Here is a 57,671-nt window from a genome sequence, read left to right as displayed (position 1 = left end):
ATCCACCACAGCTTCAGCCGGTACACACCGCCGCCCGCGTGCGCGGGCGCCGCGCCGCCGGGGCCGACCAGCACCACCGCCGCGAGCAGCACGGCGGCGACCGACAGGCGCAGGACACGCAGCGGACGTAAACCGGGATATGCCTTCCGGGACATGGAGTCGTCCTCCTCGATCGCCTTCGCCGAGCCCGTACCCGACGGCTACTGAAAAGCGTGCCGGATCCCCGTGGTCGTTCGGTAGCCCCGGCCACGTGTCCAGAGGCCGTGCAATGCCCAACCCCGATCGCCCGCGACCGCCCCGTGACCGGCCGTTCGAGCCGCCGAGGTTCGTCGAACACGAGAGAGTCTGGTCCAGACCAATCTGGTACAGACCATTGACCGGTGGTTCGGGCCCTTCCTAGGCTCGGGCAGCCGCGACGGGGTGTGTCGTGACTCTCGACACGCCTGCGTGGCGACGCAGTCCCCGTACGTTCGGACCGAGTTCGAGGAGTTCCCTTGAGCACAGGCACCGCACGACCCGTCACGCACCCGCGAGACCCCGATCGGCCGGGCACCAGGCGCGGTCGTATGCTCATCGCTCTGCTCACGGCCCTGCTGTTGCCCCTGGGCGCCCTGGTCGGCCTGACCGGGCCGGCCCATGCCGAGGGCGCCGGCGACTCGGAGACGTCCGGCCAGACGTCCGACCGGGGCCGGGACCGGCGGCCGACCGCGCCGGGGAGGCCCCACGCGAGCCACGTCACCGATACGTCGGTCAAACTCTCCTGGCGCGCGGCCAGGGACGACCGGGGCGTGCGGAACTACGACGTGCTGCGCGACGGCGTCAAGGTCGCCACCGTTCGGCAGACGTCCTATGTCGACCGCGGCCTCAACACCGGAACCGGCTACACCTACACCGTCGTCGCGCGCGACACGAGGGATCAGGTCGGTCCCGCAAGCGCCCCCGCGAAGGTGCGCACCACCGGCGAAGCGAAGGTCAAGCTGGGCTACTTCACCAACTGGGGCCCCTACCTGGCCAAGAACATCGACACGTCCGGCACCGCCCGCAACATCACCCACATCAACTACGCGTTCGGCAACGTCGTGGACGGCAAGTGTGTGGTCGGCGATCCCTGGGCCGACTACCAGAGGCCCTACACCGCCGCCGACAGCGTCGACGGTGTCGCCGACACCGCGGAGCAGCCGTTGAAGGGCCACTTCAACCAGCTGCGCGAGCTGAAGAAGAAGTATCCGAACATCAAGGTCCTCTACTCGTTCGGCGGCTGGACCTGGTCCGGCGGCTTCACCCAGGCCGTGCAGAACCCGGCCGCGTTCGCCGAGTCGTGCCACGACGTGGTCGAAGACCCGCGTTGGGCCGACGTGTTCGACGGCATCGACCTGGACTGGGAATACCCGAACGCGTGCGGGCTGACCTGTGACGCGAGCGGCTTCGGGTCGATCAAGACCCTGCTGGACGCCACCCGTGCCCGCTTCGGCGCCGGCGCCCTGGTCAGCGCCGCGATCACGGCCGACGCCGCCCCGGGCGGCAAGCTCGACGTCGCCGACTACGGCGGCGCCTCGGGGGCCGTGGACTGGTACAACGTCATGACGTACGACTTCTTCGGTCCGTGGATGGCGCAGGGCCCGACCGCCCCACACTCGCCGCTGACGTCGTACCCGGGCATCCCCGTGCCGAACTTCGACTCGGCCGATGCCATCGCCAAGCTCCGGAGCAAGGGCGTACCCGCGAAGAAGCTGCTGCTCGGCATTCCCTTCTACGGCCACGGCTGGACGGGCGTCACCCAGAGCGAACCGGGTGGCACCGCGACCGCGCCCGCGTCGGGTGACGGCAGCTACCGCGCGCTCAAGGTTCGCTGCCCCGCCACCGGGCTGGCCGGCGGCACCTCGTACGGCCACTGCGGCAACGAATGGTGGGGCTACGACACGCCGGCCAGCCTCGCCGTCAAGACGAAGTGGGCCAAGGAACAGAAGCTGGGCGGCGCCTTCTTCTGGGAACTGAGCGGCGACACCGACAACGGCGAACTCGCCGCAGCCCTCAACGGCGGACTGGGATAGCCCACCCGCCCGACACAGGTCGCGGCCGGCCCGGGCGGGGCCGGCCGCGACCGACGTCGCCGATTCCGCGTGGATGTTATGGCCGACTGGTATGCCTGGAAACCGACGAGCACGCACATACTCCCATCGAACGAGTCGACAGGTCGCCGAACAACCAAGGGGCCTGTGCCTCGCCACGCCACGGACAAGTCGAGCGGAAGGATGTTCATGCCCCACTCCAAGTGGTTCGCGGTGGTCGGGACCGCCGCGGTCGTCACCATGGTCATGGCGCCTGCGGAGCAAGCCGCGGCCGCGCCGTCCAACGCCGCCGCCCCGAACAGCGTTTCGGCGGCGACGACCCTCTACTACGACGACTCCCGAGCCGGTGGTTGGGAAGCGGCCATCACAGCCGGAGTCGCTGCCTGGAACGCGAACGTCACCAACGTGAGGCTGGTGAAGGTGCCGCCCGGTACCCGTGCCCAGATTCGGATCACCGCCACCAACGGTTGGCCGCAGGCAAGCCTGGGCCCGGTCCGCCCGGGTGGGCAGGCGTGGGTGGAACTCGGCAGCCAGGCGGTCGACCAGGGCTACGACAAGACCCGCATCGCCGCCCACGAGATCGGCCACAACCTGGGCCTCCCGGACACCAAGCCGGGTCCGTGCTCCAAGCTGATGTCGGGCTCCAGCGCGGGAGTCGGCTGCCGGAACCCCGTTGCCGACGCGGCCGAACGGTCCCGGGTCGAGTCCGCCTACGGCGGCCGCACCGCCGCGCAGACTCCGACCACCGGCCGGGTCATGGTCGACGCGCCCTGAGGTCCCGCTTCGACGGCCCACCCGAGTCCACGGGCGTCCGGCCGCACCACGGCCGAGGATGCCGCTTCAGCCACCCCGACCCCCACCACGACGGCGTCCATCCCGAGGTGCCGGGAGTGGGGGAGGGGTGAGCCGGGGCGGGTTCAGCGGGTATGGGCCCGTCGGCGCCGATGGAGGACGACGGCTCCGCCCGTGAGGGCGAGGGCCGCGCCGGAGCCGGCGAGCAGCGGAGTGGAGGACGACGCTTCGTCCGTCGTGTGCCGGGGGCCGTAGCCGCTGGAGTACCCCTTCGTGTCGTACTCCGAGCCGGGTAGTTTGTCGGCGTAGCGGGCCTTGACCAGCTTCTGGTAGTCGCCGAGCGACACCGACGCCCGGCCGCCCAGCCCCTGCCGGGCCTGCTCGTTGAGCGGTTCGACGGTGTCGAGCCTGAGCTGGTACCAGCCGCGGAGTTGCGGTTCGGTGAAGACGAGGGTGCCCACTGTTGCCTTGCCCGCGTAGCCGGCGTCGCCGTCGCCGTCGCGGATGGCCGCCAGGTGCCAGCCGCCGCCCTGGGTGGGGGCGAGCATGACGGTGGCGGTGCGGCCGTTGACGGTGGTGCTCAGTGAGGAGAGCAGGTTCGTCAGTTTGACGGCCTCCGTGGGCAGGGGCGGGGCAGTGCCCGCGACGAATCCGGCAGTGATCTCGTTCAGTGCCACCGGGTCCTTGATGGTGAACGCCGGGAGGCCCTGGCACGGTTCGGCTGTTTCGGGGATGGTCTGCACCGTCCCGGCGGTGCCGGCGGGGATCGGAGTGCTCAGGAAGCGGCAGACCGAGTCGCGGACGGCGGTGGACTTCACCGCGTCGAGGGCCGCCTGGTAGTCGGGGATGTCGGCCGGGAGCGGGTCCTTGGCCGGGGCCGCGTGGGCCGGGCCGGCGACGGACAGCAGGACGGACGCGCTCGATGCGAGGACGACGGACAGACGGGAGAAACGAAAGCCGGTTCGTTTGCCGGACGTTGTGGTGCGGCTGGTGTCGCGCATGTCGCCTGCCTTAGCCGGAGATGCCGATGCGGGAGTGCGTCCACTTCGACGAGCTGTTGCTCACGTAGTCGGCGTAGTTCCACCACGTGTACGTGGCCGTGTCCGGCCATGGGTCGGCCACGGCGATCGTGTTGCGCGACGTGTCGAAGCCGTAGACCACGTTCATGTGGCCACCACCGGAGGTCCACCCGATGCGGGCACCGATCGGCCGCGCCGCCTTGACCTCGGTGTACACCTGGTTGAACGTGGCGGCGCTGTTCAGGCCCGAGCCGGGGTGGGTCATGCCCAGGCTGTTCCAGCCCCTGGCCATGTCGTCGAGCGTGGCGGGTTGGTTGTTGCAGCCGTAGTAGGGCTGCGCGCGGGTGCAGAAGTCCGTCTGCGTGGAGCCGAAGCCCTGGAACTTGGCGATGGTCAGGCCGGAGGCGACCCAGCACCACTGGGTTTTCTCCTGCTTGTACATGGTGATGGTGTCCTGACCCGCTTCCGCGTGAGCAGTGCCTCCCGCGATCGCACACAATCCCAAGGCGGCCGGCACGATGGCCGTCGCCGCGATTCCGTACCTGAATCTGCCCATGTTGCTGCCTTCCCGTGACGAGACGAGCGGGGCGTTCCGGTATGGATATGACATCGCATCATGTTGAAGTCACATAGGGGTATTACGGCAATTTCATTCCAATAGGCTATTTGCCTGGTAATCGTATATGCACGCAATCTCTCGGGAGCGAGATGATGCGGGCATGGGTATCTCCGACGAACGTCGTGAAGTCCTGGTCGCCGGGGCGTACTTCGCCGACCTGATCTTCCGCGACCTGCCGGGCGAGGCGGCCGTGGGACGCGAGACGTTCGCCGGCGGCTTCGAAATGTTGCCCGGCGGCGCCTTCAATCCGGCATTGGCGCTGCACAGGCTGGGCAACGACGTGGTGTGGGCCACCGACTTCGGCGACGACGAGTTCAGCCGACACGTCCTGGCCGGGGCCCGAGCGGCGGGGTTGGACGAGTCCGGATTCCGCCACCACCCCGGGCCGCTGCGCAGCATCACGGTCGCGCTGTCGTACGCCGCGGACCGGGCCATGGTCAGCTTCCAGGACCCGTCGATGCCCCGCCCGGTGGACGAGTTGGCCCGTGCGTACCGGCCGCGGATCCTGGTCCTGCCCGAACTGCGGTACGGCCCGGGCGTGGCGGCGACACTGGGCGCGGTACGCGCGACGGGCGCGTCGGTCTTCATGGACTGCCAGGACGTCCCGGTCACGCTGGAGACGCCGACCGTGCGCGAAGTTCTGGCACAGGTGGACGTCTTCGCGCCCAACGTGGACGAGGCGCTACGGCTCACGGGGGCCGCCACGGCCGACGACGCGGTCGCGGCTCTCGGCGAACTGGTCCCCACGGTCGTGATGAAACGCGGTGGACACGGCGCGATCGTCCTGCGGGACGGGCGTCGGTTCGCCGTTCCCGCGGTGCCGGTTCGGGTCGTGGACACCACCGGCTCGGGCGACTGCTTCAACGCCGGATTCATCCACGGCCTGCTCGCCGGCTGGGACGTGACCCGGTGCCTGGCGGCGGCGGTGGCCTGCGGATCGGCGGCCGCCACCTCGCCCGGATCGCGCGGGGCCGTCACGGTCGGCGAACTGTCCGCGTGGCTCGCGATGGTCGAACCCGTGACGTCGATCTGAGCACGACAGCCCGCGTATCGCCGCACGACAGCCCGCGTATCGCCCCCGGCGGTCGCAGAACTCCCTACAGTGTTGTTCTTCGTTCTACGCGTGTCGCTGTTCGCGCCGCCGTCGCCCGACCGCGCTCCCGAGCCCGTGGGCGCATCCGGCTTCCCGGCCGGCAGGGACGCGCGGCTCGCCCACGGGGTATCTCGTGGCGTCCGTATCGAATGGGGGATCGCCGGTGAGAGTCCTGGTCACCGATCTGGACGGCACATTGTTGGGCGGGACCGACAGCGAGCGCCTTCGGCTGCGCCGGGTCCTGTCGCGCCACCCCGAGATCACGGTGGTGTTCGCGACCGGCCGCGCACTGCCCTCGGTGCGTCGGGTGCTGGACGATCCGCTCGTGCCCAGGCCGCGGTGGATCGTCGCCGACGTCGGGGCCACCGTGGCCGACGGCACGGACCTGAGCCCGGTGGTGGACCTGCAGTCCCGATTACGCGCAGGCTGGCCCGGTGCGGCCCGCGTCCGTGCGGCGCTCTCGGGGTTCCCCACCCTGGCGTACCAGGAGGGAGTGGCTCAACAGGGACGGTGTTCGTTTGACCTGCCCCCCGAAGACCTGACCGGGGAACTCACGCGCGCGGTGGGGGCGCTGGGATGCTCGTGGGCGTACTCGGCCGATCGCTACTTCGACGTCCTGCCTCCCGGAGCGGGCAAGGGCGCCGCGGTGCGGGCGCTGGCGCGGCGGCACGGCTGGGCGTGGGACGACGTCCTGGTCGCCGGCGACTCGCTCAACGACCTGTCGATGTTCGAGATCGGCGCGCACGGTGTGGTGGTCGCCGGCTCCGAGCCCGGTCTGTACCGGGCGCTCGCCGGCGACGAGAAGGTGTACCGCGCCGAGCAACACGGCGCTGCCGGCATCCTCGCCGCACTCGCTCACCTGGGCTGGACGGAGCCCGGGCACGCGGTGGTCGTGGGCTATCACCGCCCGCCCCGGGAATGGACGTCGACCGGGTGGCGGCCCCCGGCCAGCCCGAACGGGATCCTGCCGACGCTGTGCGCGGTCCTGGGCACGGAACACGCGGACGCCCGCGACGTTTCGGCCCTGTGGGTGACCGGATCGGTGGCCGGACAGACGCCGCCCGTTCCGGAGCCGAGGGCCCTCGGTCCCGGCCCCGCGCTGTCGCTGGAACCGTTCGACGTCTCGACGTGGTCGGCCTATTTCCACCGTGCCTGCAAGGAGACACTGTGGCCGGCGCTGATGTCGCAACCCGAACGCATCCGCTTCGACCACGCGGCCTGGGACCGATACCGCACCGTGAACCGCCGCTTCGCCGAACACATCGCCGACCGAGCCGCGGAACGGGGCACCGTCTGGCTGCACGACTACAACCTGTGGCTCGTGCCGGGACTCCTGCGCGCCCTGCGACCGGATCTGCGCACGGGCCTGTTCCACCACACACCGTTTCCCCCGGCGTCGGTCTTCGCCGCCCTGCCCGTCGCGGCCGAGGTGCGCGCCTCCCTGACGACGCTGGACTGGGCCGGATTCCAAACCGCGCGTTTCGCCGCCAACTTCCGGGCCACACTGGGCAGGACCCGGATCACGCCGAGCGTGGGCGTACACCCTTTGGGCGTCGACCGCGACGCGATCGACGCCCGGGTCCGGGCAAGAGCACCCCTCTCGCCGTCCGCCGCGGGCCACGTGGTCCTCGCGGTCGAGCGCCTGGACTACGCCAAGGCCCCCGAGCGCAAGGTCGACGCCGTCGGCGAACTCCTCGCCTCCGACCCGAACCTGCGCGGCCGCCTGCGCTTTCGCCTCGTATGCCCCCCACCGGAGCCCGGCATCGTCGTCCACGACGCGACCCGGGCCGCGCTCGAACACCGCATCGCCGACATCAACGACAGGTTCGGCAACACGACCTGGCAACCGATCGAGTATCACCCGCGAAACCTGCCCTTCGACGAGATCGTGGACCACTACCTCGCCGCGGACGTGTTCTGGGTGACATCGCTCCAGGACGGAATGAACCTCACCGCCAAGGAATTCGCCGCGGCGCAGTCCGCCGCGCACGGATCCGGGGTCCTGGTGCTCTCCCGTCACGCCGGCGCGGCCGAGGAACTGGCCTGCGGCGCCCTCCTGACGGACCCTCACTCGCCTGCGGACCTCGTCCGGGTCCTGCGCCGGGCCCTGCGCATGCCCCGACGGGAGCGCCGCGCCCGCATGATGCGACTGGACGCGGCCCTCGGCCACGACCACCCCCGCCACTGGGCGGCCGGGATCATCGCCGCCATCCGAGGCCACGCCCAACCGCCCCCGACCACCATCACGCTCCCGACCGGGCCGCGCCCGGGGCCGCGATCCGCGTGAACGACCTGCCCGCCGCGATCGTTCTCGCACCCCGCCTCACGACCTGCGGACGTGGAAGGTTACTCTCGCCCCATCGGTTTTGAACGTGTTCAAAACCGATGGGGGCGGACTCCGCGACGAGGGGTGGTAGCGCGCATGGTGCACGACGTTTCGAGGACTTCCTTCCACCCGGACACTCCGCTCTGGCTCGGGCTCTTCTCCGTGGCCGGGGTGATCTGCTGCCTGACGTGGATGCCGGCACCCTTCGCCGGCGTCGCCGGCGTCCTGATCGGCATCGTGAACGTCCGGGAGTCCCGACGGGAGCAAGTCGCCCGGACCCGCGCGCTGTTGGGCCTGGTCTGCTCGATCGTCGCCTGCCTGTTCTGGATCTGGGTGCTCTGGTTCAGCGGCTCGATGGACTCCGGCTACAACTAGGCCCTGTCCGGCGGACCTTGGAGGATCAGGCCGCGTCGTCCGGTGCCGTGCATCCCTGTGTCGGAGAAGCAGCCGCATAGTGGTTCTATTCGGTTGATTGCGCGCGGATCGTCGGACAACGACGCCGTGTTCGGCCGCTACCTGTATGAGCCGGCCTCCGGTCGCCCGGCGCCACCAACCACCAAGCGGCACTGTACGTTGCAGCCATCTTCCTCTGGCTCAAAACCTGATCCACGAGACATGGCCTTAGCCCGGCCGGCGCGGCAACTCGGGGACGGGAACGAAGACGGTGTCATCACGGGGAATTCGGCAGCGAGAGGTGACGTGATGGGCCGCAGGGCGAGCGGGGGCGACGAAGCAGCGATGTGGTGGGCGGGGGCTACCCGAACGACGAGGGCGCCGCGACCGTTGCGCGGGACGACTTGGTGGGTGGCGGTGACGGTGGCCGCCTTGGGTGTGGCGGCCGGTGATCACGTGCTGGGATTTCGGGAGGCCCTGACGGGGCGGCAGTTCGACGGGGAGGACGGGGCCGTTTTGTGGTCGTTGGCCGCCGAAGCCAATACCGGTCCCCACGACGTCCTCATCTTCGGCATCGCCCCCTGGACTTCCGTCATGTGGACCCCGCCCGGGGGATGATGACGGTGAGGGGAACTCCCGACTCCCGCCTGTGTGAGGCGACCACCGGCCTCAGGTGGGATCGAAAATGATGTTCACGGAGCCATCCCAGCCTTGTGTCTCCGTGAGGGTGAGCGTTCCGTCCTTGGCCTCGTCGATGTGCACCAGGATGCCGCCGCGGTCCTCGCCGGGAAACGCCAGGGAGAAGTGGGGGTCCAGCTCGATGAGGAAGTCCCAGCCTTCACGCTCGGTCGTGTCCAGAGCGATCGAATGCCGGCCGGACGCGTGCCACGCGTTCGCGGCATCGACCGTTACGGTGATGTCGATCTCGTACTCACCGAGGCAGAGCGATGTATTGGCCCACCACTCGAGACGTGCCGAGCCCACGAATCGGTCCATGAGCACACTATGCATCCCGCCCCGAAGCGTGTGCCGCACCGGCCTTGGCATAGTGATGGTTCCGTGGGCCGACAGTGGCGGGCCCGCGTCGGTATCGTCGCGGGGTGAAGGATGACGAGGGCGGCCGGGCGTCCGCGGCCGATCTGCTCCTCGAATACGCCGATGTGGCGACGGCCGCGCGGGTCCGCGTCCGTCTCGGGCTCCCGTCGATCGCGGCGCGGCAGGCCCGGACCCGGGCACGCCGTTGGCGGAATGGCTGCGGAAGCTCAAGACCGGCCCGGACAGCACGGCGCTCGACGGACACTCCCGCAGCGACTGGGACTTGGTCGTAGCGGAGCACCTGCGCGAGCCATACCGCGTCGACATCGCCCGTCGGTTGCTCGTCCACCCCGACTGCCCGACGGACGCCGCCCTCGTCCTGACCGCCCGTCGACTCGCCTTCGAGGGCAGACCCGCGTGGCGCGCGCTCGGCACCCTGGCACGGCACGCGCGCGCCGTGTACGGCGAGCCCCACATCGCATCCCTCGGCCGCCTCGTGGACGAAGCGGCCCGCATGCTTCCGGGCCTCGACGCGGCCGCGTGGGCGTGGCCGGCGCAGCACCCCCGGACTACCCGGGGACGTTCACCGAGTTGTGCGCGGACGCCGCAAGGGCCGCCGACCCCGACCGCCCCGGCGCCGGGGCGCCCCTCGTCCGGTCCGACCCGCCCTATGCCGACACCGCCGGTGCCATGTCGCAGCGTTGGGGCCACACGTCCCCGCTCGGACTGCTGGGCCGGCTTCCGCCGAAGGACGCCGCCGCCGTGCCCGCGGTGCTGCCCTCCGACGTCCGCGACGTGTTCAGGCGGGTCGGCGAGCCGCTTGCCGGCCACCTCGTCCTCGCCCTGATGCGAAACCCGGAGCTCGACGCACGCGCCCTCGTCGCCCGCCTGATCCCCGACCGGGAAACGGTGCCTGTGGGAGGCACAGGGCCGAGCGGCGCTGCTCGACCCCCGGCTGCGGTCGCTGCCGGACCGCTCGTCCACCGCGCGACAGGCCCGGCGGTGGGCCCTGAACGCACCCGACGGCCTGGCCCGGTAGCGCGCCGAGACCCTGCGCCGCGAGCATCCGGACGAACTCGTAGCCGCCATCCGCGAACGGCCCGAGCGCGCCGCGCGACACGTTCCGGATGCGTTCTGGCCCGCGGCCGTGGCGGCCCACGTGCACGAGCCGCTGCCCCGCGCGGCGCTGGTGCTCCTCGCTCGGCATCCGTCGTTTCCCGCCGAACTGCTCCGTGCGGCCGCGGAGTGGACGACGGGTTGGCCGTCGAACTGGGCGCCGGCGTGCGCGAGCACGCGCTCGCGGCACTCGCCGGGCCGCTGCCGCCCACGGCGCGGGAGGCTCGTCTCGGACTCTCCTGGTTCGGCAACGCCCTCGCCGACGAAGTGCTCTCGGTCCGGGAGTTCGTCGGACTCGGTCACCCGACGGCGCGGTTGCCGGAAGCACTCGCGGACCTGTCCGGCGTCTTCCCCGACGGGCACGCCGAAGCCTCGGCCGTGCTCGCCGAGCACGCGCGGGCGACGATCGCCGACGACCCGGAGGCGTGGGCGGTGGCCGTGATGCTGCTGCCGGACTTCAGCGGGACGGTGCCGGAACCGCTCGCGACGGCAGCGGCAGCCACGTCCACCTGACCGGCGCTCCCGACGCTCGCGGCCCACGACGTCGTAGTACAGCCCGGCGCAGGCATAGCACTGCTTCCGCATCGGTGAATTCGGGAGTTTCGGGAGTGTGGCCTGAATGCACCGCCCCTGCGGTCAGGCCTGCGGCTCGGTCCCATCGTGCGCGAGAGCCTTCTCCAGCCGCGTCATGACCTCCGCCATGAATGTGCCGGTGGTGCCGCGACCGCCCAGGTCCGGCGTGGCGGAGTCGGTCCGCGCCGCGGCGGCCAGCGCCCGGCGCAGCGGCGCCGCCGCCCGCGGGTGGCCGAGATGGTCGAGCATGAGGGCGACCGCCGTCGCCGCGGCATACGGATTGGCGATGCCCCGGCCCGCGATGTCGGGCGCGCTTCCGTGTACCGGCTCGAACAGGGCGCAGCCGGTCTCCGGGCACACGCTCGCGCTCGCGGCCAGCCCGAGTCCGCCCATGAGGGCCGCGGCGATGTCGCTGACGATGTCGCCGAAGAGATTCGAGGCGACGATGCCCTCGTAGGGCGAGGGGTCGCGCACCAAGTGGTAGCAGAAGGAGTCGACGTACTCCTCACTGCCCACAAGGCCGGGAAAACCGGCGAGTTCGGCTCGGAAGACCCCCTGCCAGAGGCGACCCGTGTGGGGGACGGCGTTGCTCTTGTGCACCAGGGTGACCCGTTCGCGACCGCTCTCGCTCAAGGTGCGCAGGCAATAGCGGAGGAACTTCTCCACGGTCTCCCGGGTGTATACGCATTCGTCGATGGCCACGGCCGGAAGCCTCCCGTGCGAGACGGTGCCGCCGACTCCGGCGTACAGGCCCTGGGTGTTCTCCCGGAACAGGGCGATCGCCCGGTCGCTGCCACGAGGGGTGAACGGCCGGTAGTTGACGTACAGGTCGAGGCCGCGACGAAGGCCCAGCAGAATGTCGCGACCATGTGCCATGTCGGGGATCCTGGGGTCGCCCAGGGCGCCGAGGAGGATGGCGGGGTAGTCGGACGCGAGCAGGTCGAGCGCGTCGGCCGGCAGACCGACCCGCTCGGCCAGCCACCGCTCGGCGCCCCAGTCGAAGATGCGGTACGAGAGGTCCAACCCGAAATGGTCGCTGAGGAGTTCGAGCGCGGGCAGCACGGCCGGGACGACCTCACCGCCGATCCCGTCCCCGGGAATCACCGCGATCCTCATGTCCGCGCTCCGGTGGCGAGCATGTCCTCCACGGAGCTGAGCCGTCCCGCGATGGCGCTCGCCGCGACCACGTACGGGGAGGCCAGGTAGACCTGCCCGGGGCCGGACCGTCCGGGGAAGTTGCGGTTCTGCGCGCTGACGGTGACTTCGTCGGGCCGCTCCGAGACGCCCGGCCCGGCGTTGATGCAGGCGCCGCAGGAGGGCGGCAGAACGGTGACGCCGACCTGCTCGAAGAGGTCGAGATAGCCGCGTTCGGCGGCGTGCTTCAGCACGGCCTCGCTGCCGACCTGGATGTACGCCCGGACCTCGGCGGGTACCGATCGTCCCTGGTCACGGGCGAGCCTGAAGACGGCGGCGTACATGTCCATGTCCTCGGCCTTGCCGCCGGTGCAGGAGCCGCCGTACACCTTGTCGACGCGGACGTCCTCGCGCACCGAGGCGAGCGGGACGGCGTTGCGCGGGTCTCCCGGCAGGGCGACCATGGGTTGGATCGAGCCCAGGTCCACGGTGACGGTGGAGTCGTACCGGGCGCCGGGGTCCGAGGACGGTGCGGCGCCGGCGGGAGTCGCCGGAGTGCGGCGGGCCAGATGGGCGTGGGTGACGTCGTCGGCTTCGAACAACGCGGTCATGCCCCCCGCCTCCACCGCCATGTTGCACAGGGTGGCGCGTTCGTCCACACCGACGGACCCCACGCCGGAGCCGGTGAACAGCAGAACCTTGCCCAGGGTCCGGCTCCCCTCGATCCCGGGGTGGACCAGCAGGCCGAGCATGACGTCCTTGGCGCAGACGCCCGGCCGCAGTGCGCCGTCGAGTGCGACCCGGACGACGGCCGGCACCTTCACCAGGGTCTCGCGGTTGTACCAGGCGTTGGCGATGTCGGTGGCGCCCACCCCGAAGGCCAGCGCGCCGACGGCGCCGGCCGTGCAGGTGTGGCTGTCCGTACCGATGATCACGTCCCCGGGGCGGGCGACGTGCTCCAGGATGTGGTTGTGGCAGATCGCCCGGCTGCCGCCCCCCTCGCGGGGGCCGATGAAGTGTCCGCCGCCGAGTTCCGCGAACTCCCGTTGCCGGGCCCCGAGGTCCTCGACCCGGGCGATGAGCCGGTCGCCGTTCTCCCGGCGCTTGAGGACGGGAGCGGCCAGGGAGAGGTGGTCCTGGAAGAAGTAGCAGGTGTCGGGCTGTTCGAGCCGGGCATGCGGTCCGAACTGTCGCGTGAACATGCCCGCGGCCATGGGGGTGACGTACTCGTGCGAGAACCGGACGTCGGTCGTGACGAAGTACGACTCGCCGACGCGCACCGAGGCGTTCTCGGGGAGCGGGTTGCGCGGTGACAGGGCACGCTGAAGGATCTTCTCCACGACGGTCAGCGGGCGGGCGGGCGCGAAGTCGGGGGCGAGGCCGCAGCCTTGGCGATTGAAGCCGAACAGGCCCCCGAGGTCGACGATGGCGCGCTCGATGGCGTTGGCACGTCGGGTGAACGCCGCGAGGGGCAGTTCCTCGCCGTCGAGGAGCGACTCCAGCAGGTCGAAGTCGGTGCAGGTGACGATGCCGACGTTGCGGCAATTCTGCTCGTAGATGCGCTCGAAGGACCGGGCGAAGACGACTTCGACGCCCGCGTACTTCTCGGCGTAGACGGCGTGTTCTCGGGAGGAGCCGCAGCCCTTCGCCTCGCCGCTGACGATGATGCGGGGCGCGAAGGACTTCAGGGCGCCCTCGGCGACCTTGTTGTCCCGCAGTCCCAGGTAGGCGTAGTCACCGAGCTTCTCGTCGTACCAGTAACAGCACCAGCCCGGGATGATCTCGTCGGTGGAGATGTTGTCCATGAGCGGCGCGCGCAGCAGTTCGGCGATGCCGGGTACCGCACCGCCCGACAACTGGGCGGCCACGACATCGGTGTCCTCGGTCAGGACGAGGACGTTGCCGCGCAGGCGGATCCGGCGCTCCTCGGACCCGTCTCGGGGGTCACTCCGCGGTCGCAATGATCCGCCCTATCTGTTCGTCGGTGAGGGGAACCCGATGGGCCCTGGAGCCGTCCAGGATCTTCTTGAGGAGGGACGCGTCGGTGCTGTCGTAGCCGTGGACGGTCAGCCAGTAGCGGACGTTGTTGGTCCCCGACGCCCGATCGATCAGCACTTCCTGTTCGCGGCCCAGGTAACCGGCCGGGACGCTGGAGTACACGCTGTCCTTGACGAGTGTGTCGCCCTTCAGGTGCGCCTTGAGGATCGCGGAGGCGTGCACACCGGCACTGGTCTTGAAGACGTCCCGGCCCAGAGCGGGGTAGTTCTGCGGGATGTCCACGTCGAGCACCTCCGCCGCGTACTCGCCGTACTGCCTGAGTGCCTTCAGGTCGTACGTTCCGTGTCCGTCGAGATGGCTGTTGACGATGAGCTGGTCCAGGGAGGCGTTCCCCGCGCGCTCTCCGATGCCCAGGATGGTGGCGTGCACCCGGGTGCAGCCCAGGGCCAGCGCCGTCAGGGAGTTGGCGAGGGCGAGCCCCCGGTCGTTGTGACCGTGCCACTCCAGGTCGACGGATCGTCGCCGGTTCCGGAAGTACCGGGAGGTCCAGTGGAGCAGCGCGGCCGTACCCTCCGGGCGGGCCGCCCCGACGGTGTCGCACAGGGTCAGCCGGGTCACTCCGGAATCGATCGCGGCGTCGTAGACCTGTCCGAGGACCTCCGGGGTGCACCGCACCGCGTCCTCCAGAACCAGCACGAAGTCGACCTCGCCGTCGAGGCAGGCCGCGGCCGAATCGACGATGTTGCGTTGGATGCCGGCGATGCTCCAGTCCTCGACGTACTGCCGGATGGGGCTCACACCGACGAAGACGTAGGCGTCGACCGCGGTCTCGGCCCGCGCCGCGATCTCCCGGATCGCGGCGATGTCCGCGGGGTGGGTGCGGCCGGCGTAGCCAGGGACGATCGGGTGTCCGGAAGCGATGATGTGCCGGGCCAGAGCCACGCATTCACGGAGTGCCTCCGGGTCGGCCCCGGGGAATCCCAGGTCGGCGGATCGCACCCCGACGCGAGCCATGTGGTCGACCAGGGCGCGTTTCCGATCCAACGAAGGATTTCTGATGTGGGGTGCCTGCACTCCATCGCGGAGGGTTTCGTCGAAGAACGTTCCGGAGTACGCCGCAGGGTGCGGTGCGGCGTCGACGACCATGGTGTTCCAGTTGAACCAGATGTCAGGGCTCGGATACCCGCTCCGGCCGGTCATGCCGTTCAATTCGACCTCCTTTTCGTTGGGGTGGGATTTTTGGCGGGACCGGAGTGGACACCAAGGGCGCCGGAGTATGCACCAGGACAGGATCCGGGACGCCCCCGTGGGGAATCAATGGTTCGAGACGTACCGGCAATTGCGCCCGCCGGAGATTATGCGGACGGATCGCATCCGCTTTTCCGGGCCCGTCCTGTAGACAGGACAAAAGATTCCACGGTGAAAGCCGTGCCTGCGACGCATGCCGAGTTGCGTCGAATTCGCTTTCTCGCATCATGTTCCCAGGGGATCGGCCGGTCGGTGGAGCCGAGTTCCGGAACGGAGGATTCCGAATTCGGGGAATCATTCCGACGCGTCTTTACGAGGGAGCCGAATCCGGTGCGTTCCATTGGCGTTTCACAAGCGCAGGAGAGCCTGTGGCTGGCTCAGAAGATCACGCCGGATGTGCCGAACATCCCCGCGTGCCGATGGCTTGTCGCAGGCGATGTCGACGTGGAGCTGCTGCACGCCGCGCTGCGCGTCGTCTTCCACGAGTACAGCGCCGCACGAGTGAACTTCCGGCAGTTCGGAGACGAGCTGCGGCAGGTGCTCCGCGAGGGCGACACGGACACCTGGACGCCCTCCTTCCACGACGCGAGCGCTGCCGCGGACCCCGAATCGGCGGCCCACGCATGGGCCGAGGCCATCGAGCGCGAGCCGTTCGATCTGGAACACGACCTCCTGTTCCGGGCCGGGGTCGCCCGCGTGTCGGACTCGCGTCACCTGGTGTTCCTCGCCGCCCATCACACCGTCGCCGACGGTTACACGTTGACCCGGCTCCTGCCGCTCCGCATCGCGGAGTGCTACCGGGCCCTGAAGCACGACACGCCGATCCCGGAGCGCTCCCACGGCGGACCGGAGCTGATCCGCCTGGAAGACCTCCGCTACCGGAACTCTCCGCAGTTCGCCAAGGACGCCGAATTCTGGCGAACGCGTCTGGACGAGGCACCCGAACCGCTACGGCTGCCGGGACAACGCAGCGCCGGCCGCCCCACCGTGCTGCACCACACACTGGCGGTGCCGACACGGGACACGGACGTGTGGTTCGAGGCCGCCGCCTCCATCGACGTGCGGATGCCCGCCTTCCTGACCGCCGCCGCCGCCGTCTTCTTCCGGCACGTGGGCGGGCGCCGGGACTTCACCTTCTCGACGATGGCCCTCGGCCGCACGAAGGCCGCGAGGGACTTCTACGGCTCGCAGTCGACCACTCTGCCCTTCCGCGTGCACGCCCCGTTGGCCACGCGGTTCCGAGACTTCGCGCACACGGTGTCCCGCGAGCTGTGGCAGATCGGGCGGCACTCCGCCCACCAGGTCTCCGACATCCGTTCAGGGGCCGGGAGAGCCGACGTGGGGTCGGTAGCCAGTCCCTTCGGAGTCACCCTCAGCATCCTCCCCTTCGTCGCACCGGAGGTCGACTACGCGGGTGCGACCGCGTACGCGCAATCCGGTTTCTCCTGGGGCGCCTTCGACGACCTGCACCTCGCCATCTACTACGACGGCCAGGCCAGGAGCGGCCTGCACATCCGGGTGGACGCCAACAGCACGTTGTACAGCGCGGAGGACGTGCGTCGTTTCGCCGACACCCTGGTCGCCTGCATCAGCGGCACGGCACGGGACCCGCACGCCCCGATCGGCTCGTTGGACCTGCTGGGGCCGGGTGCGCGCCAACAGGTGCCGGGCATCGCCGACGACACGGCGGCCGAGCTGCCCGAGGTGAGCGTTCCGGAACTGCTGGCACGGGCGGCGGCGGATCCGGACGCGGTCGCGGTGGTCTTCGAGGATCGCCGAGTGAGCTACGCCGAGTTGGAGGTGCGGTCGGACCGGCTCGCCCGGGAGCTGACCGTCCGGGGCATCGGCCCGGAGACCCTGGTGGGGCTGGCACTGCCACGCTCGATCGAGCTGATCGTGGGCATGCTGGCCGTGCTCAAGTCGGGTGCCGCCTACCTGCCGATCGACCCCAGGTACCCCGGCGCGCGGTCGGACCTGGTCCTGGCCGACGCGCGGCCCGCACTCGTGCTCACCGACACGGACACCGCTCCTGCGCTCCCGCGGACCGGGACCCCGCTTCTGCTGTTCGGTGACGTCGACTTCACGAGCGCGGCCCCGGAGCCGGAGCAGGCCCCGGCTCCGGTACGGCCCGCGAACGCCGCGTACGTGATGTACACGTCCGGCTCCACCGGCACGCCCAAGGGCGTGACGCTCACCCACCGCGACATCGTCAACGGCGTGCTGCGCCTGAAGGACGAGATCGGTATCGACGCGGGCACCCGTATGCTCGCGGGAACCTCCATCGGCTTCGACGTCTCCGTTTTCGAGGTGATCACCACCCTGGCCGCCGGTGGCACGGTCGAGGTCGTCCCGGACGTGCCGACGATCGCCGAGCGCGGTGGCTGGCGGGGTGGGGTGATCAGCACGGTTCCGTCCGTCATGGCCGCGCTGTTGGACCGGTGCGGCGACGGTTTGCAGGCCGATGCCGTCGTTCTGGCGGGCGAGGCGCTGCCGGCCGCGCTCGTACGGCGGGTACGCGAGGCGATTCCCGGCGTGCGTGTGGTCAACGCGTACGGCCAGACCGAGTCCTTCTACGCCACCACCCACACCGTCGGCGAGGACCGGCCCGAAGCGGTGACCGCGCCGATCGGTGTGCCGCTGGGCAACATGCGCGCCTATGTACTCGGCCCCGGTCTGGCGCCCGTACCGCCGGGCCTTCCGGGCGAGTTGTACGTGGCGGGCAACGTCGCGCGCGGTTACCGCGACCGTCCCGGCCCGACCGCCGAGCGCTTCGTCCCCGATCCCTATGGGCCGCCCGGTGGGCGCATGTACCGTACCGGCGACCTTGCCCGCCGGAACGCCGATGGGCACCTGGAATACCTCGGCCGCACCGACGCCCAGGTCAAGATCCGCGGCATCCGGGTCGAGCCCGGCGAGGTCGAGGCCGCCCTGACCGCACACCCGGGCGTCGCACAGGCCGTGGTCGTCGTCGGTGCCAACCGCACCGGCGAGCGGCAGTTGGTGGGCTACGCGGTGCCCGTCGGCGTCGGCGTCGGCTCGTCCGGCCTCGGCGCCGTGGCCGGCCTCGGTGAGCTGGACCTGGACCTGGTCGGGACCGTGTCGCCGCGAGAGTTGCGCCGATTCGTGGCCGCCAGACTGCCCGAGTTCATGGTTCCGTCGGTGTTCGTGCTGATCGACCGGGTCCCGCTGACCCCGAACGGCAAGCTGGACCACAGGGCCCTGCCCGAGCCGGAGGTCACCGTCGGCGCCTACCGCGCCCCGGGTACTCCCGTCGAGAAGGTGCTCGCCGGGGTGTATGCGGAGGTGCTCGGCCTGGAACGGGTCGGCGTCGAGGACGACTTCTTCGCCGTCGGCGGCGACAGCATCCGCTCGATCCAGGTCGTCTCGCGAGCCAAGGCACAGGGCGTCGAGGTCACACCCAGGCAGCTCTTCGAATGCCGCACCGTGGCCGAACTCGCCGAGGTGGCCGGCGACGTGCGGCACACGCCGGTGCTCGCCGAGTCGGCGGGTGGAGGTGTCGGCTTCGCGCCGCTTCTCCCGGCGGCTCACCACGTGCTGCAAGCGGGCGGCGGCCACGGCCGGTTCGCCATGACGACGACCGTCGATCTGCCCGTCGGAATCGACGAGGCCGCTCTGGTCGCGACGCTGGCCGCGGTCGTCGACCGCCACGACGTCCTGCGCTCGACCCTGGTGAACGGCGAAGCGGCGCCGGGGCTCGACGTGGCCCCGTCCGGCGCCGTCGATGTGGCGGGGCTCATCCGCCGCGTCCCCGTCGACGGCGCTTGGGGCGACGACTGGCCCGACCGGGCGCGCACGGAACTGGACGACGCGGCCGATCGGTTGGCCCCGGCGGCCGGGGTGATGGCCAGGTTCGTGTGGTTCGACGCCGGCCCGTCGATCGCCGGCCGGTTGAGCATCGTCCTGCATCACCTCGTCGTCGACGACGTCTCCTGGCACATCCTGCTCACGGACCTGGCCGCCGCCTGGCAGCAGGTCCGCGACGGCCGTACGCCGCGCCTCGCCGAGGTCGCCACTTCGGTACGCCGCTGGGCGCACGCCCTCACCGAGGAGGCGTCTTCGCCCCGGCGCACCGACGAACTCGCCCTGTGGCGACGCGTCGTCACGGGACCCGACCCCGACCTGGGCCCGCGCCCCTTCGACCCGGCCCTCGACGTGACGTCCACCGTCCGCCACATACACCTGGAACTGCCCGCACCCCGCACGCGGGCGCTGCTCACCACCCTGCCCACCGCGTTCCGCAGCGGTGTCGACGTCGGCCTGCTCACCGCGCTCGCGCTGGCGCTGGCTCGGTGGCGGGAGCGGCGGGGCATCGCCGAGACCTCGCTCCTGCTGCGGGTCGAGGGGCACGGCCGGGAGGAGTCGACCGTGCCGGGCGCCGACCTGTCCCGCACCGTGGGCCGGCTCACCAGCGTGTATCCCGTCCGCCTCGACGTGCACGGGATCGACCTGGAGGAAGCGCTCGCGGGCGGGCCGGCCGCCGGAGCCGCCGTCAAGGCCGTCAAGGAACAACTCGCGGGCATCCCGGACAACGGCATCGGATACGGCCTGCTGCGCCACCTCAACCCCGAGACCGGCGAAACCCTGCGCGGGCACCCCACCGGGCAGATCGCCTTCACCTACGTGAACTCGCCCGCCGTGGCCGGGAACACGTCCGACGGCCTCGGCTTCACGCCGAGCGCGGGCACCACGGACCTCGTCCCCGGGCCCGGCCCGGACATGCCCGCGCGCGCCTCGTTGCACATCACCGCGTACGTCGACGAATCACCCGAGGGTCCCTGCCTCAAGGCCGGGATCGACTACCCCGAGACCCTGCTGTCCCACCGTGACGTACAGGACGTGACGGATCTGTGGCGCACGGCGCTGGAGGCACTCGCCGACCACGCCGGCCGCCCCGACGCGGGCGGGTCGACCCCGTCCGACACCCCCCTCGTGGACATCGACCAGGCCGAACTGGACGCCTGGCAGGCGCGATACGGAAGGCTGATCGACGTCTGGCCGTTGACCCCGATGCAGTCCGGTCTGCTGTTCCACACCATGCTCACCGGCAGCGCGTCCGTCGACGCGTACCACATGCAGCTCACCTTCCACCTCTCCGGCGAGGTGGACCCGGAGCGCATGCGCGCGGCCGGGCAGGCCCTGCTCGACCGGCATCCCAACCTCGGCGCGGCGTACGCCGCGAACAGGTCGGGGGAGTGGCGCCAAGTGGTGCCGCGACGGGTGGAACTGCCCTGGCAGCACCTGGACTTGAGCACACTGGACGCGCCGCGTCGGGACGAGGAGCTGAAGCGGTTCCTGACCGCCGACCACGGCGCGTACTTCGATCCGGCGACGCCACCGCTGCTGCGGCTCTCCCTGGTCAAGTTGGCGGCGGACCGCTGGGAACTGGTCCTGACGGCCCATCACATACTGTTCGACGGCTGGTCCGTGCCGCTCCTGATGAAGGAACTGCCGCGGCTGTACGCGGCAGCGGGCGACGGCACGGCGCTGCCCCGGGTGCGCGGCTACCGCGACTTCCTGTCCTGGCTCGCGCGGCAGGATCGGCGGGCGGCGGCCGACGCCTGGGCCGCGGAACTGGCCGGGATCGAGGAACCGACCCTGCTGGTCCCCGACGCGCCCGCGGACGGGCACAGTGCGGGGATCGGGCTGATCGAGGTACCTCTGTCGCCGCAGGCGGCGCGTGACCTCGCCCGGACGGCGGCCGAACTGGGGGTCACGGCCGGCACGCTGCTGCATGGCGCCTGGGCGGTACTCCTGGCCGGGCTGACCGGGCGTCAGGACGTGGTCTTCGGTACCACCGTCTCCGGAAGGCCGCCCGAGCTTCCCGAAATCGACTCGATGGTGGGCCTGTTCATCAACACGCTGCCGGTGCGCGTCGACTGCGCCCCCGGCCGCACGCCGCGCGACATCCTGACCGGACTGCATCGCCGACAGGGCGCCCTGCTGGACCACCAGCACCACGGGCTCCTCGACATCCAGCAGGACCTCGGCCTGAGCACCCTGTTCGACACGATGGTCGTCCTGGAGTCGTTCCCCGTGGACAGCGCGGCCATCAGCGAGGCGACATCGGCCGCCGGGATGCGGATCACCGGCCTGAGCCCGCTCAGCGGTGTCCACTATCCGATGGCGGTCGTCGCCCTCGCCGAGCCGCACCTGCAGGTGGCCGTCCAATACCAGCACCACCTCGTCGACCGTGAGCGCGCGGCCGACATCGTCGCCGCGTACGCGAGGATCCTGCACCGTCTCACCGAAGACCTCGACACGCCGGTCGGCGCGATCGACATCGTCACCGACGCCGTCCGCGACCGGCTCCTGACCGACCGGAACGACACCGCGACGGCACTGCCGGAGACCTCCCTCGACGAACTGTTCACCGAGCGGGCTGCCGAGGCCCCGGACGCGGTCGCCGTCGTCGACGGCGAACGGCAGCTCACCTACGCGGAGTTGGAGACCCGCGCCAACCGGCTCGCCCGGGTCGTCGCCGCACGAGGCGTGGGCCGAGACACGCCGGTCGGGCTGGCGCTGCGGCGTTCGGCCGACCTGATCGTCGCCACGCTCGCGATTCTGAAAGCCGGGGGCGCCTATGTGCCCCTCGACCCGGACTACCCGGCCGAACGGCTCACGTTCATGCTGCGCGACGCCGCCCCCGCCCTCGTCCTCACCGACACCCTGCTCGCCCCGGAACTCCCGTCGGACATCTGCCCGTTCCTGGTCATCGACGAGCCCGCCGTCGAGCAGGAGATCGCGCGCTCCGCCGATCGTGCCCCGCAGCGGCGGCACCACCCCGACCAACTGGCGTACGTGATGTACACATCCGGCTCCACCGGCACCCCGAAAGGCGTCGCCGTCACGCACCGCGCCGTGGCGAGCCTCGCCTTGGACCGCCGCTTCGCGAACGGCGCGCACGAACGGATCCTCATGCACTGCGCGCAGGCCTTCGACGCCTCCACCTACGAGCTGTGGACCCCGCTGCTGCGCGGCGGCACCCTCGTCCTCGCCCCGCCGGGCCCCCTGGACACCACCACACTCGCCGCTCTCGTCGCCGCTCGGGGAGTCACGCTCGCGTGCTTCACCGCCGGGTTGTTCAAGGTGGTGGCCGAAAGCGAGCCGGAGAGCTTCGCGGGCCTGCGCGAGATCCTGGTCGGCGGCGACGTGGTGTCCCCGACCGCCGTGGCCCGGGTCGCCGCGGCCTGCCCCGGCATCCGGATCTTCAACGCGTACGGACCCACCGAGACCACCAGCTTCTCCATCTACCACCCCATCCCCGCCGGCGAAGACGTGCCCGACCGGCTGCCCATCGGTCGGCCGCGAAGCAACACCCGCGCCTACGTCCTGGACACGGCCCTGCGGCCCGTCCCGCACTCGGTCCCCGGCGAGCTGTATCTCGCGGGCGCCGGCCTGGCCCGCGGCTACCTCGGGCGCGCCGCCCGATCCGCCCGGTCCTTCGTGGCCTGCCCGTTCGGGGCCCCGGGGGAGCGCATGTACCGGACCGGCGACATCGTCGTGCGTACCCCCGACGGGCGGCTCGACTTCCGTGGCCGCGCCGACTCCCAGGTCAAGATCAACGGCTTCCGCGTCGAACCGGGGGAGGTCGAGGCCGCGTTGAGCACCCACCCCGGCGTCGCGCAGTCCGCCGTGACGATCGTCGCGGACCGCACCGGCGAGCGTCGCCTGGTCGGGTACGTGGTGCCCGGCGCCGACCTTCCCCCCGCCATCGACCGGGCACAGCGGATCCACGACTGGGAGCAGATCTACGACCGGGTCTACGCGAAGGCGCGTGCCCCGTGGGGGGAGGATTTCTCCGGCTGGGAGTCCAGCTACACGGGCCGGCCGATCCCCCCGTCCGACATGCGGGAGTGGCGGGCCGCGACGGTGGACCGCATTCTTGCGGGTGAGCCGCGCCGGATACTCGAACTCGGAGTGGGTTCCGGCCTGTTGATGTCGTCGATCGTCGGACGGGTTGACGAGTACTGGGGCACCGACCTGTCCGCCGAGGCCATCGAACGGCTCGCCGGCGAGGTCGAGCAGGCCGGGTACGCCGATCGGTGCACGCTGCGCCACCAGGCGGCCGACGACATGACGGGCCTGCCGCACGGCCGCTTCGACGTCGTCGTGCTCAACTCCGTCGCGCAGTACTTCCCCGACGCCGACTACCTGGACCGGGTGCTCGCCCAGGCCCTGCCGCTGCTCGCGCCCGGCGGACGGCTCTTCGTCGGCGACGTGCGCGACGCGGCCACGCTGTGGCTGTTCCGCGCCGGAACGCAGCGCGCCCGGTGCCCGGACGACTCCCCGGCGGCGGCCCGCACCGCGATCCGGCGCGCGGTCCTGCTGGAACCGGAGCTGGCCCTGGACCCCGAGTGGTTCACCCGCTGGGCCCGGCGGCACGGCGTCGCGAGCGTGGACGTCGCGCTCAAGCCCGGCCGGGTCCACAACGAACTCACCCGACACCGCTACGATGTCGTCCTGCGCCAGGACCCGCCCGTCGACGCCCTCGCCCTCGACGACGCTCCGCGCGTGCCGTGGGGCCCGGGGGCAGTGGACCTGAACGACCTGGAGCGGCTGTGGCGCACACGCGACGGCGAGGGTGCGCTGGTCGTCACGGGCATCCCCAACGCCCGGCTCGACGGTGAGGCGGCACTGGCGGCGGAGCTGGGCTTGACCGGTCCCACGGCCGGGAGCCCGGTCGGCCCCGCCGCCTGGCACCCGGTCGGCGGAGCCCTGGATCCGCACGACGTGCTCGCCTGGGCGGCCGAGCGCACCCTGACCGCCCGGCTCACCGGGTCGGCGACCGGCGCCGAACGTTTCGACGCCGTGCTCCTCTCGCATGGCCACGGGCCCATCACCCTGTGCCCCGCGTCCACCGCCCGCCCCGATCGGGAACTGGCCACCGACCCGTCCGCCGCGTCCCGCATCGGCGTGCTCGTCGGCTCGCTCCGCGGCCGGCTCGGCGAGCGACTGCCCGCCCACCTGGTTCCCGCCGCCGTCATCGCCGTCGCCGCACTGCCCCTGACACCCCACGGAAAGTTGGACCGGCGAGCCCTGCCCGTCCCCGACTTCGCGCCGACAGCCACCGGGCGGGCCCCGCGCACCCCGCTGGAGGAGTTGTTGTGCGGGCTGTTCGCCGAGGTGCTCGGCCTGGACCGGGTCGGCATCGACGACGACTTCTTCGACCTGGGCGGCCACTCCCTGCTGGCGACACGCCTGGCCGCCAGGGTCCGCTCCGTGCTCGGCATCGAGTTGTCGCTGCGCGTGCTGTTCGCGGCCCCCAAGGTCGTCGAACTCGTGGAACACCTGCCGCACGACGCCCGCACCCGCGCCCCGCTGCGGCATGGCGCACCGCGCGGCAAGACGGTTCCGCTCTCCTTCGCGCAGCGCCGCCTGTGGTTCCTGGACAAGTTCGAGGGCGGATCGAGCACCTACCGCACGCCGTTCCCGCTGCGTCTGACCGGCCGGCTCGATGCGGCCGCGCTCGCCGAGGCACTGCGCGACGTGGTGCGGCGCCACGAGAGCCTGCGCACCCTGTTCCCCGAGGACGCCGCGGGCGAGCCGCACCAGTACGTCCTGGACGCCGGGGAGGCGACCATCGACCTGCCCGTCATCGACGTCGCGCCTCAGGACCTGGACGAGGTGTCGGCCTCGGTGGCGGCTCGCCCCGTCGACCTGGCCACGCGGATTCCGATGCACGCCACGCTCGTGCGCCTCGCCGCCGAGGAACACGTCCTCCTGCTGATGATTCATCACATCGCCGCCGACGGAGAGTCCCTCGCGCCGTTGGCCCGGGACCTGTCCGCCGCCTACACCGCCCGCCTGCGCGGCGAGGCGTCGCGCCGACGCGAACTGCCCGTACAGTACATCGACTACACGCTGTGGCAGCGCGAACTGCTCGGCTCCCCCGACGATCCCGACAGCCTCCTCTCCACGCAGATCGACTACTGGAAGGCGGAACTCGCGGGCCTGCCGCAGCCCCTACAGCTGCCCACCGACCGCCCGCGCCCGCTCGTCGCGAGCCACCGGGGCGACGTCGTGGAGTTCGCCATCGACCCGCGCACGGCCGCCGCCGTCGAGGAACTGGCCCGCAGCCGCGGTGCCACCGCGTCCATGGTGGTCCAGTCCGCGCTCGCCGTCCTGCTGCACGCGCTGGGCTCCGGTGACGACATCGCCATCGGTTCCCCCATCGCCAACCGCACCGACGACAATCTCGCCGACCTGATCGGCTTCTTCGTCAACACCTGGGTCCTGCGCGCCCGGTTGGTGGGCAACCCCGCCTTCCTGGACCTGCTCGATCAGGTGCGCGGCAAGTCGCTGGACGCCTACGACCATCAGGACCTGCCCTTCGAACGACTGGTGGACGTCCTCAACCCCGAGCGCTCGACGTCCTATTCGCCGCTGGTGCAAGTGATGCTCGCCTGGCAGAACTTCACTCGGGAGAACCTCACGCTGCCCGGACTGCGGGTGGGCCTGGAGCCGCTGCGCAGCCGCGTCGCCAAGTTCGACCTGTGCTTCAACCTGTTCGCCGACGCGGCCGGCCAGGGCATCGTCGGCCACCTCGAATACGCCACGGACCTGTTCGACCGGGACACCGCCGAACGCCTCGCCGAGCGTTTCGTGCGGGTCGTGGAACAACTCGTGGCCGATCCCGCGCAGCGCATCGGCGCGGTGGACGTACTGGAACCACGGGAGCGACTGCGCCTGAGCGCCTGGTCGCGGGCGGGCGGCCCCGGTGACCCCGTGCCCGACCTGACCCTCGCGCAGGCTTTCGAGGCGACGGCGGCGGCGCACCCGCGGCGGCCCGCGGTCACCGGGGGAGCACGAACGCTCGACTACGCGGAGCTGAACACCGCCGCGAACCGCCTGGCCCGCCTGCTGCGCGGGCGCGGCGCGGGGCCCGGCCGCCTGGTGGCCGTGGCGCTGCCCCGCTCGGCCGAACTGATCGTCGCGCTGGTCGCGGTCCTGAAGACCGGCGCCGCGTACCTGCCGATCGACCCGGGCCACCCCGTCGACCGCAGCGTGTACACGCTCACCGACGCAAGCCCCGAACTCGTGGTCACCGACGCCTCGTTCGCCGAACGATTGCCTTCCGGGCCGCCCTGCGTGGTCATCGGCGGCCCCGGTCCCGACGCGGCGCTCGCCGCGTTTCCGGGCCACGACCTCGGCGCGGACGAGCGCGGCACCCACCGCCCCGACGACGCGGCCTACGTCATCTACACCTCGGGCTCCACGGGCCGCCCCAAGGGCGTCCTGGTCACCCACCGCAACGTACTCGCCCTGATGACCCGCACCCGGGACCTGTTCGACTTCGGCGCGGACGACGTGTGGACGATGTTCCACTCGCCCGCCTTCGACTTCTCGGTGTGGGAACTGTGGGGGCCACTGCTCCACGGCGGGCGCCTCGTGACGGTCCCGGACGACATCGTCCGGTCGCCGGACGACTTCCTCGCGCTGCTCGTGCGCGAGGGGGTGACGGTGCTCAATCAGACGCCGTCTGCGTTCCATCAGCTCATCCGCGCGGACCGGGAGAATACCGAGCCCGGTCGCCGATCGGCCCTGCGCACGGTGGTGTTCGGCGGCGAGGCGTTGGATCCGGCGCGTCTGGTCGAATGGTACGAGCGGCACCCCGCCGACGCCCAACGGTTGGTGAACATGTACGGCATCACGGAGACCACCGTGCACGTCACCCACGGCCCGCTCGACCCCGCGCTCGCGCACGGCGGCGCCGGCAGCACGATCGGCACCGGCCTGCCCGGACTGGACGTGCGCCTCCTCGACGGGGCACTGCGTACCGTACCCGCGGGGGTCGTGGGGGAGCTGTACATCGGCGGGGACCAGCTCTCCCGCGGCTATGTGAACCGTCCGGGGCTGACGGCGGCGCGGTTCGTCGCCGACCCGTACGGGCCGCGCGGCAGCCGCCTCTACCGCTCCGGCGACCTGGCCCGCTGGACGCGGTCGGGGCAGCTGGAGTACGTCGGGCGCTCCGACGACCAGATCAAGCTGCGCGGGTTCCGGATCGAACCCGGCGAGGTCGAGGCGGCGCTCCTCGCGCGTGCCGACGTGGCCGACGCACGGGTCGCGGTGCGCGTCGACGCGGCGGGGGACAAGGCGCTGATCGCGTACGTGGTTCGGGCCGGCTCCCATGTCCTGCCCGAACCGGCCGTGCTGCGTGCCGAGTTGCGCAGGGTGCTGCCCGACCACATGGTTCCCGCCGGCTTCGTGTCGCTGGATGCCATCCCGCTGACCGGCAACGGCAAACTCGACCACGCGGCCCTGCCCGCGCCCACGCGCACCGTGGCGGTCCCCGCCGCCGGGCCCACCGGGGCGCTCGAACTGCACGTCGTCCGGGCGTGGAGCCGCGTCCTGGACCTCGACCAGGACGGGGTGGGCATCGACGACGACTTCTTCGACGCCGGGGGAGACTCGTTCAAGGCGGTCGCCCTGGCCCGTGCGATCGGCCGGGGGCTGCCCGTGGTCGAGGTCTTCAAGAACCCCACCCCCCGTCGGCTGGCCGCATGCCTGGTCTCGACGGCGGACGCATCCGGGCTGTTGCACCGCCTGACCCCCGAGCCCGAGGACGGGACGGTCCCCGAGCACACTGTCGTCTGCGTCCCGTACGGCGGCGGCAACGCCACCGCCTATCGGACCCTCGCCCGGGAGCTTCCCGAAAGCGCCGATCTGTGGGCCGTCGAGCTGCCCGGACACGACCCGGTGCGCCCCGACGAGCCGCTGCGGCCCTGGGCCGAGACCGCCGAGCTGCTGGCGAAGGAGATCGCGCGGACGGTGCGCGGCCCCTACACGCTCTACGGGCACTGCGCGGGCACGCTCCTCGCGGTCCGCGTGGCCCGCCATCTGGAGGACCTCGGCGCCGCGCCCTCGGCGATCGTCCTGGGAGCCGCGATCCCACCGGGCGACGACCTGCCGGCGGACGCGGCGGATCCGGCAGACGTGGCGGACGAGCAGCTCTACGCCACACTGCACGCGTTGGGCGGCTTCTCCGGAGCGCTGGACGACACGGATCGCCACCGTGTCCTGACCGTCGTACGCCACGACATGGCCGAGGCCATGCGGCTCCACCGCGAGGGCGCCACCGACCGGGAGCGGCTGCGTACCCCGGTCCGGGCCGTGATGGGCACCGACGACCCGCTCACCGACGGCTACGCGACGCGTTACCGCGCCTGGGAGCGCTACGCCCACGACGTGACCCTGCACGTGATCGACGGCGCGGGCCACTACTTCCTCAAGGACCGCGCGAAGGAGGTGGCCCGCGTGGTCACCGGCGAGTGAGCAGCCCCGGGCGGCGACCCCCCCGAACGGTTGGCGTGTTCCGTCCGCCGGGCGGCGCATCGGGTCCAAGGATGCCCGGTCCGTGCGGAGTTAGGTTCGTTCCGCAGCCGGGGAACGTGATCTCGATCCCCGTCGACGTCCTGTCCGAGCGGCGAACGCGGAACACACCGGCACGCCCGGAGGGCTCGCGCAACGGCCGCGCTGCGGAACACCCTTCGTCCCGACGCGTCGTCCCCTGGAGATCCACCATGTCCCGTGACACCCACGGCCTGACCATCCACACGCATACGGCCTCGGAAGCCGGCCTGCTCGTCAACTCCTACCTGGTGGAGACCGGCGAAGGCGTCGTGGTCGTCGACACCAACCTCCTCAACTCCGAGATCGCCGCACTCGTCGCCAAGGTCGACGCCCTCGGCAAGCCGCTCCTGGGCGTCTTCGTCACCCACGCACACCCCGACCACTTCAACGGCGTTCACGCCCTCATCGACGGCCGCGACGTCCCCGTCTACGCCACCGAAGCCGTCGACCGCGTCATCCGCGACATCTCCGACGCCAAACGTGCCCAATGGGGACCCGTCTACGGCGACGAATGGCCCGCCGTCACCGCCTTCCCCACCGTGCAGTTGAAGGACGGCGACCCCGTCACCCTCGACGGTGTCCGCTACACCGCCCGCGACCTCGGCCCCGCCGAAAGCCACGCGGACAGCGTCTTCCTCGCCCGGGCCGCCAACGCCGAGCGGGACGTGGCGTTCATCGGCGACCTGGCCTTCCACGGCACCCACCCCTACACCGCCGACGGCCACGGCGCCCAGTGGCTGGGGGTCCTGGACACCCTCGCCACCGAACTCGCCGACGCCGCCGTACTCCTGCCCGGCCACGGCGCACCGACCGGCGTAGAGGTCCTCGCCGCACAGCGCGACTACCTGCTGTGCTACCGCGCCGAGGTGGCCCGCCTGGCCGACGGGCAGGCGTCGCTCACCGACGAGGCCAAGGAGGAACTCGACCGCGTCATGCGGGAATACGCGCCGGACGCCCCGCTGTCGTGGATGATCGCCCTCGGCGCCGACGCCGTCGCGGCCGAACTCGCCGCGTCCTGACGGCAGGTTCGGGACGTTTCAGCCCAACAGGGACTGTGCGATGCCCGGCCCGGTTGTGTCGGGCCGGGCCGCCCGCAGCGCCTCCGGGGTCTCGCCCCGCCATCGGCGCATCGCCCGGCGGAGGGTACGTGCGTCCGTGTAGCCCACGCGGGAGGCGATGGCCTGCTGGGGTAGATCGGTCTCCCGCAGCAGCCTCAGCGCGCGTTCCTCGCGGGCGGCCGCGACCTCGCCGCGCCAGGTCGTACCGTGCGCGGACAATCTGCGCTGGAGACTGCGGCCGCTGAGGTGCAGGCGGGCGGCGACCTGGTCGAGGGCGACCGTGTCGCCCCGGAACGCGGAGTCCAGGGCCGCGCGGAAGCGCTCCTGCCACGTCGGCGTGGCGCGCGACGTCGCCATGATCCGGTCCGCGCAACCGCGCAGGAACTGGTCGAGGCCGGGTTGGAAGCCGGGCAGCGGACGCCGGACGTCGTCGAGCCGGAACGTCACGGAGTTGGCCGCCGCCTCGAATTCGATGTTCCGCGTACCGAAATGCTCGGCGTGCCGGCGAACCCCGGTCGGGGCACGATGCGCGAGGGTCACCTTCAGCGGGACGAGCGGCGTCTTGGTGGCCTCGCTCGCCCGGCGCAGGAACACGGCCAGCGCCATCAGGTCGAACGCCTCGGCCACATCGGGGACGTCGACCCCGACGGACTGCCGCAGTGTGTAGAGCGAACCATCCTCGATGCCCTCGATCCGCGTGTCCGCGTCGCCGACCACCCTCAGATACTCCGCGGCGGTGGCGAACGCCGTACGCAGATCGGGGCCGCAGGTGCTCAGGTAGTCCCATATACCGAACGTCCCGATGTCGGCCGCGTCGGTGAGGCGCAGCGCGACGAAGGGACCGGATCCGGCCACCAGCAACTGCTCCCACAACGCGACCGCCGACGCGGTCGGAACGCGTATCAGATCATCGCCGAGGTCCTCCGACGAAAGCCCCGGAAGTTCGTCGAACCGGGCGGAATCCCCGCCTGAATCGCGCACGAGCGCGCGGAAGAACCGCGCGCAGTGCGCCGAAACCGTCCATTCGTGCACGATCGGCAATCCTAGATGCGCTTTCCGCCCCCCGCTGCGAAACCATGACCGAATTTGAGCGCAACCGCCACCGGCCTCGGCAGCGGCTCGGCGATCAATCGTCCTCGACTTGCAGCAGCAGCGCGAAGTGTGTGCCGTTCGTACCTGCGACCAGCAGATCGAAGGTGATCGGGGTCAGGCCGTTGCGCCAGGTTTGTTCGCGGTTCGCCCACCAGATGGCCTCGGGCCCGAGCGTGGCGACGAGCTCGGTGGCCGTCTCGCGTGCGACGTCGGGGTTCATGATGGTCTTCGGGGACCACGCGAGGCTCACCGAGGCGGCCTCGGTCAGCAACTCCACCGCTTCCTCGGGGGTTTCGAGGGGGAAGATCGACCGGTCGATCATCTGCGGATGCCCCATCGACAGGACGGGTCGCCCCCGGGTGTAGCAGGCGAACAGGTCGACGGCTTCCACGTCCACGACCCGTTCGATGAACACGCGAATAGCGTCGACGAACTCCGGCATGTCGGCTCCCGGTCGCGCGAACGCCCCCGACGAGGCGAACACCCCGCGCGAGCGGGTCAGCGAAGCGAGGAGGCGATCGAGGCGGCCTGCGATGTCGGACACGGCCCCAGTGTGCCTCGCACCGCAGGCGATAGCCCCTGCTCGGCGCGAATCGACCCGGCCGGCGCGCGGCGGCGCGGAGGCGACCCGGTCGGACACCGCCGCGCCCGCGCGGGTCAGTTCTCGGCGCGCGCGGTCAGGGCGGCCCGACCCGTGACGCCCAGCTTTCGGTACACGTGGCGAGCGTGCGTCTTGACGGTGTTTACCGAGATGTACAGATCGGCGGCGATCTCCCGGAACGTCAACTCGCTGCGCAGGTAGCGCAGGACGAGCGTCTCGCGCTCGCTGAGGCGTTCGACGGGATGCCCGGTGGCCGCCGCCTCGCTCCCGTCCGCGGTGTTCGCCGGCGCGCCGGCTACCCGCTCGCGCAGGTCGGTGAGCCCCAGCGGATTCGGGCAGCGCGCGAGCCGGGCGTCCGCGTACGCCAGCCGCGCCGCCGCCGCCCGGACCTCGCCGTGTTCCACGTGGGCACCCGCGAGCGTCAGCGCGGCGAACGCCGCCATGGAATGGTCGTTGCCGACACCGGGCGAGTCGTCCAGGAACGCCGTCAAACGCGCGAAGGCCGGTCCGTCGAGCGGGTATTCGAGCAGCGCCGCGAGAATGACGTACTCGGGACGGCTGCGCGCCACCGGTTGCGAGGCGCACTCCCGGAGCAGGCGCTCCGCATCCTGGGCGTGCCGCTCGGCGGCCTTGCGATCCCCCTGCGACAGCGCGGCCATACCGGCGAGTCCGTGCGCGACGCAGCGAAGATGAGCGGGCAGCGCGGGCCGCGCCGACTCGGCCGCGGTCAGCACGTCGGTGATCTCGGCTCGACAGGAGGCGAGTTCGCCCGCGAGCAGCAGGGAGCGGGACAGGCTGATGCGGGCCATCGCGCCGATCGTGGTCATCTGCTCGGTGCCGCGGCCGACGAACGCGCGGGCCTCGCGTACCGACGCCACCAGGTCACCACGCTCGCGCGGCAGGCACAGTCGCCACGCCTCGTCCAACCCGCGGATTCGCCCGCCCGGCGCCCGCCCCTGCACGCGCGCCCACCGATCACGTTCGTCGAAGCGGCCGAGCGTGCACCACAGATGCATCGCGCGATCGCCCAGCCGCAGGGCACCGCGCACCACGTCGTCGGGCAGTGCGGAGAGCCACCGTTCGAGGGTGAATAGGCGGTCGGCGGCCATGAGTTCGTCGTAGACCTCGGTGACCAGGTCGAGGACGAGCGGCCAGTCCGCGGCGCCGAGCGCGTGCTCGATCGCGGTCTCCGGCGCGCCGTGCGCCGCGTACCAGCGCGCGGCGGCGGTGTGCAGACCGCGGGCCCGGGCGCCGCCCAGCGCGGCGAGCCGGCCGAGGAGCGCCTGGCGGAACAGGCGCTGGTAGCGGAAGCCGCCGGCGGGGTCGGGCGACGCGGGCGTGACGAACAGGCCGTCGCGGCGCAGCCGGTCCAGGTGGTCGGCGGCGTCGGTGCCGGGCGGGGAGTCCGGGGTCGGGCTCGTCCGGTCGGCCCCCCGGCGGCGTATCGCGTCCGCCACGGCCGGGACCACCGGATCGAGGATTGCCGTGTCGAGGAGGAAATCACGTAGCTCGACGTCGAGTTCGCGCCACATGTGGTCCAGCAGAGAGTCGGACACGGTACGGTCGCCGCGCGTCAACTCGGCGGCGAGCAGGGCCGGATCGGTACCGCCGGCGAGACGCAGCCCGGCGAGGGCGAGCGCCCCGGCCCAGCCGTCGGTGGCCTCGGCCAGCGCGCTCGCCTCGGCCGCGCGCGGCGTCGTACCGGAGAAGGCGCCGAGGAGGTCGCGCGCCTCGTCCGGGGTGAACCGCAGTTCGTGCCAGGTCACCTCGTCCAGCCGCCCGGACAACCGGTAGCGCTCCAGGACGGCCGGCGGCCGAGCACGGGTGATCGGTATCACCGTCACCGCGCCGGCGGCGGTGCGGAGCAACAGATCCAGCTGCTCGGCCAGTTGCGGATTGACGATGTGCTCGAACTCGTCGAGGACCAGGGCGACGCGGCGCCCGGCCTCGGCGATGCGGTCGGCGAGCTCGGCCGTCCATCCGTCGCTGCCGAGCGGGAACACGCCGTGACCCGGGTCGACGCATCCGGCCGCGCGGGTCAGCGCCGCTCCGGCATGCGCCCAAAATCGGGCCGGGTCGTTGTCGCGCCCGTCGAGCGAGTACCAGGCGACCGCCGCGCCGCCGGGCCGGGCCTCGCGTTGTTCGGCCCACTCCGCCAACGCCGAGGTCTTGCCGGTCCCGCCGGGGCCCAACACCACGACGACCAGCGACCGGGCGACCGCCGCCTCCACCAGCGCCCGTACCCGCGGCCTCGGCACCTGGACCCCGAGCGGGCGCGGAATCCGGACCTTCGCCGCGATCGGCGGCAGGCCGACGCCCGACCCGGCACGCGCGGCGGCAACATGATCCATGGCCCCACGCTAGCGGTACGGATGACGTCCGCTCGTTTGCGTGGTCCGGATCACGCCGGCCCGGTAGGCGGGAAGACCGGGGGCGGCCGGCACGAGGAAGCCGCGGCCCCATGAGCTCGAAGCCTTCGGGGTCACCGGGCAGGATCTTGAACGGGAAGGTCACCGCCGGGCGAGGCGGCGAGCCCGGGACCGACGCCCGCACGCTCCGGACCGGTACGGCCGAGCCCGCACGCCGCCACGCCGCCGACGTCCGCGTCCCGCGACCGAAGCAGGCCCGGACCGCGACCTCCCGTGTCCGCCGTGATCGTCGGTCAAAAGTTCAGGCGCTGAAGGTGTACGGCCGGAACGACCCGCGTGGCGAGCCCCATTCGGGTGATGGTCGCGCGGAGTTCGGCCACCGCCTCGGAGTTCACGGTGCCGGGCAGGGCCGGGTCGTCGTAACCGGTGATCATGTCGTCGTGGTGGCTGGGTATGACGTAGCGCGGCCCGCCGAGCGCGGTGAGCAGCCTCGGGAGGTACTCGTGGACCGTGGTGTGGTCGGTCATCGACACCATCACCACGTCCGGTCGCATCCCCGCGATCTCCCGCTCGACGAAGTTCGTACCGCCGAACAGCATCACCTTCAGCCGCCCCGGCACGGTGACCTGATACGCGAGCGTGCCGCCCTCGACCAGGTCGGCCGTGGTCGTCGGCGGCGGAGGTGGGGCGGTGCGGGAGCCGGGCGCGAAGAAGCCGTGTCCGCCGGACTGGCTGTGCAGACTGCGGATCACCTCGACGGTGTAGGCGCCGCCGCCGAAGCTCAGATACTCGCCGCCCGAGGCGACGATCACCGGGCGCTCGACGCCCATGGCCCGCAGCAGATGCGCGTGCGTCTCGGTACCGATCGTGTCGATCGTGCGCGCCGCCCACTCCCTGCGGTTCAACAGGTGGGGCACGTCCGCCATGTGGTCCCAGTGACCGTGGCTCACCATGACCAGTTCGGGCGGCCCCGCCAGTCGACCCGACGCCGACAACCGCTCGATCACTCGCGGATCGGTGCGCAGCGCACCACCCTGGAGGCGATAGTCGAAGCGGCTCAGGTACGGGTCGAAGTACAACACGCGCCCGTCGAAGGTGATCTCCCACCCGGCCACGCCGAGCCACCGCAGACCCACCCCCACGGGCCCGCGAGCCGCGTCCACCGCGACCTCGGGCTCCGTCGCCGCGGCGAGTTTCGCGCCACCGGCAACCGCGAGCGTCGCGCCACCCAGCACCGCCGCGCGCAACATTCCCCGACGACTCGCGCTCGCCTGCCCTCCGCCGTTCGTGCAGTTCTCACACATGTTGTGCACCCCGTTCCGTGCCGATGTCGAGGGCAGCAGCACATCAAGGCTCGTCACCACATGTCCAAGACCCAATCCGACAGGCAGCGATAGCCGGACAACTATCACCGCCGGTCACGGAGTTGTCTCTGTCGGCAGACAGGTTCACGGTTCCCGACGGACGATGGGTCGGGAACCGACCGGTCGCGCCGCCGAACACGGTGGCGATCCGGTCCTCGACCGCGAAGCCCAAGCGTCGGGACGACATCGCCGTCCGGCCGAGCGCGGCGCACGGCAATGCGGCGGTCAGCGCGAACGCGGCTGATGTTCTTCGCCAACGGTTCGGTCGGTTCGGACTCGCTGTTCGGATCCTGGGGCGGCCCCTTGGCAAGACCGACCACGGTTCACCCGACGAAGCCGCCCGGTGGGGGTGAAGTTGTCGGCCGGTGCGACTGGTTCGCGCTTCGGACCCGACTCTTGTCGCTGGCGACGATCCGGTCGGGTCCCTGACGACACCGATCCGACGACCGTGCGAACCTCGGTCCCGCCGGGGTCTGCCGGGACGGTTTCGCGGCCCGCCGAGCGGTCCAGTGGCGTTCACTCTTTCGTGTTGTGTGGTGTTTTGTCCTTGCCCATTCGACTAACTGAATGGTTGATTTTTCGTATGTTCGGAGAACTGCCGCGTCGAGTCGGGGATCGACGCGAAGGCATGCTCGGCGGCCCCGGGCCGGGCCCCGCCACGCGAACGACGAACCCGGCGACCGCTGTTCCGGTGTCTCCCCCTGTCCCTTCGGAAGTGATCGCCCGGGCGGTGCCGTACCGACCGACCCGGTATCCGTGGTTCCTCATCGGCTGCCCGAACCATCCCCTTCCGGAGGTTTCCGTTGTCCAGTCCCGGCGCCACGACCGCCTCCAGTCCCGACCCGGGGCCCGGTTCGAGCCCCGACGAGCGCCGCGCGGAGGTCGCCTCGCGCACGCTGCCGCTGACCTCCGCGCAACGGGAGTTCTGGCTCGCGGAGCAGCGTCGCCCGGGTATCGGCGCGGCATACCGCGTCGCGGAGTGCGTGGAGATCCACGGCCCGGTGGACGCCGCGCTGTTCGAGGCCGCGCTGCGACAGGCCGTGTCGGAGGCCGAGGCCGTGGGCCTGCGCGTCGTCGAGGGCGGCGACGGCCCGACGCAGATCGTGGACGAGGACCGGCAGTGGTCGCTTCCGCACGTGGACGTCGGTGGTGAAGCCTGCCCCGAGGCGGCGGCACGAGCGTGGGTGGCGGCGGACATGGACACCCCCATGGACGTCTCCCGCGGCCCGCTGTTCCGGTTCGCGTTGTTCCGGCTGGGAACGGACCGCTGGTGGTGGTACGGCAGCAGTCACCACCTGGCGATGGACGGCTTCGGCTTCGCCCTCGTCGCGCGCCGGGTCGCGCGCGTGTACACGGCCCTGGTCGCCGGAAAGGCCCCCGGCGCCTCCCCGTTCGGATCGCCGGAGCATCTGGTGCGAGCCGACTTGGACTACCGGACCTCCGAGCAGTTCGACGCCGACCGCGCGTACTGGACGAACGTGCTCGCCGACCTGCCCGACCCGGCCCCGCTGCCCGCCCGACCGGACCTCGCGCACGCCGACGACGGCGCGGAGGACGGCGTGTGGTTTCCCGGTGCCGGACGCCGAACCCGGGCGCGCCCGATGGCATCCCCCGAAGCGTTGCGCGCGGCGAGCGAGCGGAGCGGGACACAGCGGTCGCGCTACGCCATCGCCGCGGCGGCGGCCTACGCGCACCGGCTGACCGGCGCGCGGGACGTGCTCCTCGGCCTCGTCGTCTCCGGGCGCATGCGGCGCGACCTGCTCAACATCCCGGGCGTACTGGCCAACATCGTGCCGCTGCGCCTGCGGATGCATCCGGCCATGCCACTGGCGGAGTTGCTCGCGAGCGTCGACGCCGCGGTGGAGCAGGCGGTGGCGCACGAGCGCTACCGCGGCGAGGACATCACCCGCGACCTCGGCCTGCCCGACCCGGTCGGCTCCCGGTTCACCATGACCGTCAACGTCATGACGTTCGGCGCCCCCCTCACGTTCGCCGGACACCGCTCCACGACGCACAACCTCTCCCGGGGAGGCGTCGCCGGCCCGACACTGGTGGTCCTGGAACAACGCGACGGCGCCGGCCTGCGATTGGAACTGCACGCCCCGGCGGAGCGGTACACCGACGCGGACCTGATGGACCACCAGACCCGGCTGCTGCGCCTGCTCGACGCCATGGCCACGGCCGACCCCGAACGGCGAGTCGGCGATCTCGAACTGCTGTCCGACGACGAGCGCCGCGAGTCGACGGGCCCCCGCGAGCCGGCGCCGACCGCTGTCGTGCGGACCGTCGTGCCCGAACTGTTCGAAGTACACGCCCGCACCGCCCCGCAGGCCGTCGCCGTGGTGTGCGGAGCGGACACCCTGACCTACGGACAGCTGAACGCCGGGGCGAACCGCCTCGCGCACGCCCTGATCGCCCGCGGCGTCGGCCCCGAGGACATCGTCGCCCTCCTACTGCCGCGCGGCGTCGAGATGGTGACCACGATCCTCGCGGTCCTCAAGGCCGGCGCCGCGTATCTGCCCATCGAACCCGACTGCCCCGCCACCCGACTGAGGGACACGCTCACCGACACCGGGGCGACCCTGCTGCTCACCCACTGCGCGATCCACGCCGCGATCGACCCCGCCCCCGACGCGAATTCGCTGCTCCTGGACGCCCCCTCGACCATCGCGCTCCTGCGCGAACTCCCCGATTCCGACCCGCTCGTCACCATCGACCCCCGGCATCCGGCCTACCTCATCCACACATCGGGTTCGACCGGCCGGCCCAAGGGCGTGATGGTCTCCCACCGCAACGTGGTGCGGCTGTTCGCGATGACCCGGGGCCACTTCGCGTGCGGCGCGGACGACGTGTGGACGATGTTCCACTCCTATACCTTCGACGTCTCGGTGTGGGAGATCTTCGGCGCGCTGCTGCACGGCGGGCGCCTGGTCGTCGTCCCCCACGACACCACCCGCTCCCCGGAGAAGTTCCTGCGCCTGCTGGTCGACGAGCGCGTGACGGTGCTCTGCCAGACCCCGTCCGCGTTCCATCCCCTGATGCACGCCGATCGCGAAGCGCCGCAGCTCGGGCGGGCGCTCTCGCTGCGCACCGTGACCCTCGTCGGCGAGGCACTGGACCCCGCGCGCCTGGAGGACTGGTACAGCCGCCACGGCGACCGCGGGGCCGCGGTGCTCAACCTGTACGGCCCCACCGAGACCACGATGTACGTCACCCACGCCGCGTTCGACCGGGCGACCGCCGCCGCGGCGGGGGCCAGCGTGATCGGCACCGTGCTGCCCGACATGCGCGCCTTCGTCCTCGACGCCGCCCTGCGACCGGTACCCCCGGGTGTGCCCGGCGAGTTGTACCTCGCCGGCGAGGGACTGGCCCGCGGCTACCGCAACCGGCCCGGCCTCACCGCCGAACGTTTCGTCGCCTGCCCGTACGCGACACCGGGCGAGCGGATGTACCGCACCGGGGACCTGGTGCGCCGGCGTGCCGACGGCGCCCTGGTCTACCTCGGCCGTGCCGACCGGCAGATCAAGATCCGCGGCTTCCGGATCGAACCCGGCGAAGTGGAAACCGTCCTGGCGGGCCATCCGTCCGTGGCCCGGGTCGCGGTCGCCGCGCGGGGGGACCGGCCCGGCGACCGGCGTCTGGTCGCCTACATCGTTCCCGGCCCCGGCGGCGCGACGGCCGCGGAACTGCGCGAGCACGCGCGGCGGCACCTGCCCGACCACATGGTCCCTTCGGTATTCATGACGCTGGACGCGCTTCCCCTGACGGTGAACGGCAAGCTCGACACGGCCGCGCTCCCGGCTCCCGAGCAGCACCTCGGCGAGGCGGGCCGGGCCGGGCGTACCCCACACGAACAGGTGCTGGGGGAGTTGTTCGCCGAAATCCTCGACCTGCCCCGAGTCGGCGCCGACGACTCCTTCTTCGACCTCGGCGGACACTCCCTGCTCGCCACCCGCCTCATCTCCCGCCTGCGCGCGGTGCTTGGCATCGAGGTGGGCATCCGCACCCTGTTCGAGGCACCCACTCCCGCCGGTCTGGCCGCCCGACTCGACCCCGCGGGGCGCACCCGGCCCGTGCTGCGCCCACGGCACCGCCCGACGCCGCTGCCGCTGTCCCACGCCCAGCGCCGCCTGTGGTTCCTCCACCGGATGCACGGCCCCACGGCCACCTACAACATCGCCCTCACCCTGCGCCTGACCGGGAAACTCGACGCGGCGGCACTGGAACAGGCCCTGGTGGACGTGGCCCTGCGGCAGGAGAGCCTGCGCACCGTCTTCCCCGTGTTCGAGGACGGCCTGCCCGGTCAGCGGGTTCTGGACGAGACACAAATCCGTCGGCACTTGGCCCTGCCGGTGACGTTCGTCGACGAGCGGGAACTCGCCGACCGGGCGGCGTCGGCGGCGCGTCGCGGCATCGACCCGACGATCGAACCCCCGGTGCGCGCCGAACTGTTCGCCCTGGCCCCCGACGAGCACGTGTTGTCGCTGGTGGTGCACCACATCGCCGGCGACGGCTGGTCGATCGGCCCGCTGGCACGGGACCTGTCCACGGCGTACCGCGCGCGGTGCGGCGGCGAGGCGCCCGTCTGGACGCCGCTGCCGGTGCAGTACGCCGACTACACCCTGTGGCAGCGGGACCTCCTGGGGGATCCGGCGGATCCCGAAAGCCTGGCCGCGCGCCAACTCGCCTACTGGAAACAGGCGTTGGCCGGCCTGCCCGAGCAACTCGCGCTGCCCACCGACCGAACCCGTCCCGCGGTGGCCACCCACCGCGGCGCCACCGTCGATCTCACGCTGGGCGCCGACCTCCACGCCACTCTGCTCGATCTCGCCCGTGCCCGAGGGGCCAGCCTGCACATGGTCCTCCAGGCGGGTCTCGCCGCCCTGTTCACCCGCCTCGGCGCCGGACACGACATCCCCATCGGCACCCCGATCGCCGGCCGCACCGACGAGGCCCTCGACGACCTCGTCGGATTCTTCGTCAACACCCTGGTCCTGCGCACCGACACCGGCGGCGACCCGTCCTTCGGCGAACTCCTCACCCGTGTCCGCGACACCAACCTGGCCGCCTACGCACACCAGGACCTGCCCTTCGAACGCCTGGTGGAAGAGCTGAGCCCGACCCGCTCCCTCGCGCACCACCCCCTGTTCCAGGTGATGCTCGCCCTGCAGAACACCCCCGACGCGAGCGTCGAGTTGCCCGGCCTGCGGGTGAGCGGGCGAGCGACTCCCACCGGCACGGCGCGCGTGGACCTGACCCTCGACCTCACCGAACGGCACACCCCCGACGGCGCCCCGGACGGGATCGTGGGCACCGCCGAATACGCCACCGACGTGTTCGACGGCGCCACCATCGAGACGCTGACAAACCGGTGGACCCGCTTGTTGGCCTCGGTGGCGGCCCACCCGGACCGGCCGATCGGCCGGGCGGAGATCATGTCCGCGCACGAACGCCGCCGAGTGCTCCCGGAGTTCGACCGGGCCGCCCCCGCGACGCCGTGGCGGTCGATGCCGGAGCTGTTCGCGGCACGGGTGGCGCGGACACCGGACGCGGTCGCGCTGATCGCCGGCGAGAGCAGGCCGAGTTATCGGGAGTTGAACACCCGGGCGAACCGGTTCGCACACGCCCTGATCGCCCGCGGCATCGGCCCCGAGGACGTCGTCGCCCTCGTGCTGCCCCGCTCGATCGACCTCGTGGTCGCGATCCTGGGCACACTCAAGGCGGGCGCGGCCTTCCTGCCCGTCGATCCCGACAGCCCGACCGCTCGCGTCCGGACGATTCTCGACGGCGCCCGCCCCGCACTCGTCCTCGACCACCCGGACCAGGTCCCCGCCCCGGGGGAGGAACGCCCGGACACCGACCCGGGCATCGCCGTCGACCCCCGGCACGGCGCCTGCGTCCCGCACGCCTTCGGCGACCCTGGCCGCCTCGGGGGAGTGACCGTCACGCACGCCGGCATCGCCCACATGGCCGCCGTCCAGGCCGAAACGCTCGGGCTCGGCACGGGCAGCCGCGTGTTGCTCTCCCACGTCTTCGACGTGCTGGTCCGGGACGTGTGCGCGGCCCTGTTGTCCGGCGCCGCGCTGGTGATCGACCCGGAGGCCGACGCGCCGTCGGCGCTCGCCGAAGCGTCATGCGCCGTCGCCGACCCGCCGAACACGCTCGCCGAGCCGGTGTCGCGCCCGACGCACACCACCGTGCCGCCGTCCGCGATCGACGGCCCTGTGGCCCGGTTGGTCGTCGCCGACGACGCACACCCGGGGGACCGGTGGGCGCCCGGGCGACGCGTGATCCACGCCTACGGTCCGCCCGAGACCACCGCATGGGCGATGATGAGCGCCCCGCTCGCCCCCACCGGGCCCGTGGCGCCGATCGGCCTCGGCCGGCCCGTGGCGGGCATGCGCGCCTACGTGCTGGACGCCGCCCTGCGGCCGGTACCGCCGGGCGTGACGGGGGAGTTGTACCTCGCCGGAGCCGGACTGGCTCGCGGCTACCGGGGCCTGCCCGGCGCCACCGCCGAACGGTTCGTCGCCTGCCCGTGGGGCCGGCCGGGCGAACGCATGTACCGCACCGGCGACCTCGCGACATGGCGCTCGGACGAGAACGGGCTGGACTTTCGCGGTCGCGCCGACGACCGGGTCGAGTTCCGCGGTGCCCCCATCGACCCGAGCGGGATCGAAACCGTCCTGGCGGCCCACCCGGACGTGGACCGAGCCGCCGTCGTCGTCCGCGACGATCGGCACGGCGGCGCGCACCTGGTCGCCTACCTGATCCCCGCCACCGGCCGCACCGTCTCCGCCGCCGAATTGACGGCGTACGCGCGACAACACCTGGCCGAAGGCGTGATCCCCTCGACGTTCACGACCGTGGACGCCCTGCCCCTCACCACACACGGCACACTCGACCGCCGTGCGCTCCCCGCTCCCGAACACCGCCCCGCCGACGAACACCCGCGAGCCCCCGGCACCCCGCAGGAACGTCTGCTGTGCGAACTGTTCGCCGAAACCCTCGACCTCGCGCACGTGTCCCCCGACGACAACTTCTTCGACCTCGGCGGCCACTCCCTCCTGGCGACCCGACTCACCTCCCGCATCCGCGCCGCCCTCGACACCGACGTGGAACTGCGCACACTCTTCGAGGCCCCCACCCCGGCCGCCTTGGCGGGGCGACTGCACGGCGCAAGCCCCGTCCGGCGACCCGCCCTGGGCCGCCGGCAACGCCCCCGGAACCTGCCGCTGTCCAGCGCCCAGCGCCGGTTGTGGTTCCTGTACCGCCTCGAAGGCCCCAGCCCCACCTACAACATCCCCTTCGCGGTGCGCCTGACCGGCCGCCTGGACCGACCGGCCCTGCACGCCGCGCTCGCCGACGTCGCGGTCCGACACGAGAGCCTGCGCACGATCTTTCCCGCGTCGGGAGACGGACCGCCCCACCAGCAGGTGCTGCACCCGGCGTACACCCGCCGATCCCTGCGCCTGCCCGTCACCCGACTCGACGAGAGCGAACTTCGCGACCGGCTCGTCGCCGCCGCCCGCCACTCCTTCGACCTCGCCGCCGAACCGCCACTGCGCGCGGAACTGTTCATCGTCGGACCGGACGAGCACGTGCTGTTGCTGCTCGTACACCACATCGCGGGCGACGGTTGGTCGACGGGCCCGCTCGCGCGCGACCTCACCCTCGCCTACACCGCGCGGGCTCGCGACGAGCAACCCGCATGGGACCCGCTGCCGGTCCAATACGCCGACTACACCCTGTGGCAGCACGACCTGCTCGGCGACCCGGCCCGGCCCGACAGTCTCGCCGCCCGCCAACTCGCCCACTGGAAACACGCCCTGCACGGCCTGCCCGATCAGCTGCCACTGCCTTTCGACCGCCCCCGCCCCGCGACCGCCACCCATCGCGGCGAGCACTTGGCCGTCGCACTCGACGCCGAACTGCACGCGGCCCTGACCGAGCTGGGCAGACGCCACGGCGCGAGCCTGTTCATGGTCCTGCACGCCGGGCTCGCGGCCCTGCTCACCCGCCTGGGCGCGGGCACCGACATCCCGATCGGCAGTCCCATCGCCGGCCGCACCGACCAGGCCCTCGACGACCTCGTCGGATTCTTCGTCAACACCCTCGTCCTGCGCGCCGACACCTCCGGCGATCCCACCTTCGCCGAACTCCTCGCCCGTGTCCGCGACAACGCCCTGGCCGCCTACGCCCACCAGGACCTGCCGTTCGAACAACTGGTGGAAGAACTCAACCCCGCCCGGTCGCTGTCCCGGAACCCGCTGTTCCAGGTGATGCTCGGCCTCCACCCCGCGCCGGCGCAGGACCTCGCGCTCCCGGGACTGCGCACCACCGCCGTGCCCCTCGACCCCGAAACCGCCCGGGTCGACCTCGCGTTCGTACTGGAGGAGCGGTACAGCCCCCGCACCGGCCCCGCCGGTGTGAGCGGCCTGATCGAGTACGCCACCGACCTCTTCGACCGGTCCACGATCGAGACACTGACCACACGATGGATCCGCCTGCTGCGGGCCGCCGCCACCCACCCCGACACATCCATCGGCCGCATCGACCTGCTCTCCCCGCACGAACGGCGCACGCTGCGCTCCGGCACCGACCGGCCCGAGACGCACGACGACGCCGTGCCGTGGGCCGCGCTGCCCGACCTGTTCGCCGAGCGGGTGCGGACCGCCCCGGACGCGCCGGCCGTGATCGCCGGCGCCACGACCGTGACCTACCGCGAACTGGACGAGCGCGCGAACCGCCTCGCACACGCCCTCGTCGACCGGGGCGTACGACCCGAGAACACGGTGGCGGTCCTGCTGGAACGCTCCCTCGACCTGGTCGCGGCCCTGCTGGCGATCGTCAAGGCCGGGGCCGGGTACGTGCCGCTGGACCCGCGGTTCCCGTCCTCCCGCATCGACCTGATCATGCGCCACACCGACGCGGCGCTGCTGCTGACCCCCGAAACGCTGACCACGCTCGACCGACACCACCACGGCGCCGCCGCCCCGGACATCGCCTGCCACCCCCGCCAACTCGCCTACGTGATGTTCACCTCCGGCTCGACCGGTGAACCCAAGGGCATCGCCGTGACCCACCACGACGTGGCCGCGCTGGCACTGGCCCCCACGTGGCGCGGCGGCGCCCACGAGCGCGTCCTGGCCCACTCGCCCACCGCGTTCGACGCCTCCACCTACGAACTGTGGACACCCCTGCTCAACGGCGGCACCGTCGTCCTGGCCCCGCCCGACCCCCTGGACCCCGACACCCTCCGCCGCGTCCTCGACCGCCACGCGGTCACCGCCGTGTTCCTCACCTGCGGACTCTTCCACCTGATCGCGGAGCAGCAGCCGCACTGCCTGGCGGGTGTGCGCGAGGTGTGGACCGGAGGCGACGTGGTCTCCCCGTCCGCCGTCGCCCGGGTGCGGCAGGCATGTCCCGGCACGGAGGTGGTGCACGTCTACGGCCCCACCGAGACGACGACGTTCGCCACCCACCACCGGGTCGGCCCCGTGGTCGCCGCCGACCGTCCGCTGCCGCTGGGCCGGCCCATGCCGGGGATGCGGGCATGGGTCCTGGGCCCGGCGCTCGATCCGTTGCCGCCCGGCGCGACGGGCGAGTTGTACCTCGCCGGCCCGGGCGTCGCCCGCGGCTACCTCAACCGGCCGGGCACGACCGCCGAGCGGTTCGTGGCGTGCCCGTTCGGCCCACCCGGGGAACGGATGTACCGCACCGGCGACCTCGCCCGCCTGCGCGCCGACGGCACGGGCCTGGAGTTCGCCGGTCGCGTCGACCAGCAGGTCAAGATCCGCGGTTTCCGCATCGAGCCCGGCGAGATCGAAGCCGTCCTCACCGCGCACCCGGCGGTTGCCCAAGCCGCGGTCGTCGTCCGCGAGAGGCGCCACGGCGACAAACACCTCACCGCCCACCTCGTCCCCACCCCAGGCGAGCCCGCCGCGACCCCCGCGCAACTGCGCGAGTACAGCCGACAACACCTGCCCGACTACATGCTCCCCTCGGCGTTCGTCCTCCTCGAAGCCATGCCGCTGACCCCCAACGGCAAGCCCGACCGCGCCGCGCTACCCGACCCCGAACACCGACCCAACACCGGGGACGCCACCCACACGACCCCACGAACCCCCCACGAACGGGTCCTCACCGAACTGTTCGCCGAGGTGTTGGACCTGCCCGCCGTCGGGGCCGACGACTCCTTCTTCGACCTCGGCGGCCACTCCCTCCTCGCCACCCGCCTCATCGCCCGGATCCGCGCCGTCCTCGGCGTCGACATCGCACTCGGCGCCCTCTTCGAGACGCCCACCCCGGCCGGCCTGGCCGCGCGATCGGGGACGGATCGACCCGGCGGCGCCCTGGAGGTGGTGCTGCCGCTGCGCCCGCACGGAACCCGGCCCCCGCTGTGGTGCGTGCATCCCGCGGGCGGTATCGGCTGGTCCTACGGCGGGCTGTTGCGCCACCTGCCCCCGCACCAACCCGTGTACGCGCTCCAGGCCCGCGCCCTGAGCCGGTCCGCACCGGCGCCGGCTTCGGTCGAGGAGATGGCCGCCGACTACCTGGAGGAGATCCGCAAGATCCAGCCGCGGGGCCCCTACCGGCTGCTCGGCTGGTCCGCGGGCGGACTGATCGCGCACGCCATGGCCACCGAACTGGCCGCGCGCGGCGAACACACGGCGCTGCTGGCCGTGCTCGACGCCTATCCCCTGTACACGATCTCCCCCCACGCGTCGACCCTGCGCGGGGGAGCGGAGCACCTGGCCCTCGTCCTCGACTGCGATCCGGACGCCTTCGCCCCACACCGGATCACCTACGACGGGCTCGCGCGGGTGCTGCGCGAACGAGAACACATCCTGGCCGCCCTGCAACCGCACCAACTCGCGACCGTCGCGGCCGTACTGGACCACAACGCGGCGGCGGCGCACGCGTTCACCCCCGGCGTCCTCGACGGCGACATGCTGCTGTTCAAGGCCGGCGCCGACCGCGACCCCCACACCCCCGAGCCCGCGACCTGGCACCGACACGTCACCGGCCGCATCGAGGTTCACGAGATCCCGGCGCGACACAACGCCCTGACGCACCCGGACGCTCTCGCCCGGATCGGCCCCATCCTCGCGTCCCACCTCGACCGGATCAGCGCGTGCGACTCGACGGACGGGCCCGGCACCCCTCACCCCACGCCCCCCACACCCGGTCCGCCCGGACCGCCGACCCTCCTCAGGGAGCCGACATGAGCCACCCGACCAACCCCTTCGAGGACAACGACGCCACCTACCTGGTCCTGGTCAACGACGAGGACCAGCACTCCCTGTGGCCCGCGACCCTCGACATCCCCGCCGGCTGGCGGGTGACCCACCCCGAGGCCGACCGGCAAACCTGCCTCGACCACGTCGAACACACCTGGACCGACATGCGCCCCCGGACCCTGATCGAAGCCATGAACGCCCGGGAGCGATAACCGGCGGCACGCGACGGCGGCTCCCGGCTTCGCGTCGCACCCGGGCGGCACGGCGTGGCGACGGCTGCGGAGCTATAGCTGTTTTGGGATACCGGTCGGTGTTTCAGGTATTTGCCTGGCATGGGTGCCGGGCGCGAGGCTGGCACCGTCCCCGTCGCGCCGCCCGAGGAGATCGTCGGCAGGCTGCGGACTTCACACCGGATCCCGCAGAGGAGCAGCCTCATGAGCGCCCGTGCCACCGACGTTCTGCACCAGGTCGACGAGATACTGCCGGTGCTCCGAGAGCGGGCGCAGCAGGCCGAGGACGCGCGGGCGGTGCCCACCGATTCGATCGAGCTGCTGCGCGAGGCCGGGTTCTTTCGCCTGATGCGGCCGACGCGGTACGGCGGCCTCGAGGCGCGGCCGATCGACCACTTCACCGCGGTGCGGGCGATCGCCGGCGCGTGCGGTTCGACGGGCTGGGTGGCCTCGGTGCTGGGCGCGCACCAGTGGCACCTGGCGCAGTTCGACGCGCGGGCGCAGGAGGAGTTCTGGGGCTCGGACGACACGGCGGTGTTGTCGTCGGCGTATGCGCCGCTCGGGCGCGCGGTCGCCGTGGCGGGCGGCTACACGTTGAGCGGGCGGTGGAGCTTCTCATCCGGCGTCGATCACGCCGCGGGCACCATCCTCGGCGGTTTGGTGATGGGCGCGGACGGCAAGCCGGTCGACTACGCGGCCTTCGTGGTCCCGGCGGCGGACTACACGGTGGATCCGGTCTGGAACACCGTGGGGCTGCGCGGGACGGGCAGCAACGACGTGGTCGTCCAGGACGTGTTCGTGCCCGCGCACCGGGTGCTGAGCTTCGACGCGCAGTTCCGGTGCGCGTGTCCGGGCCACGAGGTCAACCGGGCGCCGATGTACCGGATCCCGCTGTACACGTTCATGACCACGACGATCACCACGCCGCTGATCGGCATGGCGACCGGTGTGTACGAGGCGCACGTGGCACACCAGCGCACCCGGGTGCGTGCGTTCGGCGGGGACAAGGCGAAGGACGATCCGTTCGCGAAGGTCCGCGTGGCGGAGGCGGCCAGCGACATCGAGGCGTCGTGGTTGCAGATGACACACAACCTCGAGGCGATCCTGGCGTGCGCCGAGGCCGGACGGCCGATCCCGCTGGAACTGCGCGCCAGGCACCGTCGTGACCAGGTACGCGCCGGGCAGCGTGCGATCGCGGCGGCGGACCGGCTGTTCGAGGCGTCGGGGGTGACCGCGCTGCACGCGGACTCGGCCATCCAGCGACTGTGGCGCGACGCGCACGCGGCGCGGGTGCACGTGGCGAACGACCCCGAGCCCGCCCAGAAGCTGTTCGGAGACCTGGAGTTCGGCGAGTCGGTCACCGGTGGCATGCTGTGACGGCGGCCATAGGCGCGGCGGTGCGGTCGAAGGCCGCGGACACCGCAGGCGCCGCGGACGTCCGCCGGTTCCGCGATGTATTGGGGCACTTTTGCACCGGCATCGTGGTGGTGACATCGGTCGACGAGGAGAGCCGTCGGCCCGTGGGGTTCGCGTGCCAGTCGTTCGCGGCCCTGTCGCTGGATCCGCCGCTGGTGCTGTTCTGCCCGGCGAAGACGTCGCGTACCTGGCCGGTGATCGCCCGGACCGGGCGATTCGCGGTCAATGTCCTCACCCACGCCCAGCAGCGGATCAGCGCCCGGTTCGGCGGCAGCGCCCCCGACAAGTTCGCGGACCTCGACTGGCGTCCCGGCGCGCTCGGGATGCCGGTACTGGCGGATGTCGCGGCCTGGCTGGAGTGCGCCGTCGAGGACGTGCACGAGGCCGGCGACCACTTCGTCGTGGTCGGCCGCGTGTCCGGTCTCGATGCGGCGGGTGCCGAGCGCCCGCTGCTGTTCCACCGGGGCAGGTACACCGTCACCGCCCCCGATTCGCCCGCCGCGCCCTTCCCGGCGTGGCCGCCCGCGGACGCCTGGCTCTGACCACCCGGGCCGGGCACGGACCCGGCGCCGTGGACCCGGCCGGGCACGGCCACATCGATCTCGCGTCGACGACAGCACGAGGAGTACGACCATGCAGAGCCTGAGGCTCGACGGACACGTCATCGACTACGACGTCACCGGCCCGCGCATCGAACCGGCGACCGGGCGTGCGCCCTTGTTGCTGCTGAGCGGTTGGTGCCAGGACCACAGGCTGTTCCGGCGGGTGGTGGACCCGCTGTCGGAGAACCGCCGGGTGATCCGCATGGACTGGCGGGGGCACGGCGCGGACCGGTCCGAGACCGGCGAGTTCGGGGTGGCGGAGATGGCCGACGACGTCGTCGCGCTGCTCGACGAACTGGGCGTGGAGCGGGTGGTCCCGGTCTCCACGTCGCACGGAGGCTGGGCCAATCTGGAGGTCGCGGACCGACTGGGTGCCGTCCGGGTGCCGCGCGTGGTGGTCGTCGACTGGCTGATGCGCGACGCGCCCGCGGAATTCCTCGCCGGACTGCGGGTCAGCTACGACCGCGAGACCTGGCGCGAGGGCCGGCAGGCACTGTTCGACGAGTGGCTCGCGACGGCCGAATGCCCGCCGGTGACGGAGCACCTGACCGAGGAGATGGGCGCGTTCGGGTTCGAGATGTGGGCGCGGTCCTGCCGGGTGATCGAGGCGGCGTATCTGCGCTGGGGCTCACCGTTGGCGCGGATGGCGCGGTTCGCCGAGCCGCGGCCGATCGTGCACCTGTACTCGCAGCCCGCGGTGGACGAGTACCACGCGGCACAGCGGGAGTTCGCGCGGGACAATCCGTGGTTCGCCGCGAAGTGGCTGGGCGGGCGGACCCACTTCCCGACGCTGGAGTCGCCCGCCGAGATCTCGGCCCACATCCTCGCGTTCGCGGACGGTGACGCGTGAGCGATCCGATACTGGACGCCGCGTACAACGCCCGGGACACCGTCGGGCCGCGGCGGTTCGCGGAGTTGATGCGCCGCTACCGCACGGAGTCCGATGCCGTGGTGGCGAATCTGACCGGGGTGCCGGCGGTCCTGTACGACCGGGACAGCGATGAGCGCTTGGACGTGTGGGGGCCGGGGACGCCGACGTCGCGACGGCCGGTGTTCGTGTTCGTGCACGGCGGCTACTGGCGGGCGTTGTCGCGGTACGACTCGGCGTTCATGGCGGCGGCGCTGGACGCGCGCGGGGTGGCGACGGTGGTGGTGGACTACACGTTGGCGCCGGCCGCGACCCTGGAGGAGATCACCCGCCAGGTGCGGGCCGCGATCGCGTGGGTGTACCGGTCGGGGCCCGCGTACGGACTGGATCCGCGCCGGATCGTGGTCGGCGGGAGTTCGGCCGGCGGTCATCTGGCGGCGATGACGATGGTGGACGGCTGGCGGGAGGAGTTCGGCCTTCCGGACGATGTCCCGGCCGCGGGGCTCGTGGTCAGCGGGCTGTTCGACATCCGGCCGCTGGTGCGGACGCACGTCAACGAGTGGCTGGGGTTGGACGCCGCCCGCGCGGCGGCGCTCAGTCCGATTCTGGCGCCGGTCGGACGCTGCCCCGCCGCGGTCGTGGTCGCCGAACACGAGGCGGCCGGCTTCCACGCGCAGTCACGCGAGTTCGCGGCGCACTGGGGCGTCGAGCCGACGGTGGTTCCGGGTCGCAACCACTTCGACGTGGTGCTGGATCTGGCCGATCCGGCGAGCCCGATCTCACGGGCGCTGTCGCGCCTCATCGACGCCCTGTGACCGGCCCCGGGAGGCCGCGCACGCCGCGTCGCACGGCCCCTGGGGCGCGTACTCCCGGGTCGAACAACGACCGCGCCACGGGCGCGCCGAAGCATCCGGGACCACCGAGGTCCCGTGACGGTCATCGACGTTCATACGCACGTCTTTCCGCCGATCAGCCGCGCGGAGAGCCGCATCCTCACCGATGCGGACGAGCCCTGGCCGCGCGTGCAGGCGGACGGCACCGGCACCGTGGCACTTGCTCGCCCCCGAGCGCATGTCCGGCCACGTGCTCCAGTGGCTCGTCGGCATGCCCGCCGAAACCCATCCGGGCATCCTCGGCATGGCCCTCGGTGGCGCGTTCGAGAAGTTGCCGCCCTCGCTCAAGCCGTGCTTCTGCCACGGGGGCGCCGAACCCGAGACGATATGATCCGCGACATCGTGGCCGCCCGCCGAGCAGAGACCGCCGAGCACCACCCCCGTGACATGAAGGCGGTGCCATGGACCTGCTCAACGGTCGTCTCAAGCTGCGCCACCTGGTGCTGATCTGCGCCATCGCCGACCACGGCAGCGTGCTTCGCGCCGCCAAGACCCTCCACCTCGCGCAGCCCGCCGTCACCCGCGGGCTGCGCGAGAGCGAGCACATCCTCGGCGTGGACCTGTTCATCCGGGGACCACGCGGGGTGACCCCGACGCTGTTCGGTGAGGCCTTTCTCGAACACGCCCGCGCCGTGCTCGCCGAGCTGCGCCGGGCGGGCGACCGGATCGAGGGCCTGGTCGACGGTCAGGTCGGCACGGTCACCGTCGGTACGCTCCTGGCCGGGTCCAACGTCCTGCTGCCCAAGGCAATCGCGGGGCTCAAACGGCTGCGACCCGGTATCCGCGTCATCGTTCGCGAGGCCCCGTTCGACACGCACCTGCCGCTGCTGCGCGAGGGCGAAATCGACCTCATCGTCGGCCGGCTCAACCCCATCGACGACCACCCCGACCTGCGTCAGGTCAGGCTGTACAGCGAGCCGGTCGACGTGGTCGCCCGGGTCGGACACCCCGCGTGCGACGTCGTCGAGCCGACGCTGGGCGACCTGGTGGGCCACCCCTGGGTCGTCCCGCTCGAACAGACCGCGCTGCGCGCCGAACTGGAACAGGCCTTCCGCCACGCGGGCCTGGTGATGCCCGACGACATCGTGGAGTGCACGTCGATCCTGACGGTCGGCGCGCTCGTGCGGGACGCGGACATGCTGGCGGTGCTGCCGCACTCCGTCGCGGTGGCGGACACCGGGATCACCCGACTCCCGCTGACGCTGGCGGGCGTACGTCACGAGGTCGGCGTCACGCTGCCCGCGAAGCCGCAGCCGACCCCCTCGGCGCAGTTGATGCTGCGTCACCTGCGGGAGCAGTCGGCGTTCCTGGCGGCTCGCGTCGCCGATCTGTCCTGGCTGGATTCCTGGGGCGGACGCAACGACATCCTGTGGTGGTGACGGGCGGCCGAGGAGCCATACTCGATCGCTATACCCCGACGGGGAACAGGTATTGGTCGCACCGGCGGGCCGACGCCCACGATGGTGCCTCCGGAACACCCCCTCGGCGAAGGCAGGCGGACGTGAGCGGTACACGCACCATCATCACCGGGCACATCATCAGCGCGGACGCGGCGATCGGCGAACTCCCGGACGCGGCGGTGCTGATCGAGGACGACCGCATAGCGGCCGTGGCCCGCGACGCCCGCGAGTTCGCCGGCATCGATGCCGAACGCGTCGACGCCGAAGGCGGCTTCGTGCTCCCGGGCATGGTCGACAGCCACCGCCACACCTGGATGTCGCTGCTGCGGGCGCACAGCGGCGACCAGTCGCTGCCGGAATTCCTCGGCAACACCTTCCACGGCATCGGCTCGATCGTCACCGCCGAAGACCTCGGGACGGCGGCGCTCGTCGGGGCCCTCGAAGCCCTCGACGCCGGGGTGACGACCATCCTCGACTGTTGCGACTGCGTCAACACGCCGGACCACGCCGCGGCGGGTGTCGCCGGGTTGCGCGAGGCCGGCGTCCGCTTCGTGTACGCCTACGGCATCCAGTCCTTCGACTTCCGGCCGGCCGGTTTCGCGGCACACGCCGACCGTCTCGCCGACGCCGCCCGGGTGCGCCGCGAACTGCTGCCCGGGGCCGGCGGCCTCGGCGACATGGCGATGTTGCTGAGCGACTTCGGCACCATCGCCTTCGCCGACACCGCCGCCGAGATCCGACTCGCCCGCGACCTCGACGTCCTGATCGCCTCCCACACCGGGGCCGCGCCCAACTCGGTACTGCTGCGCGGCCTGCACGAGTTGCACCACCATCGACTGCTGTTCCCGGGCCACCTGCACATCCACTGCCCGGCACTGGACGACTCCGAATGGCGACTGCTCGCCGACACCGGCGGCAGGGTCACCATCGCCCCCGAGACCGAGATGCAGATGGGCATGGGCCACCCGCCGTTCCGCGCCTGCCTCGACCACGGCATCCTGCCCGGAATCAGCACCGACATCGTCGCCGTCGGCTCCGGCGACCTCTTCAGCCAGATGCGCCTGGGACTCCAGCATCAACGCGCCCTCGACAACCACCGGGTACATCGCGCCGGGGGCATGCCCGCCGCCCTGGACCTGTCCGTCCACGACGCCCTGACCTGGGCCACCCGCGGCTCCGCCGAGGCGCTCGGGCTCGGCGACCGGGTCGGCTCCCTCACCCCCGGCAAGCAGGCCGACGTCATCGTGGTCAAGCCGCGCATGGACCTCGTCCCGGCCGGCCCGCCCGTCGGCACGGTCGTCCTGCAATCGACCGCCGCCGACGTGGACACGGTGCTGGTCGGCGGCCGGATCCGCAAGCGCGCCGGGAGACTGGTCGGCATCGACCGCGCCGCCGTACGCTCCCGCGCCGCCGCAGCCCTCGCCCGCATCCACGACGCCGCCGCCTCGCTCACCCCGCACTCCGCGCAGGACTGCGCGGCCTGGTTCGCGCACGCCGACACCACGGCCCGGGGCCACTTCGCCGCGGCCGGGCGCGCCTGACGACCTCGAACCGGGGCGCAGGCGTTGCCGGTCTACACGATGGATCCGGGCACCTCGCCGGACACGACCGTGTCACCTCGGCGCCCGACGATCTCGCCCAGTACGCCGTCGGCCGGTGCCACGACCTCCATCACGACCTTCTCCGTCTCCACCTCCGCCAAGAGGTCGCCGCGCCCGACCGCGTCTCCGGCCTGCCGGAACCACCTGACGACGGCCCCGTCGGTATCGCCCTCGGGCAACGCCGGGGCGAGGATTTCGGTAGCGATTCGAACCAGCTCCAAAAGTCGTTCGTGGATCCCCGCCCACCCGGCAACGGTCGGCGGCTACTTGCCGTCGGTGCACTGCGTGCCTGCGGGCGGCAGCCTGCCCTCGATGATGTAGGCGGCCACCGCCGCATCGACGCACTTGCTGCGGCCGAACGCGCCGTGGCCCTCACCCTTGAGGGTCAGCAGGCTCGCGTGCGCGAGGTCGTTGGCCAGTTTCTCGGATGCGGCGTACGGGGTGGCCGGGTCACCGGTGGTGCCCACCACCAGGACGGGCGCGGCGGCCTCGGCCCGGATCACGTGCGGCTGCTCGGGAGTCTTGTACGGCCAGAACTCGCAGCCGGGGCCCTCGATGTCCGATGCGACGGTGTCCTTGGACAGCAGCGGAGCTTCCGCCTTGAGCTTCGCCAGGACCTGTTCGATCCGCTCGGGGGAGGGCGCCGGGGCGGCGCCGTCGGCGCAGCGTATCGCCGAGCGCGAGTCCGAGCTGTTGTCGTAGTGACCCTTCTCGTCCCGGCCGAGGTAGTTGTCGGCGTAGAACAGCAGGTGGCTGCCGTCCTTGTTGTTCATCGCCAGGGCCAGGGCCTCCCGCAGGTACTTCCACGCGGTTTCCTTGTCGCCGTACAGCAGGTTGGTGGTGCCGGTCCAGCCGAGGGAGGAGGTCAGCTTGCGGCCGTCGTAGGCGGTGCGCAGGGGCTTGTCCTGCAATGCGTCGAGGAAGGTCGCGCCGATCTCGGCGGCCTTGGCCGGGTCGCCGCCCAGCGGACAGCCCGCCCGGGCCGCGCAGTCGGCGGCGAACGCGCGGAACGAGCGCTCGAAGCCGACCATCTGGTCGATGCTCGCGTCGAGCTTGTCGGCCGCCGGGTCCACCACCGCGTCCAGGACCATGTGGCCGGCGCGGTCGGGGAACTCGTCCAGATACATGGTCCCGAGGTAGGTGCCGTACGACACGCCCAGGTAGTCGAGCTTGTCGTCACCGACCGCGGCGCGCAGGACGTCCATGTCCCGAGCCGCGTTGCGCGTGCCCACGAACGGCAACAGCTCGCCGGACTCGGCCTGGCACGCGGCGGAGAACTCCTTGCCGCTGCGCTCGCTGTGCGCCTTGCGTTCGACCGGATCGCGGGGCGAGTCCCGGGCGTTGCGCTCGTCCCGGGCCTTGTCGTCCAGGCACCGTACGGGCGCGCTGTCGGCCACGCCACGCGGGTCGAAGCCGAGGATGTCGTAGCGGTCGTGCAAAGGACCGTCGAAGTCGTCGAACCCGTACTTGACGAAGTCCTGGCCCGAGCCCCCGGGTCCGCCGGGATTCAACACGAGCGAGCCGATCCGCCGATCGGGCTTGGCGGCCGGGTATTGCATGACGGCGATCTCCAGCGACTTGCCGTCGGGAGCGGTGTAATCCAGCGGCACCTTGAAGGTCCCGCACCGGAATTCGCTCTCGTCCTTCTTCTTCGTCTTCGGGTCGTCCGTGCACGCCTTCCACGAAATCTTCTGTTCGTAGAAGGCGTGCAGTGCCGGGTCCGCCGCTCCCTTGGGCTTCGGCGGCGCGGGCGGCGGGGTGGCCACGGCCGTCCCGGTCGTCACCGGGGTGGGAACCGGCTTGCCGGCGGCGGCGTTCGACGCACTGTCACCGGAGCCCCCGGTACACCCGGCGGCCAACAACAGAGCCACGGCCCCGGGTATGGAACGACGCAAGGACGCCGCCTGAAAAGGAGTGATCACGCGCCAAGGACTATCAGTCGCCGATCCCACACGGCACACCAATGTCCCCGCCACCGGCAACGGCACCACCCACACCGGACATTCCACGCACCGCACCCGCCCGCCGACACACCCCCCGTCAGCGCAGGACGGCGGAGGTCGGCCGGGCGTCGCCCCGAACCCGCGCGGCGGAGCGGGCGACGAGGCGCGACGAGCGGTTTGGTAGCCTGTGGCCGCCGTGGTGTACGGGAAGCCGGTTCAAGCCGGCGCGGCCCTCGCCACTGTAGCCGCGGAGTCCCGCGGCCCTTGCCGACCGCCCCAAAGCGGTCGGGGTCACTGGATGGATCGGGAACGAGCCAACCGGGAAGGCCGGCCGCGGAGCGTCGATGCGGAAGCCAGGAGACCGGCCACGGCGCGACATGTTCCACGAGGGTTGGAGAACACGTGTTCCGCGCTTCCGCGCGCCCGTTTCGCGCCGAACGTTTCATCCGTCCCCCGCACCCCCGGCGTGCCGGGCGCTCCATGCGCTCCGGCATAGCCGCCGCGGCGCTCCTGCTCGTCGGCGCGCTCGGCGCGTGTACGGGTGCACCCGAGCCCGACAAGCCCGCCGCGGCGGCCGGGAGCGGCCACCCGACGCCGGTGAGCGTGAGCAGGTGCGGCGTCACCACCACCGTGACCGCACCGCCGGCCCGGCTGGTCACCCTCAACCAGGGCGCCACCGAAGTCGCCCTGGCGCTCGACCTGCAGACCCGGATGGCCGGAACGGCGTACCTGGACGACGTGGTCCCGGCCAAATGGAAGGCGGCCTACGACACCGTCCCGGTGCTCTCCGAGAAGTACCCGTCCAAGGAGAAACTCCTCGCGGCGCGGCCGGATTTCCTCTACGCCTCCTATTCCAGCGCGTTCACCGACAAGGTGGCGGGCACGCGGGACGAACTGGGCTCCCAGGGCATCGGCACCTACCTGTCGCCGCTGGGTTGCGCCGACGGCAAGCAGACGGCGACGGTGTCCTTCCAGGCGGTATGGGACGAATTGGCCGATGTCGCCCAGGTGTTCGGTGTCGCACCGCGCGCCGCCGCCATCCGGGACGCGCAGCAGCGGCAACTCGCCGACGTCACGGCCAAGTCGGCGGGCAAGGGCCTGAACGTGCTCTGGTACGACTCGGGTACGAAGACCCCGTACGTCGGCGCGGGCCACGGCGGACCCCAGCTCGTGCTCGACGCCGTCGGCGCCCGCAACGTCTTCGACACGCTGCCCGGCGGCTGGAAGAACGCGAGCTGGGAGCAGGTGGTCGCGGCGGACCCCGATGCCATCGTGGTCGCGGACGCCGGTTGGGACACCGCACAGTCCAAGATCGACTACCTCGAACACGACCCCGTCCTGAGCAAGCTCAAGGCCGTCCGAAATCGGGCGTTCGTGGTCGTGCCGTTCTCCGAGTCGACCCCCGGCGTGCAGCTCGCCGACGGGGCCGTCCGGGTTTCGGCCGCCCTGAGCGGCCTGGCACCGCGTCCGTGACCGTGACCGATCGCCCCGTCGCCCGACACGCGGGAGGCGGTCGTGCGGCGGTGGCCCTGGCCGCCGCCGTGCTCCTGCTGCTGTTCACCGTCCTGCTCGGCCTCGCCGTGGGATCCGTCCACGAACCACCGCACGTCGTGGCCGAGGTGGTCCTGCGCCGGCTCGGTCTCGGCGGCACCGACGTCACACCGCTCGACGACCGGATCGTCTGGCAGCTGCGGCTGCCGCGCGTTTTGGGGGCCGCCGCGACCGGCGCGGGACTCGCGGTGTGCGGCGCGGTGCTGCAGACCCTGACCGGCAACGACCTGGCCGACCCCTACCTGCTCGGCATCTCCAACGGCGCCGCCGTCGGCGCGGTCACCGTGATCGTCCTCGGCGTCGGAGCCTCCGGCACCGCGGTCGTCGGCGCACTCCCGGCGGCAGCCTTCGTCGGTGCCCTGCTCGCCGTCCTCGTCGTGCTGACCCTCGCCGGGGCACACAGCCGGACGCTACCGGCCTCGCGGACCGTGCTGGCCGGCATCGCGGTCGGGCAGCTGTGCGGCGCGTACACCTCGTTCGTCGTCCTCGTCCTCGGCGACCGCAACGCCGCCCGCGGCGTCATGGAGTGGACGCTGGGTTCGGTGGCCGGAGTGCGGTGGGACACGGCCGTCTTCCTGACCGCGGTCGCCGTCGTCGGCACCGTGGTCATGGTCGCCGCCGCCCGGGACCTCGACGCGTTCGCGTTCGGCGAGA

The 57,671-nt window shown here is 71.9% G+C and carries 33 protein-coding genes and 1 riboswitch (2 of these 34 cut by a window edge); of the genes, 20 read left to right on the top strand and 13 right to left on the bottom strand.

Features of this window, described 5'->3' with window-relative positions; all coding sequences use genetic code 11:
• On the bottom strand, positions 1-155 hold the beginning of the coding sequence (locus tag ACMXN5_RS33430; RefSeq protein ID WP_439678640.1) for a hypothetical protein. The gene continues 397 nt to the left of window position 1, outside the view; 155 of the gene's 552 nt are visible here — the first part of the coding sequence; the start codon lies at positions 153-155; the stop codon falls past the left edge of the window.
• 411 nt (positions 156-566) lie between these two features.
• On the opposite strand from ACMXN5_RS33430, the gene ACMXN5_RS33425 reads away from it, so the two are divergent.
• Positions 567-2,051, top strand: coding sequence for a glycosyl hydrolase family 18 protein (locus tag ACMXN5_RS33425; protein ID WP_439678639.1), 1,485 nt, complete (start codon positions 567-569; stop codon positions 2,049-2,051).
• A gap of 207 nt (positions 2,052-2,258) precedes the next feature.
• Positions 2,259-2,843: a snapalysin family zinc-dependent metalloprotease gene (locus ACMXN5_RS33420; RefSeq protein WP_439678638.1), complete on the top strand. Its 585-nt coding sequence runs from the start codon at positions 2,259-2,261 to the stop codon at positions 2,841-2,843.
• Positions 2,844-2,986: 143 nt separating this feature from the next.
• Here the strand turns inward: ACMXN5_RS33420 and ACMXN5_RS33415 are convergent, their stop codons facing one another.
• Both ACMXN5_RS33415 and ACMXN5_RS33410 read right to left on the bottom strand, forming a co-directional pair.
• The gene (locus ACMXN5_RS33415) at positions 2,987-3,862 is read right to left on the bottom strand and encodes a hypothetical protein (protein ID WP_439678637.1); all 876 of its coding nucleotides are present in this window, start codon (positions 3,860-3,862) and stop codon (positions 2,987-2,989) included.
• A gap of 10 nt (positions 3,863-3,872) precedes the next feature.
• A complete protein-coding gene (locus tag ACMXN5_RS33410; protein WP_439678636.1) occupies positions 3,873-4,436 on the bottom strand; it encodes a papain-like cysteine protease family protein in 564 nt (187 codons plus the stop codon).
• Between the two features lie 163 nt (positions 4,437-4,599).
• On the opposite strand from ACMXN5_RS33410, the gene ACMXN5_RS33405 reads away from it, so the two are divergent.
• The 4 genes from ACMXN5_RS33405 (at position 4,600) to ACMXN5_RS33390 (ending at position 8,929) form a co-directional block, all read left to right on the top strand.
• On the top strand, positions 4,600-5,532 hold the full coding sequence (locus tag ACMXN5_RS33405; protein WP_439678635.1) for a carbohydrate kinase family protein: 933 nt from the start codon (positions 4,600-4,602) through the stop codon (positions 5,530-5,532).
• A 223-nt stretch (positions 5,533-5,755) separates the two neighbouring features.
• Complete coding sequence (locus ACMXN5_RS33400) at positions 5,756-7,879, top strand: trehalose-6-phosphate synthase (RefSeq protein WP_439678634.1); 2,124 nt, start codon at positions 5,756-5,758, stop codon at positions 7,877-7,879.
• Between the two features lie 135 nt (positions 7,880-8,014).
• A complete protein-coding gene (locus ACMXN5_RS33395) occupies positions 8,015-8,293 on the top strand; it encodes a hypothetical protein (RefSeq protein WP_439678633.1) in 279 nt (92 codons plus the stop codon).
• A 429-nt stretch (positions 8,294-8,722) separates the two neighbouring features.
• Entirely contained in the window at positions 8,723-8,929 is a 207-nt protein-coding gene (locus ACMXN5_RS33390; protein ID WP_439678632.1) for a hypothetical protein, read from the top strand.
• A gap of 51 nt (positions 8,930-8,980) precedes the next feature.
• Here the strand turns inward: ACMXN5_RS33390 and ACMXN5_RS33385 are convergent, their stop codons facing one another.
• The gene (locus tag ACMXN5_RS33385) at positions 8,981-9,307 is read right to left on the bottom strand and encodes a hypothetical protein (protein ID WP_439678631.1); all 327 of its coding nucleotides are present in this window, start codon (positions 9,305-9,307) and stop codon (positions 8,981-8,983) included.
• A gap of 1,284 nt (positions 9,308-10,591) precedes the next feature.
• Between ACMXN5_RS33385 and ACMXN5_RS33380 the strand changes: the two genes are divergently transcribed.
• The gene (locus tag ACMXN5_RS33380) at positions 10,592-10,975 is read left to right on the top strand and encodes a hypothetical protein (protein WP_439678630.1); all 384 of its coding nucleotides are present in this window, start codon (positions 10,592-10,594) and stop codon (positions 10,973-10,975) included.
• A 123-nt stretch (positions 10,976-11,098) separates the two neighbouring features.
• On the opposite strand, the gene ACMXN5_RS33375 is transcribed toward ACMXN5_RS33380, so the two are convergent.
• Genes ACMXN5_RS33375 through ACMXN5_RS33365 form a run of 3 tightly spaced genes read right to left on the bottom strand, consistent with a single transcriptional unit; the run spans position 11,099 to position 15,367 of the window.
• Positions 11,099-12,151, bottom strand: coding sequence for an isocitrate/isopropylmalate family dehydrogenase (locus ACMXN5_RS33375; protein ID WP_439678629.1), 1,053 nt, complete (start codon positions 12,149-12,151; stop codon positions 11,099-11,101).
• Entirely contained in the window at positions 12,148-14,130 is a 1,983-nt protein-coding gene (locus ACMXN5_RS33370) for an aconitase family protein (protein ID WP_439678628.1), read from the bottom strand. The genes ACMXN5_RS33375 and ACMXN5_RS33370 overlap by 4 nt, the downstream gene beginning before the upstream one ends.
• Positions 14,114-15,367 (bottom strand): LeuA family protein, encoded by a 1,254-nt coding sequence (locus ACMXN5_RS33365; protein ID WP_439681331.1) that lies wholly within the window; start codon positions 15,365-15,367, stop codon positions 14,114-14,116. The genes ACMXN5_RS33370 and ACMXN5_RS33365 overlap by 17 nt, the downstream gene beginning before the upstream one ends.
• 378 nt (positions 15,368-15,745) lie before the next feature.
• Between ACMXN5_RS33365 and ACMXN5_RS33360 the strand changes: the two genes are divergently transcribed.
• Together ACMXN5_RS33360 and ACMXN5_RS33355 are read left to right on the top strand one after the other, a co-directional pair.
• Complete coding sequence (locus ACMXN5_RS33360) at positions 15,746-28,708, top strand: amino acid adenylation domain-containing protein (protein WP_439678627.1); 12,963 nt, start codon at positions 15,746-15,748, stop codon at positions 28,706-28,708.
• Between the two features lie 248 nt (positions 28,709-28,956).
• The gene (locus ACMXN5_RS33355; protein WP_439678626.1) at positions 28,957-29,805 is read left to right on the top strand and encodes an MBL fold metallo-hydrolase; all 849 of its coding nucleotides are present in this window, start codon (positions 28,957-28,959) and stop codon (positions 29,803-29,805) included.
• Between the two features lie 18 nt (positions 29,806-29,823).
• On the opposite strand, the gene ACMXN5_RS33350 is transcribed toward ACMXN5_RS33355, so the two are convergent.
• From ACMXN5_RS33350 to ACMXN5_RS33335, 4 genes are all read right to left on the bottom strand, one after another.
• Positions 29,824-30,876 (bottom strand): AraC family transcriptional regulator ligand-binding domain-containing protein, encoded by a 1,053-nt coding sequence (locus ACMXN5_RS33350; RefSeq protein ID WP_439678625.1) that lies wholly within the window; start codon positions 30,874-30,876, stop codon positions 29,824-29,826.
• Positions 30,877-30,970: 94 nt separating this feature from the next.
• Positions 30,971-31,480, bottom strand: a complete 510-nt coding sequence (locus ACMXN5_RS33345; protein WP_439678624.1) for a hypothetical protein — start codon at positions 31,478-31,480, stop codon at positions 30,971-30,973.
• A 113-nt stretch (positions 31,481-31,593) separates the two neighbouring features.
• The gene (locus ACMXN5_RS33340) at positions 31,594-33,888 is read right to left on the bottom strand and encodes a LuxR C-terminal-related transcriptional regulator (protein ID WP_439678623.1); all 2,295 of its coding nucleotides are present in this window, start codon (positions 33,886-33,888) and stop codon (positions 31,594-31,596) included.
• A 311-nt stretch (positions 33,889-34,199) separates the two neighbouring features.
• The gene (locus ACMXN5_RS33335) at positions 34,200-35,267 is read right to left on the bottom strand and encodes an MBL fold metallo-hydrolase (RefSeq protein ID WP_439678622.1); all 1,068 of its coding nucleotides are present in this window, start codon (positions 35,265-35,267) and stop codon (positions 34,200-34,202) included.
• 806 nt (positions 35,268-36,073) lie between these two features.
• Between ACMXN5_RS33335 and ACMXN5_RS33330 the strand changes: the two genes are divergently transcribed.
• The 9 genes from ACMXN5_RS33330 to ACMXN5_RS33290 all read left to right on the top strand — a co-directional run bounded on the left by ACMXN5_RS33330 (position 36,074) and on the right by ACMXN5_RS33290 (position 53,463).
• Positions 36,074-46,501: an amino acid adenylation domain-containing protein gene (locus ACMXN5_RS33330; RefSeq protein WP_439678621.1), complete on the top strand. Its 10,428-nt coding sequence runs from the start codon at positions 36,074-36,076 to the stop codon at positions 46,499-46,501.
• Positions 46,498-46,725, top strand: coding sequence for an MbtH family protein (locus ACMXN5_RS33325; RefSeq protein WP_439678620.1), 228 nt, complete (start codon positions 46,498-46,500; stop codon positions 46,723-46,725). Before ACMXN5_RS33330 ends, ACMXN5_RS33325 begins: the two co-directional genes overlap by 4 nt.
• Before the next feature lie 222 nt (positions 46,726-46,947).
• A complete protein-coding gene (hsaA, locus tag ACMXN5_RS33320; protein ID WP_439678619.1) occupies positions 46,948-48,120 on the top strand; it encodes a 3-hydroxy-9,10-secoandrosta-1,3,5(10)-triene-9,17-dione monooxygenase oxygenase subunit in 1,173 nt (390 codons plus the stop codon).
• On the top strand, positions 48,117-48,701 hold the full coding sequence (gene hsaB / locus ACMXN5_RS33315; protein WP_439678618.1) for a 3-hydroxy-9,10-secoandrosta-1,3,5(10)-triene-9,17-dione monooxygenase reductase subunit: 585 nt from the start codon (positions 48,117-48,119) through the stop codon (positions 48,699-48,701). Before hsaA ends, hsaB begins: the two co-directional genes overlap by 4 nt.
• Positions 48,702-48,792: 91 nt before the next feature.
• Complete coding sequence (locus ACMXN5_RS33310) at positions 48,793-49,611, top strand: alpha/beta fold hydrolase (RefSeq protein WP_439678617.1); 819 nt, start codon at positions 48,793-48,795, stop codon at positions 49,609-49,611.
• The gene (locus tag ACMXN5_RS33305; protein WP_439678616.1) at positions 49,608-50,444 is read left to right on the top strand and encodes an alpha/beta hydrolase; all 837 of its coding nucleotides are present in this window, start codon (positions 49,608-49,610) and stop codon (positions 50,442-50,444) included. Before ACMXN5_RS33310 ends, ACMXN5_RS33305 begins: the two co-directional genes overlap by 4 nt.
• A gap of 256 nt (positions 50,445-50,700) precedes the next feature.
• Positions 50,701-50,853 carry a hypothetical protein gene (locus tag ACMXN5_RS33300; protein ID WP_439678615.1) on the top strand — a complete coding sequence of 51 codons (153 nt, stop codon included), beginning with the start codon at positions 50,701-50,703 and terminating at the stop codon, positions 50,851-50,853.
• Between the two features lie 70 nt (positions 50,854-50,923).
• Positions 50,924-51,901 (top strand): LysR substrate-binding domain-containing protein, encoded by a 978-nt coding sequence (locus ACMXN5_RS33295; RefSeq protein ID WP_439678614.1) that lies wholly within the window; start codon positions 50,924-50,926, stop codon positions 51,899-51,901.
• A 122-nt stretch (positions 51,902-52,023) separates the two neighbouring features.
• Positions 52,024-53,463, top strand: a complete 1,440-nt coding sequence (locus tag ACMXN5_RS33290) for an amidohydrolase family protein (RefSeq protein ID WP_439678613.1) — start codon at positions 52,024-52,026, stop codon at positions 53,461-53,463.
• A gap of 32 nt (positions 53,464-53,495) precedes the next feature.
• Here ACMXN5_RS33290 and ACMXN5_RS33285 read toward each other — a convergent pair whose 3' ends face one another.
• Both ACMXN5_RS33285 and ACMXN5_RS33280 read right to left on the bottom strand, forming a co-directional pair.
• Positions 53,496-53,744: a biotin/lipoyl-containing protein gene (locus tag ACMXN5_RS33285; RefSeq protein ID WP_439678612.1), complete on the bottom strand. Its 249-nt coding sequence runs from the start codon at positions 53,742-53,744 to the stop codon at positions 53,496-53,498.
• A 42-nt stretch (positions 53,745-53,786) separates the two neighbouring features.
• A complete protein-coding gene (locus ACMXN5_RS33280) occupies positions 53,787-55,394 on the bottom strand; it encodes an alpha/beta hydrolase (RefSeq protein WP_439678611.1) in 1,608 nt (535 codons plus the stop codon).
• A gap of 243 nt (positions 55,395-55,637) precedes the next feature.
• A riboswitch (cobalamin riboswitch) is annotated at positions 55,638-55,850 on the top strand.
• Between the two features lie 96 nt (positions 55,851-55,946).
• Between ACMXN5_RS33280 and ACMXN5_RS33275 the strand changes: the two genes are divergently transcribed.
• Positions 55,947-56,939 carry an ABC transporter substrate-binding protein gene (locus tag ACMXN5_RS33275; RefSeq protein ID WP_439678610.1) on the top strand — a complete coding sequence of 331 codons (993 nt, stop codon included), beginning with the start codon at positions 55,947-55,949 and terminating at the stop codon, positions 56,937-56,939.
• Positions 56,936-57,671 carry the 5' portion of a FecCD family ABC transporter permease gene (locus ACMXN5_RS33270; RefSeq protein ID WP_439678609.1) on the top strand. The gene runs 350 nt beyond the window's last position, so 736 of the gene's 1,086 nt are visible here — the first part of the coding sequence; it begins with the start codon at positions 56,936-56,938; the stop codon falls past the right edge of the window. Before ACMXN5_RS33275 ends, ACMXN5_RS33270 begins: the two co-directional genes overlap by 4 nt.

The organism is Embleya australiensis (assembly GCF_051903075.1).
Classification (GTDB): Bacteria; Actinomycetota; Actinomycetes; order Streptomycetales; family Streptomycetaceae; genus Embleya.
The sequence above is the reverse complement of the archived record's forward strand: the minus strand, read 5'-3'. Positions and strand labels throughout refer to the sequence as shown.

Excerpts from the sequence above, each read along its gene's own strand:
- ACMXN5_RS33425 (WP_439678639.1), top strand. The coding sequence starts at position 567 with ATGCTCATCGCTCTGCTCACGGCCCTGCTGTTGCCCCTGGGCGCCCTG.
- ACMXN5_RS33420 (WP_439678638.1), top strand. The coding sequence starts at position 2,259 with ATGCCCCACTCCAAGTGGTTCGCGGTGGTCGGGACCGCCGCGGTCGTC.
- ACMXN5_RS33415 (WP_439678637.1), bottom strand. The coding sequence starts at position 3,862 with ATGCGCGACACCAGCCGCACCACAACGTCCGGCAAACGAACCGGCTTT.
- ACMXN5_RS33410 (WP_439678636.1), bottom strand. The coding sequence starts at position 4,436 with ATGGGCAGATTCAGGTACGGAATCGCGGCGACGGCCATCGTGCCGGCC.
- ACMXN5_RS33405 (WP_439678635.1), top strand. The coding sequence starts at position 4,600 with ATGGGTATCTCCGACGAACGTCGTGAAGTCCTGGTCGCCGGGGCGTAC.
- ACMXN5_RS33395 (WP_439678633.1), top strand. The coding sequence starts at position 8,015 with ATGGTGCACGACGTTTCGAGGACTTCCTTCCACCCGGACACTCCGCTC.
- ACMXN5_RS33385 (WP_439678631.1), bottom strand. The coding sequence starts at position 9,307 with ATGGACCGATTCGTGGGCTCGGCACGTCTCGAGTGGTGGGCCAATACA.
- ACMXN5_RS33375 (WP_439678629.1), bottom strand. The coding sequence starts at position 12,151 with ATGAGGATCGCGGTGATTCCCGGGGACGGGATCGGCGGTGAGGTCGTC.
- ACMXN5_RS33365 (WP_439681331.1), bottom strand. The coding sequence starts at position 15,367 with ATGACCGGCCGGAGCGGGTATCCGAGCCCTGACATCTGGTTCAACTGG.
- ACMXN5_RS33355 (WP_439678626.1), top strand. The coding sequence starts at position 28,957 with ATGTCCCGTGACACCCACGGCCTGACCATCCACACGCATACGGCCTCG.
- ACMXN5_RS33340 (WP_439678623.1), bottom strand. The coding sequence starts at position 33,888 with ATGGATCATGTTGCCGCCGCGCGTGCCGGGTCGGGCGTCGGCCTGCCG.
- ACMXN5_RS33325 (WP_439678620.1), top strand. The coding sequence starts at position 46,498 with ATGAGCCACCCGACCAACCCCTTCGAGGACAACGACGCCACCTACCTG.
- hsaA (WP_439678619.1), top strand. The coding sequence starts at position 46,948 with ATGAGCGCCCGTGCCACCGACGTTCTGCACCAGGTCGACGAGATACTG.
- ACMXN5_RS33310 (WP_439678617.1), top strand. The coding sequence starts at position 48,793 with ATGCAGAGCCTGAGGCTCGACGGACACGTCATCGACTACGACGTCACC.
- ACMXN5_RS33300 (WP_439678615.1), top strand. The coding sequence starts at position 50,701 with ATGTCCGGCCACGTGCTCCAGTGGCTCGTCGGCATGCCCGCCGAAACC.
- ACMXN5_RS33295 (WP_439678614.1), top strand. The coding sequence starts at position 50,924 with ATGGACCTGCTCAACGGTCGTCTCAAGCTGCGCCACCTGGTGCTGATC.
- ACMXN5_RS33275 (WP_439678610.1), top strand. The coding sequence starts at position 55,947 with ATGCGCTCCGGCATAGCCGCCGCGGCGCTCCTGCTCGTCGGCGCGCTC.